53 protein-coding genes and 9 pseudogenes (1 of these 62 running past the window's edge) are annotated in these 55,751 nt (G+C 68.2%); 25 read left to right on the forward strand and 37 right to left on the reverse strand.

Translation table 11 applies throughout. The features are described 5' to 3' along the window. The first annotated feature begins 478 nt into the window (after positions 1-478). Positions 479-958 carry a hypothetical protein gene (locus ACGFNK_RS43900; RefSeq protein ID WP_393426430.1) on the forward strand — a complete coding sequence of 160 codons (480 nt, stop codon included), beginning with the start codon at positions 479-481 and terminating at the stop codon, positions 956-958. Positions 959-1,079: 121 nt separating this feature from the next. Here the strand turns inward: ACGFNK_RS43900 and ACGFNK_RS43905 are convergent. After that, a pseudogene (locus ACGFNK_RS43905) lies at positions 1,080-2,201 on the reverse strand (IS630 family transposase). Between the two features lie 35 nt (positions 2,202-2,236). Here ACGFNK_RS43905 and ACGFNK_RS43910 point away from each other — a divergent pair. Next, positions 2,237-2,769, forward strand: a pseudogene (locus ACGFNK_RS43910) (sugar nucleotide-binding protein); the annotation flags it as partial. A 199-nt stretch (positions 2,770-2,968) separates the two neighbouring features. On the opposite strand, the gene ACGFNK_RS43915 reads toward ACGFNK_RS43910, so the two are convergent. Beyond that, positions 2,969-4,165 carry an ABC-three component system protein gene (locus ACGFNK_RS43915; protein WP_393426433.1) on the reverse strand — a complete coding sequence of 399 codons (1,197 nt, stop codon included), beginning with the start codon at positions 4,163-4,165 and terminating at the stop codon, positions 2,969-2,971. A gap of 722 nt (positions 4,166-4,887) precedes the next feature. Here ACGFNK_RS43915 and ACGFNK_RS43920 point away from each other — a divergent pair. Further along, complete coding sequence (locus ACGFNK_RS43920) at positions 4,888-5,313, forward strand: hypothetical protein (RefSeq protein WP_393426436.1); 426 nt, start codon at positions 4,888-4,890, stop codon at positions 5,311-5,313. Beyond that, on the forward strand, positions 5,306-6,340 hold the full coding sequence (locus tag ACGFNK_RS43925) for a hypothetical protein (protein ID WP_393426439.1): 1,035 nt from the start codon (positions 5,306-5,308) through the stop codon (positions 6,338-6,340). Before ACGFNK_RS43920 ends, ACGFNK_RS43925 begins: the two co-directional genes overlap by 8 nt. A 638-nt stretch (positions 6,341-6,978) precedes the next feature. Here the strand turns inward: ACGFNK_RS43925 and ACGFNK_RS43930 are convergent. Both ACGFNK_RS43930 and ACGFNK_RS43935 read right to left on the reverse strand, forming a co-directional pair. Continuing rightward, positions 6,979-7,431 carry a hypothetical protein gene (locus tag ACGFNK_RS43930; protein ID WP_393426442.1) on the reverse strand — a complete coding sequence of 151 codons (453 nt, stop codon included), beginning with the start codon at positions 7,429-7,431 and terminating at the stop codon, positions 6,979-6,981. A 108-nt stretch (positions 7,432-7,539) separates the two neighbouring features. After that, complete coding sequence (locus tag ACGFNK_RS43935; RefSeq protein ID WP_393426445.1) at positions 7,540-7,989, reverse strand: DUF6336 family protein; 450 nt, start codon at positions 7,987-7,989, stop codon at positions 7,540-7,542. 129 nt (positions 7,990-8,118) lie between these two features. On the opposite strand from ACGFNK_RS43935, the pseudogene ACGFNK_RS43940 reads away from it, so the two are divergent. After that, a pseudogene (locus tag ACGFNK_RS43940) lies at positions 8,119-8,329 on the forward strand (NAD-dependent DNA ligase LigA); the annotation flags it as partial. Positions 8,330-8,565: 236 nt separating this feature from the next. Here ACGFNK_RS43940 and ACGFNK_RS43945 read toward each other — a convergent pair. The 3 genes and pseudogenes from ACGFNK_RS43945 to ACGFNK_RS43955 form a co-directional block, all read right to left on the reverse strand. Continuing rightward, positions 8,566-9,114 (reverse strand): FG-GAP repeat protein, encoded by a 549-nt coding sequence (locus tag ACGFNK_RS43945; protein WP_393426569.1) that lies wholly within the window; start codon positions 9,112-9,114, stop codon positions 8,566-8,568. Beyond that, positions 9,033-10,292 (reverse strand): FG-GAP and VCBS repeat-containing protein, encoded by a 1,260-nt coding sequence (locus ACGFNK_RS43950; protein ID WP_393426448.1) that lies wholly within the window; start codon positions 10,290-10,292, stop codon positions 9,033-9,035. The genes ACGFNK_RS43945 and ACGFNK_RS43950 overlap by 82 nt, the downstream gene beginning before the upstream one ends. A 645-nt stretch (positions 10,293-10,937) precedes the next feature. Beyond that, positions 10,938-11,699: pseudogene (locus ACGFNK_RS43955) on the reverse strand (DUF817 domain-containing protein); the annotation flags it as partial. 432 nt (positions 11,700-12,131) lie between these two features. On the opposite strand from ACGFNK_RS43955, the gene ACGFNK_RS43960 reads away from it, so the two are divergent. Further along, entirely contained in the window at positions 12,132-12,761 is a 630-nt protein-coding gene (locus tag ACGFNK_RS43960; protein WP_393426451.1) for a maleylpyruvate isomerase family mycothiol-dependent enzyme, read from the forward strand. A 15-nt stretch (positions 12,762-12,776) separates the two neighbouring features. Here the strand turns inward: ACGFNK_RS43960 and ACGFNK_RS43965 are convergent, their stop codons facing one another. Both ACGFNK_RS43965 and ACGFNK_RS43970 read right to left on the reverse strand, forming a co-directional pair. Further along, on the reverse strand, positions 12,777-13,109 hold the full coding sequence (locus ACGFNK_RS43965) for a transposase (protein ID WP_393426454.1): 333 nt from the start codon (positions 13,107-13,109) through the stop codon (positions 12,777-12,779). A gap of 277 nt (positions 13,110-13,386) precedes the next feature. Continuing rightward, a complete protein-coding gene (locus tag ACGFNK_RS43970; protein WP_393426457.1) occupies positions 13,387-13,578 on the reverse strand; it encodes a hypothetical protein in 192 nt (63 codons plus the stop codon). An 835-nt stretch (positions 13,579-14,413) separates the two neighbouring features. On the opposite strand from ACGFNK_RS43970, the gene ACGFNK_RS43975 reads away from it, so the two are divergent. After that, the gene (locus ACGFNK_RS43975) at positions 14,414-15,724 is read left to right on the forward strand and encodes a lipase family protein (RefSeq protein ID WP_393426460.1); all 1,311 of its coding nucleotides are present in this window, start codon (positions 14,414-14,416) and stop codon (positions 15,722-15,724) included. A gap of 210 nt (positions 15,725-15,934) precedes the next feature. Here ACGFNK_RS43975 and ACGFNK_RS43980 read toward each other — a convergent pair. The 3 genes from ACGFNK_RS43980 to ACGFNK_RS43990 all read right to left on the reverse strand — a co-directional run bounded on the left by ACGFNK_RS43980 (position 15,935) and on the right by ACGFNK_RS43990 (position 17,433). Further along, a protein-coding gene (locus ACGFNK_RS43980) for an IS5 family transposase (protein ID WP_393426572.1) occupies positions 15,935-16,749 on the reverse strand; the annotation gives its coding sequence in 2 pieces (ribosomal slippage) (positions 15,935-16,407 and positions 16,407-16,749; 816 coding nt in all). Between the two features lie 38 nt (positions 16,750-16,787). Continuing rightward, a complete protein-coding gene (locus ACGFNK_RS43985) occupies positions 16,788-16,943 on the reverse strand; it encodes a hypothetical protein (RefSeq protein WP_393426463.1) in 156 nt (51 codons plus the stop codon). Between the two features lie 79 nt (positions 16,944-17,022). Continuing rightward, positions 17,023-17,433: a winged helix-turn-helix transcriptional regulator gene (locus ACGFNK_RS43990; protein WP_393426466.1), complete on the reverse strand. Its 411-nt coding sequence runs from the start codon at positions 17,431-17,433 to the stop codon at positions 17,023-17,025. Between the two features lie 100 nt (positions 17,434-17,533). Here ACGFNK_RS43990 and ACGFNK_RS43995 point away from each other — a divergent pair, with 100 nt between their 5' ends. After that, positions 17,534-18,391 (forward strand): alpha/beta fold hydrolase, encoded by an 858-nt coding sequence (locus ACGFNK_RS43995; RefSeq protein WP_393426469.1) that lies wholly within the window; start codon positions 17,534-17,536, stop codon positions 18,389-18,391. 12 nt (positions 18,392-18,403) lie between these two features. Here ACGFNK_RS43995 and ACGFNK_RS44000 read toward each other — a convergent pair. The 4 genes and pseudogenes from ACGFNK_RS44000 to ACGFNK_RS44015 form a co-directional block, all read right to left on the reverse strand. Further along, positions 18,404-18,826: pseudogene (locus tag ACGFNK_RS44000) on the reverse strand (transposase); the annotation flags it as partial. A gap of 117 nt (positions 18,827-18,943) precedes the next feature. Continuing rightward, positions 18,944-19,858, reverse strand: coding sequence for a replication-relaxation family protein (locus ACGFNK_RS44005; RefSeq protein ID WP_393426472.1), 915 nt, complete (start codon positions 19,856-19,858; stop codon positions 18,944-18,946). Continuing rightward, positions 19,849-21,630 (reverse strand): ATP/GTP-binding protein, encoded by a 1,782-nt coding sequence (locus tag ACGFNK_RS44010; protein WP_393426475.1) that lies wholly within the window; start codon positions 21,628-21,630, stop codon positions 19,849-19,851. Before ACGFNK_RS44010 ends, ACGFNK_RS44005 begins: the two co-directional genes overlap by 10 nt. 20 nt (positions 21,631-21,650) lie before the next feature. After that, the gene (locus ACGFNK_RS44015; protein ID WP_393426478.1) at positions 21,651-21,968 is read right to left on the reverse strand and encodes a hypothetical protein; all 318 of its coding nucleotides are present in this window, start codon (positions 21,966-21,968) and stop codon (positions 21,651-21,653) included. Positions 21,969-22,121: 153 nt separating this feature from the next. Here ACGFNK_RS44015 and ACGFNK_RS44020 point away from each other — a divergent pair, with 153 nt between their 5' ends. Next, positions 22,122-22,508 (forward strand): hypothetical protein, encoded by a 387-nt coding sequence (locus ACGFNK_RS44020; RefSeq protein ID WP_393426481.1) that lies wholly within the window; start codon positions 22,122-22,124, stop codon positions 22,506-22,508. Continuing rightward, complete coding sequence (locus ACGFNK_RS44025; protein WP_393426484.1) at positions 22,406-22,897, forward strand: AAA family ATPase; 492 nt, start codon at positions 22,406-22,408, stop codon at positions 22,895-22,897. Before ACGFNK_RS44020 ends, ACGFNK_RS44025 begins: the two co-directional genes overlap by 103 nt. A 119-nt stretch (positions 22,898-23,016) precedes the next feature. Here the strand turns inward: ACGFNK_RS44025 and ACGFNK_RS44030 are convergent, their stop codons facing one another. Further along, entirely contained in the window at positions 23,017-23,670 is a 654-nt protein-coding gene (locus ACGFNK_RS44030; RefSeq protein ID WP_393426487.1) for a hypothetical protein, read from the reverse strand. A 215-nt stretch (positions 23,671-23,885) separates the two neighbouring features. After that, on the reverse strand, positions 23,886-24,476 hold the full coding sequence (locus tag ACGFNK_RS44035; protein ID WP_393426490.1) for a hypothetical protein: 591 nt from the start codon (positions 24,474-24,476) through the stop codon (positions 23,886-23,888). Between the two features lie 616 nt (positions 24,477-25,092). On the opposite strand from ACGFNK_RS44035, the gene ACGFNK_RS44040 reads away from it, so the two are divergent. The 3 genes from ACGFNK_RS44040 to ACGFNK_RS44050 all read left to right on the forward strand — a co-directional run bounded on the left by ACGFNK_RS44040 (position 25,093) and on the right by ACGFNK_RS44050 (position 28,353). Continuing rightward, on the forward strand, positions 25,093-25,356 hold the full coding sequence (locus ACGFNK_RS44040; protein WP_393426493.1) for a helix-turn-helix transcriptional regulator: 264 nt from the start codon (positions 25,093-25,095) through the stop codon (positions 25,354-25,356). 169 nt (positions 25,357-25,525) lie between these two features. Then, complete coding sequence (locus tag ACGFNK_RS44045; RefSeq protein ID WP_393426496.1) at positions 25,526-26,305, forward strand: DUF6083 domain-containing protein; 780 nt, start codon at positions 25,526-25,528, stop codon at positions 26,303-26,305. 554 nt (positions 26,306-26,859) lie between these two features. After that, a complete protein-coding gene (locus ACGFNK_RS44050) occupies positions 26,860-28,353 on the forward strand; it encodes a UvrD-helicase domain-containing protein (RefSeq protein WP_393426575.1) in 1,494 nt (497 codons plus the stop codon). A gap of 104 nt (positions 28,354-28,457) precedes the next feature. On the opposite strand, the gene ACGFNK_RS44055 is transcribed toward ACGFNK_RS44050, so the two are convergent. Then, positions 28,458-28,958 (reverse strand): hypothetical protein, encoded by a 501-nt coding sequence (locus tag ACGFNK_RS44055; protein WP_393426499.1) that lies wholly within the window; start codon positions 28,956-28,958, stop codon positions 28,458-28,460. 222 nt (positions 28,959-29,180) lie between these two features. Between ACGFNK_RS44055 and ACGFNK_RS44060 the strand changes: the two genes are divergently transcribed. The 3 genes from ACGFNK_RS44060 to ACGFNK_RS44070 all read left to right on the forward strand — a co-directional run bounded on the left by ACGFNK_RS44060 (position 29,181) and on the right by ACGFNK_RS44070 (position 31,696). Beyond that, positions 29,181-29,489, forward strand: a complete 309-nt coding sequence (locus ACGFNK_RS44060; protein ID WP_393426502.1) for a helix-turn-helix domain-containing protein — start codon at positions 29,181-29,183, stop codon at positions 29,487-29,489. Further along, entirely contained in the window at positions 29,489-31,024 is a 1,536-nt protein-coding gene (locus ACGFNK_RS44065) for a helix-turn-helix domain-containing protein (protein WP_393426505.1), read from the forward strand. Before ACGFNK_RS44060 ends, ACGFNK_RS44065 begins: the two co-directional genes overlap by 1 nt. Positions 31,025-31,123: 99 nt before the next feature. Next, entirely contained in the window at positions 31,124-31,696 is a 573-nt protein-coding gene (locus ACGFNK_RS44070; protein ID WP_393426508.1) for a transcriptional regulator, read from the forward strand. A 198-nt stretch (positions 31,697-31,894) separates the two neighbouring features. Here ACGFNK_RS44070 and ACGFNK_RS44075 read toward each other — a convergent pair. Beyond that, positions 31,895-32,617 (reverse strand): annotated as a pseudogene (locus ACGFNK_RS44075) (transposase); the annotation flags it as partial. Here ACGFNK_RS44075 and ACGFNK_RS44080 point away from each other — a divergent pair. Then, positions 32,559-32,897 carry a hypothetical protein gene (locus ACGFNK_RS44080; protein WP_393426511.1) on the forward strand — a complete coding sequence of 113 codons (339 nt, stop codon included), beginning with the start codon at positions 32,559-32,561 and terminating at the stop codon, positions 32,895-32,897. The pseudogene ACGFNK_RS44075 and the gene ACGFNK_RS44080 sit on opposite strands and share 59 nt — an antisense overlap. A gap of 1,158 nt (positions 32,898-34,055) precedes the next feature. Here the strand turns inward: ACGFNK_RS44080 and ACGFNK_RS44085 are convergent. The 3 genes and pseudogenes from ACGFNK_RS44085 to ACGFNK_RS44095 form a co-directional block, all read right to left on the reverse strand. Continuing rightward, positions 34,056-35,003, reverse strand: a complete 948-nt coding sequence (locus ACGFNK_RS44085; RefSeq protein WP_393426578.1) for an IS481 family transposase — start codon at positions 35,001-35,003, stop codon at positions 34,056-34,058. A 123-nt stretch (positions 35,004-35,126) separates the two neighbouring features. After that, a pseudogene (locus tag ACGFNK_RS44090) lies at positions 35,127-36,133 on the reverse strand (IS5 family transposase). 171 nt (positions 36,134-36,304) lie between these two features. Beyond that, positions 36,305-37,231: pseudogene (locus tag ACGFNK_RS44095) on the reverse strand (ISAzo13 family transposase); the annotation flags it as partial. A gap of 815 nt (positions 37,232-38,046) precedes the next feature. Here ACGFNK_RS44095 and ACGFNK_RS44100 point away from each other — a divergent pair. After that, entirely contained in the window at positions 38,047-38,769 is a 723-nt protein-coding gene (locus tag ACGFNK_RS44100; RefSeq protein ID WP_393426514.1) for a cutinase family protein, read from the forward strand. Positions 38,770-39,257: 488 nt separating this feature from the next. Next, on the forward strand, positions 39,258-40,028 hold the full coding sequence (locus tag ACGFNK_RS44105; protein WP_393426517.1) for a methyltransferase domain-containing protein: 771 nt from the start codon (positions 39,258-39,260) through the stop codon (positions 40,026-40,028). A gap of 43 nt (positions 40,029-40,071) precedes the next feature. Here the strand turns inward: ACGFNK_RS44105 and ACGFNK_RS44110 are convergent, their stop codons facing one another. From ACGFNK_RS44110 to ACGFNK_RS44125, 4 genes are read right to left on the reverse strand one after another with little or no spacing between them, the layout of a single operon-like run. Further along, the gene (locus ACGFNK_RS44110; RefSeq protein WP_393426520.1) at positions 40,072-40,929 is read right to left on the reverse strand and encodes an IS5 family transposase; all 858 of its coding nucleotides are present in this window, start codon (positions 40,927-40,929) and stop codon (positions 40,072-40,074) included. A gap of 38 nt (positions 40,930-40,967) precedes the next feature. Further along, on the reverse strand, positions 40,968-41,378 hold the full coding sequence (locus tag ACGFNK_RS44115; RefSeq protein ID WP_245001448.1) for a hypothetical protein: 411 nt from the start codon (positions 41,376-41,378) through the stop codon (positions 40,968-40,970). Positions 41,379-41,381: 3 nt separating this feature from the next. Next, positions 41,382-42,254, reverse strand: coding sequence for a DUF6192 family protein (locus ACGFNK_RS44120; RefSeq protein WP_393426524.1), 873 nt, complete (start codon positions 42,252-42,254; stop codon positions 41,382-41,384). A gap of 4 nt (positions 42,255-42,258) precedes the next feature. Beyond that, the gene (locus tag ACGFNK_RS44125) at positions 42,259-42,390 is read right to left on the reverse strand and encodes a hypothetical protein (RefSeq protein ID WP_393426527.1); all 132 of its coding nucleotides are present in this window, start codon (positions 42,388-42,390) and stop codon (positions 42,259-42,261) included. Between the two features lie 819 nt (positions 42,391-43,209). Between ACGFNK_RS44125 and ACGFNK_RS44130 the strand changes: the two genes are divergently transcribed. Beyond that, positions 43,210-44,742, forward strand: coding sequence for a sigma-70 family RNA polymerase sigma factor (locus ACGFNK_RS44130; protein ID WP_393426530.1), 1,533 nt, complete (start codon positions 43,210-43,212; stop codon positions 44,740-44,742). A gap of 92 nt (positions 44,743-44,834) precedes the next feature. On the opposite strand, the gene ACGFNK_RS44135 is transcribed toward ACGFNK_RS44130, so the two are convergent. Further along, on the reverse strand, positions 44,835-46,343 hold the full coding sequence (locus tag ACGFNK_RS44135) for an alginate lyase family protein (RefSeq protein WP_393426581.1): 1,509 nt from the start codon (positions 46,341-46,343) through the stop codon (positions 44,835-44,837). A 704-nt stretch (positions 46,344-47,047) separates the two neighbouring features. Continuing rightward, positions 47,048-47,635: a TetR/AcrR family transcriptional regulator gene (locus tag ACGFNK_RS44140; RefSeq protein WP_393426533.1), complete on the reverse strand. Its 588-nt coding sequence runs from the start codon at positions 47,633-47,635 to the stop codon at positions 47,048-47,050. A gap of 95 nt (positions 47,636-47,730) precedes the next feature. Here ACGFNK_RS44140 and ACGFNK_RS44145 point away from each other — a divergent pair, with 95 nt between their 5' ends. Further along, positions 47,731-48,474: an SDR family oxidoreductase gene (locus ACGFNK_RS44145; protein WP_393426536.1), complete on the forward strand. Its 744-nt coding sequence runs from the start codon at positions 47,731-47,733 to the stop codon at positions 48,472-48,474. 152 nt (positions 48,475-48,626) lie between these two features. Here ACGFNK_RS44145 and ACGFNK_RS44150 read toward each other — a convergent pair. Further along, positions 48,627-48,752, reverse strand: a pseudogene (locus ACGFNK_RS44150) (AAA family ATPase); the annotation flags it as partial. Between the two features lie 136 nt (positions 48,753-48,888). Between ACGFNK_RS44150 and ACGFNK_RS44155 the strand changes: the two are divergent. Together ACGFNK_RS44155 and ACGFNK_RS44160 are read left to right on the forward strand one after the other, a co-directional pair. Further along, positions 48,889-49,083 carry a helix-turn-helix domain-containing protein gene (locus ACGFNK_RS44155; RefSeq protein WP_393426584.1) on the forward strand — a complete coding sequence of 65 codons (195 nt, stop codon included), beginning with the start codon at positions 48,889-48,891 and terminating at the stop codon, positions 49,081-49,083. Between the two features lie 286 nt (positions 49,084-49,369). Further along, a complete protein-coding gene (locus ACGFNK_RS44160) occupies positions 49,370-49,759 on the forward strand; it encodes a hypothetical protein (protein WP_393426539.1) in 390 nt (129 codons plus the stop codon). A gap of 171 nt (positions 49,760-49,930) precedes the next feature. Here the strand turns inward: ACGFNK_RS44160 and ACGFNK_RS44165 are convergent, their stop codons facing one another. From ACGFNK_RS44165 to ACGFNK_RS44180, 4 genes are all read right to left on the reverse strand, one after another. Continuing rightward, complete coding sequence (locus ACGFNK_RS44165; protein ID WP_393426542.1) at positions 49,931-50,122, reverse strand: hypothetical protein; 192 nt, start codon at positions 50,120-50,122, stop codon at positions 49,931-49,933. Between the two features lie 372 nt (positions 50,123-50,494). Further along, a complete protein-coding gene (locus ACGFNK_RS44170) occupies positions 50,495-51,040 on the reverse strand; it encodes a tetratricopeptide repeat protein (protein WP_393426545.1) in 546 nt (181 codons plus the stop codon). A 289-nt stretch (positions 51,041-51,329) separates the two neighbouring features. Continuing rightward, positions 51,330-51,665: a hypothetical protein gene (locus ACGFNK_RS44175; RefSeq protein ID WP_393426548.1), complete on the reverse strand. Its 336-nt coding sequence runs from the start codon at positions 51,663-51,665 to the stop codon at positions 51,330-51,332. A gap of 230 nt (positions 51,666-51,895) precedes the next feature. Next, entirely contained in the window at positions 51,896-52,054 is a 159-nt protein-coding gene (locus ACGFNK_RS44180; protein WP_393426551.1) for a hypothetical protein, read from the reverse strand. Between the two features lie 260 nt (positions 52,055-52,314). Here ACGFNK_RS44180 and ACGFNK_RS44185 point away from each other — a divergent pair, with 260 nt between their 5' ends. After that, a complete protein-coding gene (locus tag ACGFNK_RS44185; RefSeq protein ID WP_393426554.1) occupies positions 52,315-53,601 on the forward strand; it encodes a hypothetical protein in 1,287 nt (428 codons plus the stop codon). Between the two features lie 323 nt (positions 53,602-53,924). Here the strand turns inward: ACGFNK_RS44185 and ACGFNK_RS44190 are convergent, their stop codons facing one another. Both ACGFNK_RS44190 and ACGFNK_RS44195 read right to left on the reverse strand, forming a co-directional pair. After that, positions 53,925-54,350, reverse strand: coding sequence for a hypothetical protein (locus ACGFNK_RS44190; RefSeq protein ID WP_393426557.1), 426 nt, complete (start codon positions 54,348-54,350; stop codon positions 53,925-53,927). A gap of 38 nt (positions 54,351-54,388) precedes the next feature. Continuing rightward, positions 54,389-54,697, reverse strand: coding sequence for a hypothetical protein (locus tag ACGFNK_RS44195; protein WP_393426560.1), 309 nt, complete (start codon positions 54,695-54,697; stop codon positions 54,389-54,391). A 446-nt stretch (positions 54,698-55,143) separates the two neighbouring features. Here ACGFNK_RS44195 and ACGFNK_RS44200 point away from each other — a divergent pair, with 446 nt between their 5' ends. After that, positions 55,144-55,506 (forward strand): hypothetical protein, encoded by a 363-nt coding sequence (locus ACGFNK_RS44200; protein WP_393426563.1) that lies wholly within the window; start codon positions 55,144-55,146, stop codon positions 55,504-55,506. Between the two features lie 117 nt (positions 55,507-55,623). Here ACGFNK_RS44200 and ACGFNK_RS44205 read toward each other — a convergent pair whose 3' ends face one another. Then, a protein-coding gene (locus ACGFNK_RS44205; RefSeq protein ID WP_393426566.1) for a Helicase associated domain protein crosses the window boundary here: on the reverse strand, positions 55,624-55,751 show its 3' end. It continues 2,368 nt past the right edge of the window; the window shows 128 of its 2,496 coding nt (coding positions 2,369-2,496); its start codon lies beyond the right edge, outside the window; the stop codon is at positions 55,624-55,626.

The raw sequence follows: 55,751 nt of genomic DNA on the forward strand, positions 1-55,751 counted from the left end.
GCCCGCTCAGCCGTGCGCCGGTCCGGCATCCCCGCCCGGCGCACAAGCTCAACACGCTCGTCCTCGGAAAGAACGATCTCCACAGCAGCAGGGCCTCGATGCGCCATGAAAAGAAGGTACCAAGTAACCCTCAGGATTTCTGGCGCATCACACTAGTGCTGTGACCGCATAGGTTCGCCGGGTTGGTTGGTGCCCGCTTTTCAACTTCAACGCGGCAGGTCAGCCGCGTGGTCCCCTGGCGCAGAAGTCACCGTTTCGCCCGGACGTTTCGGTAAAGGACGTCCCAGACGGCGTTGCGTCCGTAGTGAGCGGCTGTCCACGGACAGGTCGACGATCACGGGCATGCCCGTCGTGGTCCGAGCGCCAGCAGCCACCAGTGCGGCCCGTCGGCCTGGCGCTCGGCAAGAGGCCCGTGATCACCATGCCGGAACGTGAGGGCCGCTGGTGTCGCAGCAGTGGTTGAGACAGCATGCGGCGCATGGACTGGATGCCTCTGCTCTCCACGCTGACAGGTGCCGCTATCGGCATCGCCGCCACCCTGATCGCCGATCGCAACAGGTGGCGGCGCGAGGAAGCACGACACGCTCTGGAAGTGCGGCGCGCCGTGTACACCGAGTACGCCTCCGCCCTCAAAGACGCGGGGGAAGAGATACGGGCTGTCGCCCTGGGCGATCACATGTCCGAGTCAGCGCGTGATACGGCGGTGCGCGAAGCCTTCCGTGGGACCGGCTTGCACACGGCAAGCGAGCAGCTCTGGCTCGTGGGCCCGCCGCTCGTTGTTGCGGCCGGGAACGAGGCGTTTCACAGCCTGCGTCGGATGCGCGACGCCTATGCCCGCGGGGTGGCGGTCGGCTCCGCCGAGGACAGGGCCTTCATCCAACAGCGCCGCACGGCCATGGCTGAGATGCGCCGCCGCATGCGTGAGGATCTGGGCATCGGACCCCTCGGGATCGAATGACCACCGGCCGGAGAAGATGTCAGGAATTGCGCCGACCGCGAGCAGTCACCAGTGCAGGCCGTCGGCCTGGCACTCGTCAAAAGGCCTGTGATCGCCGTGCCGGAGGCTGAGAAGCAGGCTGTCAGGCTGCGGTTTTGAGGAGGCGTCCGCCCCAGCGGATGCCTTTCTCGCTGCGGATGCGGGCGCGTTCCTTGCGTTCGGCGGCCAGGACGTCCCGGTGGCGGGCGTTGGCGTTGCGCCAGCGGAGGTAGGCGTGCAGGGCCCGGGTCTGCACGGTGTGGTTGGGCTAGTTGGAGTTGGCGATGGTGAACTGCCGTAGCGGTCCGAAGTGGGCCTCGATCGGGTTGGCCCAGGAGGCGTAGGTCGGGGTGAAGCACAGCTCGACCTTGTGCTTTTTCGCCCAGCGGCGGATGTAGGTGCCCTTGTGGGCGGACAGGTTGTCCAGGATCACGTAGATCGGGGCGCCGTCGGGCCGTGCGGCGCGGATGGACTTCAGCGCGGCCAGTGTGTTCTCGGTGCCCTTCCTGCGGTGATTGACGCCCCACAGGGTGTCGTCGCCGACCGAGTAGCAGCCGTGGAAGTAGCGCACGCCGTGGGTGCGGTGGTAGGTCGCCGGCACCCGGTCGGGCCGGGTCTGTTCGGCCCAGCAGCGGCCGCCGGTGGGCCGGATTCCCAGCGGTCCGAACTCGTCGAAGGCGAAGACCCGGTCCGCAAAGCGGTCAAGGACGTGCTCGATCCGGTCCAGCTTCGCCTCGCGCTCAGGATCCGGAGACTCCTTCCACGTCTTGGTGCGCTGGAAGGTGATGCCGCGGCGGGCGAGCAGACCGCGTAATGCCTCGCGGCCGATGCGGATCACCCGACCGTGCACTCTGCGCAGGTAGGAGACCAGCTTGCGCAACGACCAGCGGGTGAAGGGCTGGCCGAGCTTGACCGGTCGGGTAGTGGCCGTCGCGACGACGAAGTCCTCGTCGTCATCGCTGAGTTGGCGGGGACGGCCTCCCGCCCATTGAGGGTCCAAGCAGGCCAGGCCGATCTCGTTGAACCGGTGGATCACATCCCGGACGGTGTCCTCATCAGCCTGGACCAGCTGGGCGATCACAGGCACCCGGTTCCCGCCGGCCGAGGCCAGCAGCATCATCGCGCGCCGGTAGCGCACCGAGTTGGTGCTGCCCCGGCGCACGATCTGCTGCAGCTTCTGCCCCTCCTGGTCGGTCAGTCTGCGCACACGAACAGGCTCGGCCACCGCGCCTCCAGCAGTCGGATCGGACGTCACCCCACATCCAACCGCCACGACGACCACCCCGGCGAACCCATGCGGTCACAGCACTAGGGACGGAACTTGTGCGCCAGGCGACGGCTGCGGGCTGGGAGACGGCCGCGACGTACTGTTCCCGCCCCGGCAATCTTCCCGGAGCCTCGTGGTACCAGCCCGACCTTCGCGCCCCCGGACACGTCGACGAGGTGCTGGCCGCGGTTGCCCCCGGTGCCGTCATCAACGCGACGAGCGGACAGAGCGACTGGGCGGTCACTGCCGACGGCTCGATTCGCCTGGCAATGGCCGCGGTGAAACGCGGTTGCCGCCTGGTTCACGTCTCCAGCGATGCTGTGTTCTCCGGTTCCCGGGTTCACTACGACGAGACCTGCCTGCCCGACCCGGTCGCCCCGTACGGCGCGGCAAAGGCCGCCGCCGAGACCGCTGTGCGGCTCCTGGCGCCGGCCGCTGCGATCGCACGCACCTCATTGATCATCGGGAACGGCGGATCCGTTCACGAGCGAATGGGTACGCCCTGGCTGCCGGCACACACGACGGCGTCCCCGATCTGCGCGCTGGCCAGGTTGAGGTGCCCGGGCCCAGCCGAAGGCGATCAGCAGGTAGGCCAGCCACTGGAGGCTGTCGTTCAACCAGTACCAGGCCGTGCGCCCGCCGATGGGGATCAGGAGGTGGCCTGCACCGCACCCACCAGCGCCGGATTCAAGAACGCGGCGAAGGCCTGCGGCTGCTGTGCACTGCTAGGCATGTACGGCGCCGACGGTCAGTGCTTGCACCCGCTGCAGGAACTCGGGATGCCATCCCACGCGGGCTTCATCCGCCAGGCAGTGGTGCTGGCCGCGGTGAAAGAAGACCTGGTCGTACTGATCCCGAATCCTGACCGTGACGCTGTCCAGCACCTGCCACAGCAGTTCTTCTCCAGCGTCCTGCCGGTCCTGCTCGCTCGCATCCGCCGGCAGCCTTCGGACCATGCGGGCAAAGTGCCGCTCCCACTCGTCAACCAAGTCGGCCTGGTAGCGCTCCAGTTCGTCCAAGCCGATCAGGTCGTTGTCGGCCCAGGCCACTGCCTGGTTGTAGGCCCGGTAGTAGTCCATCATCGCCTTTTCCAGCTCGGGCCGGCCGAGGTTGACCCATCGCAGCTGATGGACGAAGTACCGCTCGCTGTAGTCCACACCCTCTCGCTGGGCAGCCTGCCAGTCGCTCCGCTCGACCAGGGTGGGAAGCCGGTCGGCGGCGTAGTCGTCCCGGATCTGCTCCACTCGCCGATGCGCCGTCCCCACCGAGACGCTCGTCCGGCGCTTCTGCAGCATTTCGAGGACCTGGTCGTACCACCACGCCCACAGCTGCTCCATGAACGTGGCCTGAGGGCCGTCGCCGGACGGGAGAGCGAACAGCAGCCACTTGCGCACAGCCTGGTCGAGGTCATCGATGCCGAGCGTGCCGTCGATGACGCGCATGCGCTGCACGAACGTCGCGCGCTCACCTGCCGACAGGGCGAGAAAGCGCGCCCGCGCCTCAGCGGTCTCCTTCGACTTCGACTCCGCCGCCGTCTCAAGCCGTCGCGGAGCCACACCAGGCTCTCGGCTCTCGCTGCGCAGCGCTGCCGAACCGTCGCGCGCGCGTTGGGTGGTGACCAATGTCAGCCACGGCCCCTCTGCATCACCGGGGTCATGGGTGTCCATCCACGACCGGATCGTGCGCCACAGATCGTCATCCCGGTCGCCCAGCGTACGGCTCGATCGTTGGTGGAGCTTGGTCTGCAGCAGGTCAACAGGACGGTCAGCCACCTCCCACGCTACGTCGTCGTGCAACTCGAGGCTGATCGCTCCGTCGGGCCGTTCGGACGACCCACGCAACAACTCCAACAGCGCCCACTTCGCCTGGTACAGATAGCCCAGAGCGGAGGCTGACGCGTCGTGAGATACCTGAGAGGCCATGATCCAGTTTCCTCACGTACCACGCACTGTGTCTAGCCGCTTGCACGCAGTGGACGTCCGAAAGCCTGCGCGGCAGCGGTCCCGGCCTGGGCGGTGGAGGCCCGTTCAGACAGGCCTGCGGAGTGCAGGCCGAGTCTCTGGTGCCGGGACGTCCTCGCCGCCGTCAGGGTCAGGGTCGAAGCGGGTATCGGTGCGTGCGTCCCTGCTGCGCGGCGGCCGGATGTCTCCGGTGGGGAAGTTCAGTGGCCACACAAAGGTGCTCGGGTCGTGCAGGTGGGTAAGCATGTGGGCGAGTGACTCGTAGCCGGCCAGAACCGGGTGGATGAGGACGGTGCCCTGGAGGTGTGATGCCCCTAAATGGACCGCGACGGTCAGTCCTGCGGGGTCTGACGGTCAGTGGATACCTCATCGTGCTCTCTGCACTGACCGGCAGCGCATCGGGGGACTGACGCGCCGTCCGCTGGCGAGTGTCGCGTCCTGTTGCCCGAGTGGCTGCCCGTGCGATTGGATCCAGTTCCACCAGAGCCATGGCGTGGACGGTTGAACAGATTCATTGAGCACGGGGAGCCTTGATGTCATCCGAGGGGGAGCGTCCGGAGGGCGGATCCGGAGAGCGCGACAGCTCTGAGGGGGACGGATCGGAAGAGAACCGGTCCTCAATTCAGATCGGAGACCTATCGGGCGGCAGCATCGCGTTCGGCGGTCATGCGTCTGCGTCTTTCGTGGTCAGCGCGGACCCCCGGAACCCGGCCGCGCTCGAACTCCTCGCTGCGATCCGGGAACTGCGGGCCGATCTCAGCAGGCTCAGGGCGACCGACGGCCTCATGGCGCTCGTCGCGGCGCTGGCCGAAACCGAAGGGGAGGTCTCCCGCACCGGTGCGGCTTCGCTCGACCGCCTCCTCAGGCTGCGCGAGGAGCTCGTGGCAGAGCAAGCGCTCCTCGGCGTTTCGGCCTCGACGAGCGCCTTGGCGCAGGCCCTCGCCACATTGCTCGACTCCTCGCCCTGGACGGACTCCACCCGCCCCAGGCCACCCGCCCCGGGCCCCGGATCACACGACGCCCCCAGGTCGGCTCCCCCCGCCGGCCACACCCCGCCCGGCCCGAGCCCCGGATCGGACGACGACGAGTGGCCCGAAACCGATGGGTGACATCGCCAAAGGGGCGTTGGGCGGAGCCTGGACCCTTCTGGTGGGCTGGATTCTGCCCACCGCCCTCAATCTGGCCGTCTTCCTCCTGGCCGTCGCTCCCAGCCTCCGGGGCCTCGGCCCGTTCGACCGGCTGCGGTCTGCCGGCTCCACCTCCAGCGGCCTGGCCCTGTTGACCGGCGCCCTCCTCCTCGGGCTCGTCGCCAACGCCTGCCAGAACTCGCTCTACCGCCTCCTGGAGGGCTACCTCCTGTGGCCGGCCAGCGCCTACGAGGCGGGCTGTCGCCGCAGTCGCCGGCACAAGGCCAACCTCGCCGACCGGCTGACGGTGCTCCGCCTGGAACGCCGCCAACGCGAAGAGGGCGCCCCTCAACCGGAGGCGAGCGAGCAGCTCGCCCAGCTTCTGGCCCAGCCGCGGATCGCCCGCGTCGCCGCCCGGGACCGCCGCCGTACGGCCGCGCAACGCGCGCTGCTCCAGGAGCGCCTGGCTCGCTTTCCCATCGCCGACGACCAGATCACACCGACGCGGCTCGGCAACGCGATCCGCCGCTTCGAGGAGTACGGCTGGGACCGGTACCGCCTCGACACCCAGCTCCTGTGGAACGAGCTGACCGGCTGTGTGCCCGATCAAGTCCGCCGTCAGGTCGAGATCGCCCGCACTAGTGTCGACTTCTTTGTCGCTCTGCTCTTCGGCCACGTCGTGGTGTGCGCCCTGGCCGCACTCGCTCTGGCCGCCGGCCAGCCGGACACCCCGCTCACCCTGAGCACGGTTGCCGTACTCGCCGCCCTCGTCCCCGTCTGGTACCGCTCGGCAGTCACCGCCACCGACGAATGGGCAGCGGCCGTGCGCGCCCTGGTCAACACCGGCCGCAAACCCCTCGCCGACTCCCTCGGCCTCGCCCTCCCCCGCACCCTCGCCGCGGAGCGTGACATGTGGGCGATGGTCTCGCGCCTGTCCCGCATCCCTTACCACGAACGTGCGGCCGCCCTCGACCCCTACCGGGCGGAGCCCACCTGCGATCCGCAATGACACGACCGTCACGGCGACTCGCCGTCAGCACCGCGTCCCTCGTCTCGCAAACGATCGCCCGGCGGCCTGGGCGGGCAGTGGGGCTGCCAGCTGGATAAGGTGCGGCTCGGCGGCCTAGGCCGAAGTCGAAGAGGACGTCGGTTCGCTCCCCTCAAGGCTTGGCCGAATGTGGCCAGGCCCCCAGGGATCATCCAGCTCGGCGATGAGGTCCGCATCGGGCAGCGGTGGTGCGTATACCGGGCAGGGCATAGCCCTCCCCGTGAACTCGCCGCTCAACCCACCGAGTTCATTGTCAGACCCACTCCCTTGAGGAGCGCTGGCCTCGCGGGGACCCTGCGGGACGTAGGCGCCCGGGCGGGGTGTTTGAGGGGGCTGGCGGGTCTGCCTACCGAAGGCATGCCGACGGCTTCTTGCGGGAAGGTCGGGCGACGCGTGGGTAAGGCGATACTCATGGACCCAGAGGGGCGATCGCGCCGGCCTGGCTCGGAAATTGGCCGTGGCTTCGGCCTCCTCGCGCCCCTGTTTGCCCGAACTGTAGAGGCCGTACACCTTTCCACACGGCGGAACTGGCGCCTTGCGCCCCTTCGTTGCGGGAGACCGGCTACGGCAAGATCAAGGCTGCCCCGTTCGTGCGGCTGCTACGTCGTCTCCAGGACGTTGACCCGCGGCAAGGAACGGTGCCGGTGGTGTGCACCGGCTATCTCCGCCAGTGAGGGGCGGTTCAGCGCGCGGTAGGCCATCACGAGGAGTTCGTTGGCGAGTGTCTCGCGGGCCGGGTCACCGCCCGAGGCCCAGTGCAGGTCGCGGCCCAGGACCAGGGCCTCCGCCGGATCGCCTGCCGAGCAACGGCGGCGGGCCTCCTGCAGGCTGGCCTCCAGGGCTGCGGCGTCCTCGAACAGGTCGTACATGTACGTCGCGAACTTGTACTCGTCGGCCTGGTTGTGGGCGGGGCGGTCCAGCGCGGTTTCGCCCGCCACGAGGGCGCCCGCGCCGTCCAGCGTGGTGATCCGGTCGAGGTCCACGGGTGGGATGATCGCGTCGTAGGCCGTGGAGTAGGCGATGCCCACCTCGGGCCGGTCCCCGGTCTCCACGACAGTCAGTGCATCGCGTAGCAGGCCCAGGCGAAACCGCCGCGCGGACGCCTCCTCGTCCTGCACGTCGTCGTCCAGGTCGCGCCAACAGCGTGGCGACCTGCGTGTTCAACTCCCGTACAGCCAGCTGTCGTACGCGGCGTTGTCGACCAGGTGGTAGAGCCCGAGCGCGCCGGGGAAGAGCACAAGGGCGAGGACTCCCGCCCGTACGAAAACCGGCGCCACGATGGTGGCGCTTTCGGACTGGCTGGTGATGGTGCCCCAGTCCCGCAAGCGTCTGATGTCACCCGAGCACGCCGTCCAGAAGCAGACTCCGACCACGATCCCTATCCCGGCGAGGACCATGGAGAACCCTGCCACCACGGCAAGGAACGTCTCGCGGTCATGATGGTCGGCGACGAAGAGTGTGCCGATAAAGAGCAGGGCGACGGCGGCGATACCCTGCGCTGCTCCTCGCACCACGACGTCCTTGAAGCGCAGCCGTGGCAGGCGTACGCCATCCTCGTCCGTGGCCCGTTGTGGGGTCGGTACTGCTCCGGTGCGCTGTGTACGCGTCATGGGCGGCAGGCTACCTGGGGGTAGAAAGTCAGCAGGACGAATCTTCCGGCCAGCCGCACCAGCGGCAAGCTGAGGGCAAAAGCCCTCGAACAATGACCACGTGGCGCCACACCGTGCCAGGCCGGCCACTCTGCGGAGGAGTTCACGGCGTGGATGGCGTCTTTGGCCCGGCGCGTCGGCCACGAAGGTGGCTCAGTGGAGCGTGGAGCCGAAGCTGGACGGTCTCGCGATCGCCGCCCGCTATACCTGCGGCCGCCTCACGCGGCTGATAGCCCGGAGGGGACGGGACGGCGGGGAGGACGTCTCGCACGCGATAGGCACCATCGAGGGCCTGCCCAAGACACCGGAACCGTCACGGTTACCGTTCGGCGAACGGCTGGGCTCCGCCCACCCTTCGGTGAATGCCCTGAGTCGCCTTCGTTGCCGTTCTTCCTCCGCGATGCGGTCGGCGAGTACGGCGTTGTCGATGTACGGGACGATCGCGGCGAGGACCAGGCGCTGAAGCTTGGTCGGGTCGAGCGCCTCGACCTCCCACTGCACCCGGCGAGCCAGAGGATCATGGGCGGCGGCCGCTGTTCATTGACTGATAGGGGGTTGCGGCTCACGTTCGAAGCGCGCCCACCAGGGCCTTTTCACTGGACCAGAGTGGGGCGCTTTGCTGCGCCGATACCTGACAATGAGCAGCAATGAGCCGACGGCGGCCATGATTCCGGCGGAGACGGCCCAGCGGCTCATGTCTGAGCTTTCGGGCAGGGCGCAGGAGAAGCCGCCGTTCTCCCCTTCCTGGGCGGGGGCCGTGTCGACGGCCACGCAGTCGTCCTCGCTGGCCGTGAAGTTCCCGCCGAAGCCCGTCCCCTTCACCTCGAGGTCGGTCCCGTCGTAGCCCTTTTCGGGCGCACCCAGGGCGGCGGGGCCGAACGAGGTGACGTTCGCGGTCGAGAGGCCCTTCGCCGTGCCGTTCAGAATCCAGACGGCACCCGACTTCTGCACCGTGCCGTTCTCGCCGGGGGCACCCACGGCCAGGTCGGGCTGGCCGTCGTGGTTCAGGTCCCCCGTCCGCAGCGCCGAGCCGAAGCCGTCGCCCTGCTCGCCCCTGCCCGGGACGCCAGGAGTGTCCTGGGTGATGACCGGACGCCGGTGCGGGTGAGGCCCTTCTTGCCGCCCAGGAGCAGGACGACCGCGCCCGTGTCGGAGACCTGGCCGGTGTCCTCGCCGGGGAGGCCGACCGCGAGGTCCGCGTAGCCGTCGCCGTTGACGTCGGCCGCCGCGAGGACATCGCCGAACCCGTCGCCCCCGCTCTGCTCGTCGGTGCCGGTCAGGTCCAGCGTTTTGAGGGTGATCCGTTGTGCGCGGGAGCCGGGGCCGTCATCCGAGCCGCGGAAGACGCGGAGTTCGCCCGGCCGGTCGTGGCTGTCCTCCGAGACCATGCCGACGTCGCGGACGACGAGATCGCTGTACCCGTCCCCGTCGAAGTCGGCGATCACCCCGTTCGAGCTGTACGAGTTGATGTCGTCGCTGGTCTGTTGTTCCAGGCCGTCTTCATCGCCCCTGAAGAAGCGGCCCCGCTCCTGCATCTCCTCGACACCCTGGCTCGTGACGAGGTCGTCCCGGCCGTCGCCGGTCAGGTCCCCCACAAGGATCCCGCGCGGGACGATGTCGTCGCCCCAGTCTGTGCCGAGAGAGTCCTTCCGCCGCGCCTTCCCGTCGCGGGAGAGCGGACCGTACAGGACGGTCGGCCCGTCGCCGTCCAGTCGGCGGCCCCCGTAGTAGCTGTCGAGCAGCAGGTCGGCCCGGCCGTCCCCGTCGAAGTCGCCGCCGTGCAGACCCCAGCCGCCCGGCAGCGTCGTACCGCCGGACAGGCCCGCGGACGACCCCCACAGCACGACCGTCCCGTGATGGTCGTCGGCGTCGGTGCTCACCGTCACCGCCAGGTCGGTGAAGCCGTCGCCGTCGAGGTCGCGCGCGACCGGGCTGTCTCCGAACCCGGTTCCGCGGGCCGCGAGCCGGCCGAGGGCCCCCTTGGTGGCCCGGCTGACCACCTGGGTGTGCTCGGTGTCGAGCCCGGACCGCGAGCCGTACACCACGGAGACGGCGCCCGCCCGTTGGACGCCGTCCACCGTGCTGAGCGTGCCGGGAGCCGCGAGGTCGGCGTAGCCGTCACCGTTGAAGTCGGGGACCTCCTGCTTCGCCTTTCCCGGCTTCGCCGTTCCCGGCGGCGAGTCGCAGGCCAGGGGAACGGCCACGAGCGCGGCCAGCGCGACGACGGCGAGTACTCGGCGTGAATTTCCGGGAAACATGGTCATATCCTCGTTGGTGGCCGCGCCACCGGGACGGCATCCGTAAGGTCTTCATCGGATGAGCAGGTCTCGAAGGGCCTTGGTGACATCGACGGGTGCTTTCTCGGCCGTGAAGTAGCCGCAGTTCGGGTCCATGACCATGCTCCGGGCTTGATGTCCGACGTGGGTCACGGATCACGTTCAAAGCGGGTGAGCCATCAGGCCGTTTTCGCTGGACCGGAAGGGGATTTTCCTGCGCCGGTACCTGACAACGAGTAGCACTGAGCCGACGATGGCCAGGACTCCGCGCCGACGGCCCAGCCGCCAACGCCGCCGCCGTGATCCTTGGGCAGAGCACAGGAGAAGCTGCCGTTCTCCGCTACCTGGACGGGGGCCGTGTTGTTGACCCGCTCGGGGTCCTCGACACGAGTGGCGCCCGGCGCGTATCCGGTGGTCATGGCAGAGGCTGCCTGAGATCCCGCCGAGGACGGCAGGCGTCCCCTTGAAGAGGGTCACCAGGCCATTCGCCCGGCCACCGCCAAAGGACCTCCTTTCAGCCATTGAGTTAGACGAAGCTCCGTTCCGGCGGACCCGCTGGACAACGCTGACGCACGAGGGCCGTCCGCTGGACTGACTCCGTCTGTGCGGGCACTCTTTCGACCTGGGGGCGTCCCGACCGACCTCGCAGATGACGAACGTGACGCTGATCAGCAAGGCCCAGGAAACCCACTTGGACACCGAGACCGGCTCCCAGCCATGAAGCTGGGACGGGTACCTCCAGGCCCCGAGATAGGTGGCGACGTTCTCGGCCAGCCACAGGAAGAAACCGATCAGGGCGAAGGACAGCGCCAGTGGCATCCGGTGCCGCCGTGCACCGATCGTGTAGGACACCCACGTCCCTGTCGTCACGACCAGCAGCAGCCCACCGAGCAGCCAGCGCAGGTCCGGCAGCCAGTGATGACTGAGGAAGTTGACGTACAGACCGACGGCCAGCACGGCGGTACTGCGAGCCCGGTAGCCGCTCAGCGTCAGATCGAGCAGCCGCCAGGACCGGCAGACGTAGCTGCCGACCGCGGCATACAGGAACCCGCCATACAGCGGCACACCGGCGATCTTGGCCAGTCCCGGCTCGGGATAGCTCCACGAGCCCGCGTGCACCTTCACCACTTCGAACGCGAGTCCCAGGATGTGGCAGACGGCCACGACCCCCACCTCCCGCCGGGTCTCCCACCCCAGCAGAAAGCCCACGGCGGTGAGCAGCACCCCGTACGCCACCAGCAGGTCATAGCGCGCCACCGGCAGCGGCGGGAGCAGTTTCGAGGCCGCCATCCCGCCCAACAGCGCAACCGCGAACGCGCAGCAGCGCGCCTGTAACCACGCGAACCGGACCATCTGCCGGCTGATCATTCCGGCGCCGTACATGATCGTGTGCATGTTCAGCTAGAGCGGTCTGGTAGCGAGAAGGGTTGTGACCCTTTACCTTTCCTGCACCTTCTGCCCTCCATATCTCCCCACCAAAGGGCGTGTAGATCATTAGCTCATGGCTTTCCGCTCGGTGGCTCGTTGGCCCGGCATGAGCAGGTTGGAAGGGCAACGGGCCGTGCTGGCAGCCAAGTTCGGGCGACTCTGCCGCACCTCGACGAGCGGCAGCGTCGCCTGTTGACAGGGGCGGAAGCCCAGTCCCTCGGCCACGGCGGGACTGGAAGACCGAAACTCTCCCACTTCGTCGCCGAGGCCCAACTGGCGGTTCAAGCGCGAGAAGCGCGAGGTTCTGGGTGGTCCCGGTCACGCTCACCGAGCGATGAGTTCCCGCGGTGCCGGGAGTCCTACGGGGGCGAACGCTGTGGTTGAGTGAAGGAGAAGCCAATGAACAACGATGTCTGGCCGATGGTGCATGCGGAGCGTGCGGCGCTGATCGATGACCTCGCGCACCTTGATGACGAGCGGTGGGGGCAGCCGTCGCTCTGTGAGGGGTGGACCGTGCATGACGTGGCCGCCCATCTGGTCGACACGGCTCGGACGACACGCCTTGGTTTCGTGGTCGGCCTTGTCCGGGAGCGGTTCGACTTCGACCGTCAGAACGCACGCGGTGTGGAACGCGAGCGTGGTGCCTCACCGCAGGAGACGTTGCAGTGGCTTCGTCAGGTGGCGTCGCGGAGGTCGACCCCTCCGGCGCCCCTGGACAGCCGGCTCGTCGAGGAGGTCGTCCACGGTGAGGACATCCGCAGGCCGTTGGCCCTCACCCGCTCCTACCCGCCGGAGGCTGTCGCCCGATCGCTGCGCCTGCAGGCTCGTACTCCTGCGTCTTTCGGCGGCGCCAAGGAGCTGACAGCCCGTGTCCGGCTCACGGCAGTGGACACCGACCTGTCCATCGGAGACGGTCCGGAAGTCAGGGGACCCGCGCTTTCCTTGCTGCTGGTCGTCTCCGGGCGACGGGTGGCGCTGGAGGATCTTGACGGGCCGGGAATCGCCGCGCTCGTGACACCGTGCCGGTGACGCTGCAGTGCGGGTTCAGCTCGCGGGCTGGGACTTCTTGCCCCAGCTGTCGGTTCGGGTGCCTTTGCGGGTGAGGCGCTTGGTCATCAGCGAGAGTGACCAGTTCAGGTGAGCCTCGGAATGCTGCGGGAGGCGTTCATAATCCCTCGCGTTGCGGCGGGCGTTCATAATCCAGCCCAGCGTGCGTTCGATACGCCAGCGACGCGGGAGGACGACGAACCCTTTGGCGCCCTTGGGGCGGGAGACGGTTTTGAGGGTGATGTGGAGGAAGTCCTCGGCCCGGGTGACGAGTCGGCCGGCGTAGGCGGAGTCAGCCGCGAGCTGCTCTGGCGCCTTCGCCTCACGCACCCTCAGATCACCCAGGTCTGGGCTCGCTGATCCTTGACGCTGACGAGGAGTCGGCCGCCGTAGCCATAGACCTGGGTGAGCGCGCTGTAGCCGTCCCGCTTGATGTCACAGGACTAGACCCGCTCGCTGCCGTAGTAGTACCAGCCCTCAGCGCCGCCACCGCGGGAGAAAACACGGCCAGAGCTATCCGCAGAGGCGGGCGTGGCGGACAGACCGGCGGTGAGAGCGAGACCCAGAGCCCCTACGATGGCGCCGGCGCGGGCATATGGGTTCCTGATCAGCGGTGGCATGACGTGTCCTCCGGGATCCAGGCGTGGATGTCTTCAGCCGAGGTGTGGAGGAGGTCATCCCTGATCCAGCCGACCTTGCCCTTCGCGGCGGCCTGCGCCGTACCGGCGGCAGTGGTCAAGCCAGGGCCCGCGGCGGCGGCGGTCAGCGACAGGGCGGTTACGGCTCTGCGTATATGCATGCCTTACCCCGAAATTTCTCGGCATCCCCTCGTGAATGCCTTTGCGTTAAGAACGAGGCGGAAGTCAATTGGAGCCGCCTGCGCATGTCAACTTTTTACGCATTCCGCAATGGAGGCCACCTCTGCGGAATTCCGCGAGACGCAATTATGCAGTTCACGACCCATGCCTGCGCGCTATTTTGCGCCGAGCGCAACGGGCCTTTTTCGCGCGGCGCAAAAACCATCCACAATAACAGATTTGATGCATTATGAAGCCACTAGCCTTTTCGCGCCGCGCATGTACGATGCGCGTCTCAGGGTCGAGTGGTTATTCAGGAGATCAAGGGCAAGGGGGTGAGTGGCGAACGCGGACCGAGGCCGGAGACTCGACGGCGGAACGCCAGGAGGACGACCTGACGGGGACAGCCGCTCAGTACGGACCTGGAGAAGGCGGCGTGCCTGGGCGAGGGAAGACCACATTGTTCACCGCAGCAAGCAACACGACCGCAGGAGACCAAACCACTACGGATTCACGACCAGCGGGCGGAACCGCTCATGGCCAGCGGGTCAAGATGGTCGCGAGAGCGTTGCTACTCAAACCGGGATCGAAAACAGGCACTCAACTTGCCGTTTAACGCCCGGGCATCGAACGCGCTCGAACTTGTTCGGGGTCTTCCCAGTTCACCAGACGTGCACCGGTCGGCGTACGCAGCCACGAGGGCGGGCGCGTCGTAAGCCCAGGAGCGCAGTCGCATCAGTCCGCTGCACACATAGGGTGAGTGAGATGCCACAGTTAGTGACAATCATTCCCTTTCTTCCTAATGTCTCGTCCGGCACCGAGTGAAGGGACGATGGGATGAGACGACGGCTTTCGGCGATCATCGCGGCCGGTGTGGCCGCGATCCTCGCGCTGGGTTGCGGCACGACCGCTGCCGCGGATACGAACCCGGACGGAGGCAAGGGCGGCAAGGGGCTGTGCGCCCCGGGCGTACCAGTCGGGCCGGAGGGCGAGAAGTTCTACGATCCGCCGTCGCCGCTGCCCGAGGGCGAGCACGGGGACCTGATCTGGGCTCGCCGCGTTGATGCTCCCGACGGTGCGCGGGCCTGCCGGATCCTGTACCTGTCGAAGCTTCAGAACGGTACGCCGGTGGCCGTCTCGGGCATCGTGGCCTGGCCCGACGCCCCCGCGCCCGGCAACGGCCGCAACGTCGTGGCCTGGGCGCACGGCACCGTGGGCGGAGCGCGGATGTGCTCGCCGTCCGCCGTGCCGAACCCGGCGGTCGACCTGCTGAACTACTACAGCTACGAAAGCCCGTTCGGCATCGACGTCGGCGTGCCGGCACTGACTGAGTTCCTCGATTCCGGCAACGTCGTAGTCGCCACCGACTACCAGGGTCTGGGCACCCCGGGCGTGCACCAGTACACGGTCGCCGTCACAGAGACGAACAACACCCTGGACTCGGTGCGGGCGGCCCGTCAGATCACCGACACCCACGCGAACCGCAAGACGGCCGTCCTGGGCTGGTCGCAGGGCGGCGGTGCGGCGCTGTTCATCGGCCAGAACTACCGCTCGTACACGCCGGAGATCGACCTCGTCGGCGTCGCGGCACTGGCGCCCGCCGCCAACCTCGGGCCGGACTTCGAGGGCCTGGTCCTGCCTGGGCCGACCTCCCCCACCTCGCCCTCCCACAATGCGGCGCTGCGGATCAACGTCTACCGCGGCTTCCTCGCGGCCTACCCCGAGCTGAGGGCCGAGGACGTGCTGCAGCCGGCCGGCCTGGACGCGCTCGAGGGCCTCGACGTGCAGTGCATCGAGCACTTCGCCGACGTGATCCAGGAGAACGTGGGGAACGCCGGGCAGCTCGACACGCTGTTCAAGCCGCTGTCGGAGGTGCCGGCCGCATGGCACCAGCGCTTCCGCGAGAACACAGCGGGCCTGGCCCCCTCGCTCGTTCCGATTCTCGTGATGCAGGGGACGGCGGACACCGTCATTAACCCGAACTCGACCACCGAGTACGTCAGGCGGGCCTGCACTTTCGACCAGCCGGTCCAGTACACGAAGTACGAGGGTGCGACGCACCTGACGATCCCCATCGTCGCCCAGCAGCAGTACCTGAGCTGGATCGCGGACCGATTCGCGGGCCGGCCCGCTCCCTCCAACTGCTGAGCAGGAGGTGACGTACAAGGCTCCCGGCGGGTGGAACGTAACCACACCGACCGGGGGCCTTCGTACCTTCAGGGGTCAGCTACCCACGAGGACCGGTGCGGGGTTCGCGGGCCCGGTCGCCGGCGCCGGGGACGCGGGCTCCGTGTCCGCCTCCACGTCCGGGTCCGAGTTGAAGTCGCACATCAGCATCTGGTGTATTAAGACCGTGTCCTACATGGTCAGTTTGAGGAACCGCCTGTAGCAGCAGAGGGCGGATGCCAGCCCGAGAAAGGCCAGGTAGTTGCCTGGTTTCCGCTCGTAACGGTGGTTGAGACGGCGGTAGCCGGTCAGCCAGGACATGGTGCGTTCAATGACCCACCTGCGTCGGCCGAGTCGCTCGCTGGAGTCGATGCCCTTGCGGGCGATGCGGACGCCGATGCGGTTGCCCCATAGCCATCGTCGCAGGTGAGGGATGTCGTAGGCCTTGTCTGCATGAAGGCGCACGGGTTTGGAGTCGGCCGCGTGGGATTCGTGTCCCATGTGGAAATGGGACAGCATCGGCTTCAGGGCGAGGCTGTCGTGGGTGTTGGCCGCGGAGAGCCCGACCCGTAGGGGCAGTCCGTTCGCGTCGGACAGGACATGCATCTTGGAACCGCGCTTACCCCGGTCCACGGGGCTCGGACCTGCAAGTTCGCCCCCTTTTTAGCCCTCACGTGGGCTGAATCGAGGACCGCACGAGACAGGTCGACCAGGTCCTGCTCGTCCAGGAGCTGGAGAACCTTCTGATGCAGCCGCCCCCATACTCCGGCGCGAGACCAGATGGCGAAGCGGCGATGCACGGTCGACTTCGACGCTCCGAAGCACGGTGGCAACGCCCGCCAAGCGCAGCCGCTGACCAGAACGTAGATGATCGCGGCAAACACCGCCTCATCATCGATGTTCGCGACCCCGCCGCCCTGCGGACGCACCCGCGCCGGCGGCAGCAACGGCCTTGCCAACTCCCACAAGCCGTCCGGAACGATCCATCCCCACCGTCCACTCCCCATGCCCAACACAACGCCAACTGACCATGTAGGACACGGTCTTAGAACCACCGCGGATAGGTGCTCTCGACGGCCAGCTTCAGGATCTTGGAGTGCTTCAGGCAGGGCCGGGAGAGGCCGTCCTCGAACACCATCTCCCCGTCGTCCTTCACCAGCTCCTTCGTCGCCAGCCACTGCACCGGCGACATCCCCTCCATCTACTACGTGATACCAGGGCGGCGACGCCGGCTACATCGAGTACCCGAGCCACCAGTGCTCAGCGCGTCACCGGCCTGCCTACCCCTCATCGACCTCCTGGTCGGCGGCTTCGTTGGCGCGGTTGATCTCGGCCATGTGCTCCTCCGCCCACGTCCGCAGCCCCGCAAGCGCGACTTCCAGCGACAGCCCGAGTCCGGTGAGTCGGTAGAAGACCCGCGGCGGCACGGTCGGTTCGACCCGGCGCGACACCAGCCCGTCGCGGGTCAGGCTTCGCAGCGTCACGGACAGCATCTTCTGCGAGACGCCGGGCATCCGGCGTCTCAGCTCCGCGAAGCGCACCTCGTCCGGTGCGGCATTGGCGAGCGCCTTGACGGCCATGGACGTCCACTTCGTACCGATGCGGTCCAGCAACTGCCGCGTCGGGCACCGGGGATCGAACAGATCGCCGCGCACCCCGCGACCGGCGGTCCGGGCTTCTTGGGTGGTCACCTGTGGCTCACCACCTTCCCTGAAAGTGCCGTCTAGGCACCGGTCGGACAGGTACCTATCGTTTTGTGGTCACCAATGGTAACCAGCCGGAGGAGCCATCATGCCCGCCACTGCCACACACCGACTGCGTCGCATCGCGACGAACGGCGTCCAGCTCAACGTCGCAATCGCCGGGGACGGACCTGCGGTTCTCCTGCTGCACGGCTTTCCGCACACCTGGCAACTCTGGAGCGGCATCATGGGCCGACTGGCCGGGCAGTACCGGGTCATCGCCCCGGACCTGCGGGGCTTCGGTGCCAGTGCACGTGCCGTCGAGGGTTACGACGCAGGCACCCTCGCCGCCGACGCCGAAGGGCTGCTCGACGCACTCGGCGAGCCCTCCGCAGCGGTGGTCGGTATCGACGCGGGCACCGCCCCCGCCGTCCTGCTCGCGCTGCGCCGGCCCGGCCTCGTCCGGCGCCTGGTCGTGATGGAGGGACTGCTCGGCCGCCTGCCCGGAGCAGAACACGTCATCGCGGGCGGCGCCCCGTGGTGGTTCGGCTTCCACGCCGTCCCCGGCCTTGCCGAGACCGTCCTGGCCGGCAACGAGGCCCCGTACATCGACTGGTTCCTCGACTCGGGGACGCTCGGGCGAGGAGTACCCGACGACATCCGGGCGGCCTTCGTCCACGCGTTCACCGGGAGCGAGGCCCTGCGTTGCGCGTTCTCCTATTACCGGGCCCTGCCCACCAGCGCGCAGCAGATCCAGGACGCCGTCGCGACGGCTCGGCTGACCATGCCCACCATGGCCGTCGGCTCTCACCCCGTCGGCCCCGGGCTCGAACGCCAACTCCGTCCCATCGCCGATGACCTGGTCGGACACCATCTCCAGGACTGTGGCCACATCATCCCCCTCGACCGCCCCGACGCATTGTTCGCGCTCCTTGCTCCCTTCCTCTCCGCCGATCTGCCGAAGTGAGCCAACGCGGGATCATGGTCGGCGGCTCGGACGTTCGTCCCAGCGGTGAGTTGTCCAGGACCGGCGGATCAGGCTGCGCACGGTGATGATTGTGTCGGCGAGGTCGAAGAAGGCATCAATGACAGTGACGCGACGCTCGTAGCACCGGGCGAGACGGTGAAAGGCGTTCTGCCACGCGTGAGTGCGTTCGACGTGCCAACGCCGACTGGCCTGAATGGGCGCCTTCTCCCCCTTGTGTGCGATGCGTCCGTGCACGCCGCGTTCGCTGAGCAGAGCGCGGGTGGTGTCCGAGTCGTAGCCGGCGTCGAGGTGCACGGTGATGGTGTCGGGCAATGGGCCGAGGCCCTCCAGACGGTCCAGAGTCGGGGCGAGTAGCGGAGAATCGTGGCGGTTGGCACCGGCCAGGACACGGCCCAGCGGAATGCCGTATCCATCGCCTCGGGTGCACGGTGAGCATCACTGTTGTGTCGTTTGGTGTGAAGGGCTGCCGCATCTGTTCGTGTGGTGCGCGTTGATGGGGTAGTTGGGTAGGTAGCTGCATGGATGGGGATGTCACAGTTTGGTCCAGGGGCGGGGTGTGCTGCCGGTCAGTGGTGTCCATACGTCTGTGGTGGGGCTGTGTTCTTCGAGGTCGTTGAGGATGGCTGCTCCCAGTGGCGCTTGGTGGGCCAGGTCGGTTACGAGGGGATGGTGGGCGGCCATGGCTTTGAGGTCGCTGATGCGGTTGTTCATTGCCTGTCGTCCGGCGCCGGTCGGTATGAAAAGGATCCGGGGGAATACGGGGTACCAGCGCAGCCAGCCGGGCCCGGCTGGTGGGCGGCGTCGGCGGGCCGGTTGTGGTTCGTACGACCACAGCCTTGCGTATTCGATCAGCTTGGCTGCCAGGCGCTCGCTGCTCATGGTGGCCCGGTCGATTTCGACGAACGCTCGTAGTTTCCGCCGTTGTTGGCCGTTGATGAGGGTGTAGTGCATGACTGCGTCGGCTATGACCTTCTCGCCGTCGCCGATTGAGTGGCTCACCTCGGGGGTCCGGTCGAGGTGGCCGTGTTCGTCGCCGCGGCGGCGGGCATCGGCGACGAATGCCAGGTGGGTGCGCAGGACGGTGAGGGTGTGGGGGGTTTTCAGTGAGGCGGCCGTGGTGGAGGTGATCGGATAGGGCGGGCGGCCGCGCAGCGCGGGCCAGTTCCTGGTGAGGCGGGCGCCTTTCGGGGTGAGGTACCAGACCCGGGTGCGGTGCGACTGGGGCAGCACGACGAAGTCGACCAGGTGCTCGCCGAGTAGCTGGTTCAGCCGCTGGGAGACCGACTGGCGGGAGCGGTCGGGCCGCAGCAGGACGTGCAGTTGATGGGTGGTGGCCATGCGGTGTTGGGCGAGGGTGGCCAGGAGTTGATGGATGAGGGGTTCCGCGGGGCTGGGTGTGAAGCCCGCCGTCGTATGGTCGTTGGGCTGGGCGGTGGTCAGTTCCATTCGTTTTCCTTCGACAGGGGGACGGCGGTGGCGGCGGCGGGGGAGTGTTCGGTGAGGAAGGCGGCGACGCGGCCGAGTTGCTGGGCGGCGTGGTCGGTGAGCTGGTTCAGCGGGAGCGCCCCGGCGTTTGCGTGGGCGGCCCGCTCCAGCGCGGGGAGGTCCTTCGGGCGGGCCTGGGCGGCGAAGACGTCGTCGAGATGGGGGCCGCGCAGCTGGACGGGCCCGATGCGGCGGCCGTGCACGTTCAGGGAGACGTAGTGCTCGAACCGCTCCATGGTGGCGACCCGGTCGGGGCTGGGGTTATCGCCCCACTCGGCGGTGATGGGCGCGATCGCGGACTTCGATCCGGCGGTGGTGGCCAGCGTCGACGCGTTCTGCACCAGGGACAGCCGCACCGGGGTGGGCAGGCGGGACAGCAGCTGGGTCATGCCGTGGACGTGGCACCGGTACTTGCGGAAGTCCTCGAACATCGCGGCGATGGTCTCCGGGGCCGCGCCGGTCAGGGTGATCAGCTCGTCGAAGTAGGGGCGGAACGGCACCCGCCTGTTCTCGGGCGTGTCGCGGCGGGAGCGTGCGGCCCGCAGCAGATCGCGGGCGAGCAGTGCCATCACGAGGCGGTCGGTGGGTCCGTGGCCGCCCGGGCACACCCACACGATCATCTTGGAGTCCATCGCCGCGCGGATGTTGTAGACGCCGGTCGGCTGGCCGAGGAAGGCGCGGGTGAGGGGGTTGGCGGCCAGGCGGGCGATCGGGTTGAGGACGACGGCGAACGCGTCGGGCGGCAGGGTGGGGAACACTGACTGCCACCACGCGCGGGTCTCCTCATTCAGCCGGTCCGCCACCGCGGCGAGCGCTGCCGTGCGGAACCTGGCGTCGGTGAGCAGGGCCCGTACGTGGAAGATCGTGGCCTGGTCTTCGGGCCGGCCACTCTGGCAGGCCGCCTCGTTGACCGCGACCAGGACCGTGAGTGCGGCGGTGAGGATGGTGAGCGCACGCGGGGCACTCGCGTCGTCCCAGGCCAGTGCGGAGGCGTAGGCGTCGGCGATCGCCTCGACGACCTCGTGCGCCGCCTGCCCGTGGTGCATCCCGAGCGGATTCCACGAACTCACCCGCGGGTTGGGGCCGAGACCGTTGAGGTCGATCAGCGCGATCCGCTCCATCAGGGTCTCGTGCGCCAGGAACGTGGCGGCCCGCGGCCACGAGTCGCGGTGCGGGTCGACGAAGACCAGGCCTCCGCCCGCGTGTGCCCAGCCGATCGCCTGCGCCAGGGCGCGTTCCGTCTTGCCGCCGCCGGCCTTGCCGACCCCGACCTCGAACAGGGTCTCCTCGGCGTAGGTGGCAACCAGACGCTCCCTGCCGTCCGGGCCCCGGTAGATGCCCTGCAGCAGCAACTCCGGCTCACCGAAGGCGAAGGTCGGCAGGTCACCGGCGAGCACCGGCAGACGGCAGTGCACGGTGGGGGGCTTGAGCAGGCCGGTGATCTCTTCCAATCTGACCCAGTTCGCGCGGGGCGGCTGACAGTGCCCCAATTGCCAGCGGCGCTCGAAGCCGCGCCGGGTGGGCCAGTGGTCGGCGCCGATCCGCCACGGTCCCAGCCGCCATCCGCGCATCGCCCACCGGGACCGGCCGCCGAACACATCGAACGCGGCCTGGAGTTGGGCGAGCCGGGCCTGGGCGCGGCCCTCGGTGTTCGAGGCGCACATCACGAGCAGCTGGACCCTGACCAGGTGGTCGTCCTCGGCGAGCTTGCCGAGCGCCTCGGCTGGCTCCACCCGGCGGGGCACCGGCGGCATCACCAGCCGCCGGCCGGATCGTGAGCCGGATGCCGCGCCAGGAACGCACCGTCGAACTCTTCGACGCCAAAGACGGCACCTACCTGGGCCCGGCCGTCCTGCAGAACGAAGCCAGCCCCCAAGAGCGACGTGATGTACGGCGCGCGGCCGACCGCGAAGCCGACCGCCTGCGTACCGCCCTGGACAAGGCGAAGCGCCAGCGCGAGGAACGCTTCGAGGCCGACACCGTCGCCACCACCCCCCGCCCGGCCAGCGACATGACCCAGGAACAGGCAGCCGCATTCCTCGCCGGCCACCGCCAGGACGAACTCGCCCACGACCGCTGCCCGACCCCACCGACACCTGGAACAACACCCAAAGCCCCGCCGAAAGCTGCCCCGGCTCCACTGCCCCTCTGCTCCCGCCACTGCCCGACCCCACCACCTCCTGGAACCCCGCCCCTCTGCCCAGCCCGCCCGAGGAGCCCACCGATGAACCACACGATTGACACCACCGCCCCAGCCAACGACCACTACCTCGGCCTCGCCGGAGCCAGCCACCTGCCCACCACCGCCTCACGTCTGACCCAACGCCACCTGACCACCGTCATCAAGGCCCGCGCCCTCTTCTGCATTCACGGCGAGGTTGGGCTCGGCAAGACCTTCGCGGTCAACACCAGCCTGCGCGACCTCGCCCCCGACAACACCCTCTGGCTCGAATGCCGCAAGGGAGCCCCGCTCGGTACCCTGCGCAATGCCCTCTTCCGCGCACTACGATGCCCGGCGACCCACCCAAAGGCGACGAGCTCGACCAACTCATCCTGCAGGCCTTCGCCGAGCAGCACCGCGTCCTGGTCTGCGACGAAGCCCAGGGCCTGACCAAGAACTCCCTGGAGTACCTGCAGACTCTCTGGGAGAACAAGCGCACCCAGCTGACCGTCATCCTCGCCGGCGGCGACAACTGCCTCCAGCGCATCCGCAGCTGCGCCGGTCTCTTCTCCCGCATCCCGATCTACCAGCAGTACCAGCCGCTCACCCCCGACGAAGTCCTGGCACTGATGCCGACCTATCACGCTCTGTGGCAGAACGTCGCCCCCGACGACCTGATGTGGGTCAACGACGCCGCCTGCCACGGCAACTTCCGCAACTGGGCCAAGGTCACCTTCCACATCCAGGACATCCTCGAACAGCACCCCGAGACCGCCTGGTTCAGCCGCGACACGGTCCGCATGGTCCTCAGCTTCCTCGACAGCAGTATCCGTAGCTGACCCCGGCATTGCTCTTGCCCGGGGACTCTGCCCGAACTTCTGCGCAGCGGAGAAATGCGCTCCGAACCGACCGTGCCACACAACACGTCCTGGTATGCCCAGTAATGGCGCCCCGGTGATCAGTTGGTCTCGGGGTGCTCCTCGGCCGGGGCCGTTGCGGTTGCGGCCGGTTCCGGGGTGTTGGTGGTGTAGTAGACGGAGCTGCCTTGCTTGGTGCGTTGGGCGTGGCTTTTGGCGACGAGTCCTTCGACTGTGGTGCGTACGACGGTGGTCTTGATGGTGCGGTCGGGGTGGGCCTGGCCGAGTGCGGTGGCGATTTCCGCTGCGGAGCGGGGTTCGCTCTGATCGGCGAGGTGGCGGCGGATCAACTCGACGAGGGTGGGCTGGTTCGCCTTCGCGGTCGTCGTCTTGGCTGCGACCTCGGGCTTCTTCGCGGCCGGCTTCTTGACCGCCTCGCCGCCTTGCGCGGCGGCAGTCTTCTTCGCCCCTACCCGCTTGCCCGCACCGGGCTGCGCGGTGGCCTTCTGCCGCGGTACCGAGGGCGTCGCCGCCGCTTCGGGGGCAGGCTGCGCGGCGGTATCTGTGGCGCCAAGTGCCTTTTGCATGCTCGTCAGCACGGTGTGGTCGTGTTGCAGGGCGCGCAGTTGTTCCTGCAGCGCGTCGATTTCCGCGCCGATGCGGTCCTGCTCCTTGGCATTGCGCTCAAGGTCGCTTGCCACCTGGGCCGTGTATTGCGATGTCAGTTCGGTAGTGGCGGTCTGGGCGTCAGGCATGATGCTGGCCTTTCCTCGGGGCGCGGCCGCGGACTGAAGCAACCCCCAGAGCGGGCGCCTGGGCTGGGAGGTGAGTCCGCCGGGCTTGATTGAGTCATGGGTGGCCACACCTGGTGCGGTCTGTCCCCGTGTAGCGATAGTACGGACAGGCGGAGTCGGTTGTTCCGCTCGGGCGATGTCCTGCGCTCAGCCGCCCTGTCATGCATGCACCGCAGTCAGTGCCGCCGAGGCTCGCTGGCCCGTGCTGGGGCGTGCTGTTGAGGCAGGTGCCAGAAGACCTCATCAGTTTCGCGGTTGTGGTGCCAGATGGTCAGTGTGTGTGATGCGGTCAGCCGGTCGAGGAGTTCGGAGGTCTGGTGGGGTGCGTGTCCGCACAGGCGGGCGAGCACCTCCATGTCGGTACTGCCGGCATCGCCCGAGGTGAGGTGCGTGGCCAGGGCAAGTGCGGTCAGTTGCATCGCCGGAGGCGGTCCGGCCGGCAGTGCCAGGGGAGTGGGGCGCAGGGCCCAGTGTGCGGCGCGGGCCCGTGCTCGGCTGCCTGGTTGCTGGGAGAGGACGGCGGCATCCAGCAGCAGCGCCTCCACGTGAGGAGGCCTGCGTCCCGTACGGCGCAGCCAGTTGGCGTGCTCCAGTTCCTCCCACAGCTCCTTGCGGCCGCGCAGCCGCATGCCGCGCAACAGGCCGCCGGGCAGCCGGACATGGCCATAGGTGTCGGCACGCAGGGCGCACTGCAGGGTGAGGAGCCGGGCGGTGGGGGAGGTGAACTGGGGGAGGGCTGCTGCCAGGTAGGTGAGCATCTCCCGCACGCGGGTGCGTTCGGCCGGGCCGCCCAGTGATGCGGGGTGGCGCCCGCTGTATCCCGGCCGGCGCGGAGCGAGCAGGGTGGCGGGGACGACGGCCGTGTGACTGGTGGCGGCCGCGCAGGCCGCGCAGGCGTCGGCGAGACGCCAGGTGCGGCCGCTGCGGTCGCGGGTGAGGGCGAGCAGTACTGGCCCGGCGCAGCCGCGGTGACGCGGATGCCAGGAGCAGCCCCGTGCCCGGCACTGACAGGTGCGCAGATACCCCGGCAGCGCGTCGATGCGCGCATGGCAGGCCAGATGCGCCAGGGCAGCGGACCGCGGAGGCGGCCTCGAGGGGAGTGGCGTGCACAGTGCAGTGGGGGCAGACGAGACTCGGACCGCCCGCCCGTGAACGCAGTTCCACCGTCCAGATGCGCCGCACCGTGGCAGGCGCGCCGGCAAGCCTCATCGGCCTCTTGTCCTCCCGTCTGTCCGCGCCGCTGTGGCGGGTGCTCCCGCCGGAAGCACCCAGGACGCACGCACGGTAGTGCAGATCCCTGCACCGTGAACGTCACTCCCGCCCCGCCAGATAGTGCAGAGATCTGCACTGACAGGGCAGGGTCCTGCACCGTCGGATGGTGGAGTGACGATCTTGCCGCCCGACCCCGACCTCACCGCGCTGCGCGTGACGCTGGCGCGGCTGAGGAACGAGCGCGGCTGGACCTTCGACGAACTCGCCCGCCGCAGCGGCCTGGCCCGGCGCACCCTCATCGATCTCGAACACGGCCGCACCACCGGCAGCGTCACCACCTGGCACGCCCTCGCCCACGCCTTCGACGTGCCGATCGAGCACCTGCTGGGCACCCTCTGCGCCGACCACACCCTGCCGGGTACGCCGAACTCCTGACCACGCAGCACCCGGTCGCGCACCGCTGTGCGAATCACCCGAACCGGCGAGTACACAACGAACGCCTGGGCGCTTGCTGGCGCAGGTGTTCGGGGTTGCTGGGCCGCCCGGGGGACACCGCCCTGTCCCTCCCCGTCATCGCCGGGTGCGGCCTGGCACGGTCCCTGCCATGCACCCCAACCCCCTATCCACCGGCCGCCACTGGGACGGCAGCCCCCGCACCACGCACCCCCGCCGCCCGCTGCGGGTGGCCGCCGCCAGCCCCAGCCGTCTACTGCGCACTGGTCAGAGCGGCCGCTGCCGCCGGTGTGGCAACCGCATCGACTTCTACCAGCGCGCCGACCAGCGGCCCATCGCCATGCACCCGGCGGAACTGGCCACTGCCCACGTGCCCGTCTCCTGCCGCTGGCACCTGAGCAGCGGCATTGCCCTCCCGCACGGCGACGGCAGCGCCTGGTGCCGCATCCCGCACGCCGTACTCTGCCCGGAGCGCACACCCACCGCCCCGGTCGGCCCGCACATCCAGGCGGTACGCCGCCAACTCGCCGTCCGTACCCGCCGCCTGATCGACACCGGCGTCTTCACCCCCGCCCCGGCCGCCGCCTGCGAGCCGCCCGCCGGCCGGGCGGGCCGCCCCACCCGGCCCATCGTGCAACTGCTGCTGGTCCGCTACCTCGCCGAGACCGCCCTCGAGGACATCCGGTGTGTGGCCCAGACCCGTCAGCGCCGCCGCTGCCCGCATCCCGTACTCGCCCCCCACACCACCCAAGGCATGTGGACACTGCTGCCCGCGAGCCCGCAACGCGGCCAACTCACCCTGCCCGCCACACTGATGGCCGTCTACGACCTCAGCCGCCAGCCCTACACCGAGCAGCTGCGCTGGCGCACCCAGCGCTGCCCCGCCCATGCCGCAACCCCGGGCGCCGCCGATCTCGCCCTGGCCGGATGACAGGTCTTCGACCCCCTCCTGCACACGGCGCACATCCACACCCGCCTGCCGCACGCCACACCCGGCCACCGCGGGAAGGCATGACGATGCCGCACCACGCCGACATCACCCTGACCCGGCCCCTCACCCCCGCCGAACTCCACCAGGCCACCCGCACGATGCCGCCCGCGGCCAACCACGACGCCACCCACCTCCTGACCCTGGTGTCCGCCAAGACCCCGGACAAGGCCCTCAACCGGCTGCGCCACCAGATCGACGGACGTCTGCCCATCGACGTGATCACCACGCACTACCCCGACTCAGACGGCCGGACCCTCCTCAACGTCGCCTTCCCGCCCGCCACACACACCGCCTTGAGGTCCGCCGCCGACGAAGCGGGACAACCACTTCCTGTCTTCCAGCAGACCCTCCACCGAGCCCCCGCCCGGCACAGCAGCGAGGAGGCCAACCGCCTCGACCAAGAAGTCCAGCACCTGCTCGCCCACACCCCCGGCCTCCCACCTTCTGGCAGCCGTCGGGCGCGCCCTCACCCACACCCCCGGAGTCGCGCCATGCTGAACCCCACCGACGAACAGCAGGCCGCGGCCGACGCCTTCCACACCGGCCACCACCTGGCCCTCCAAGCCGGAGCAGGCACCGGCAAGACCACCACCCTGGCCCAGCTCGCCCACGCCACCACGCGCCGCGGCCGCTACCTCGCCTACAACCGGGCCATCGCCCAGGACGCGCGCTCCCGCTTCCCCTCCACCATCAGCTGCAAGACCGCCCACGCCCTGGCCTACGCCGCCGTCGGCCACCACTACACCCAACGTCTCAACGCGCCCCGCCGCCCGGCCTGGCAGACCGGACAAGCCCTCGGCATCACCAAAGCCATCCGCATCGGCGAACGCGACCTGTCACAAAAAACCCTCTCCAACGCCACCCTGCGCACCGTCGCCCGCTTCTGCCACACCGCCGACCCCGCCATCACACGCCACCACGTCCCCCACCTGCGCGGCCTCGAAAACCACACCCTGCACGCCCAACTCGCCGCCCACATCGTCCCCTTCGCCCGCAAAGCGTGGGGCGACCTCCAGCACCCGGACGACGGCTGCGTCCGCTTCGACCACGACCACTACCTGAAAATCTGGGCCCTCACCCAGCCGAAGATCGACACCGACTTCCTCCTGCTCGACGAGGCCCAGGACACCAACCCCGTCGTCGAACAGATCTTCCTCGACCAGCGCGACCACGCCCAGCTGGTGATGGTCGGCGACTCAGCCCAGGCCATCTACCACTGGCGCGGCGCCAAAGACGTCATGACCGGCTTCGACGGAACCCAGCTCACCCTGTCCCAGTCCTTCCGCTTCGGCCCCCACCTCGCCGACGAGGCCAACCGGTGGCTGGCCATCGCCGACGCCCCGATCCGCCTCACCGGCACCACCACCGTGCCCACCGAACTCGGCCCCCTCACCCGGCCCGACGCCATACTGTGCCGCACCAACGTCGGCGCCATCGCCCAGGTCATGGACCTGCTGACCGCCGGACACCGCGTCGCCCTGGTCGGAGGAGGAGACAGCCTGCGCGCCCTGGCTCTGGCCGCCCGCGACCTGAAGGAAGGCCGCCGCACCACCCACCCCGAGCTCGTCCTGTTCCCCTCCTGGGGAGACCTGCAGGACTACGCTGCCCACGACCCGGCAGGACGGGATCTGCAGCCACTGGTCGACCTCGTCGACACCCACGGCACCGACGCCATCCTCTCCGCCGTTGCCCAACTCGTCCCCGAAAAACAGGCCGAAGTGACCGTTTCCACCGCCCACAAGGCCAAAGGGCGCGAATGGGCGCGGGTGAAAATCGCCGACGATTTCACCCCGCCCAAGGACAGCGACCAGCTGGACGACACCGGCCGCGCGGTGCCCGGCCCGATCGACGACGGCGAAGCCCGCCTCGCCTACGTCGCCGTCACCCGCACACGCCGCAGGCTCGACATCGGCGGCCTGTCCTGGATTGAGAACCACCCTGCCGTACCCCTGCCACCGACACCGCGGGCCGAGGACGGGCCCACATAGACCCCGGATCACGAGACGGAGGGCGAAGAACTGCTCGGAACCTGGGCGAACAGCTTGCCGATTTTGGCCCAGACCGCCTCAGCTTCGACGGGTGCACAGACGGTCTATGCCTGATCTCGCAGGGCGTCCAGTTCCGCACGCAACGCCTCATTCTCGGCCACCAGTTCGGCCCTGCTACGCCGATCTGCGGGCGGCTTCCGGGTGGAGCGGCTGGGCTTCCGGGAGCGCTTCTCCGGTGAGGGATCAGCGACGGGCCCGAGAGGCTCGAAGGCGACGATCACGGCAGGGTCCAGACCGCACTCCGGGCAGCGCTCCTTGTCGCAGATCCCTCCATCCGGCCGCGGCCTTTCCCGGAGACGGGTCGCCTCGATGACATGCCCGCAGTACAAGCGCAGGCGCCACCGCTGCAGTTCCCACGCAGAAGTCGAAGGCCCGAGGAGTTGGCGCATCTTCTCCCAACGCTCGTCCGACCAGCGAGGGGCCTGGGCAAGCTGGCGTTGAACCCACTCATGGACCTGCACCGCCTCGTGCTGCCGGCGGTGGTCGGCCTGGGACAACTGGTAGCCCGTCAAAGGCACGCCATGGCGTAGGTATTCGGCCTCCATCTCGGTAACGGTAGGCAAGGCAGGCGTCGGTCTGGGGCCAGCCTTCAAGGGCTCACCCGTTCGGATGGCCTGCCGCCTTTCTGTCGTTGGAGGGCACCCACCGGCACGGTGTACCGCAGTGCGCCGGGGTCAGCCCGAGCCAGCCCATGACTGACGTTTCCGCGTGACACCGCGATGCGTAAAACGCATAAATAATGCGTATGGCGTGCTATTATGCGCAGCATGGGTATGAGCCTCGATGAGCGAGTGCGGTCCGCCGTAGCGGCACTCCTTCACGCGACCGGCGAGTCTCAGACCGACCTCGCCGCCGCCGTGGGAGTGAGTCAGGCGCAGGTGAGCCGCCGTCAGTCCGGCACTGCCGCATGGAGTCTGGCCGACTGCGAGGCGCTCGCCGCGCACTACGGCATCGATGTTCTCGAACTCCTTGCGGGACCGACCCGGGCTACGGAGTCGTTGCTCGAAGAACGCCGGCGCGTTCCCAGCCGCCATACCGCTACCGCACGCCCTGCGGCTGTAGACGGGGGAGCCTGATGACGGAATTCGACGCGATCGACGCCCTGCTCGCCGGAGCCAAGCAGGAGATCCCGCTGCCGCCCGCCGAGGAACGGCGCTCCCTGCGCGAGGAGCTGAACCTCTCGCGCGTACAGCTCGCGAAGGCCTTGGGCGTCAGCGCGTCCACGGTCGGAGGTTGGGAGTCCGGCCGGGACCCGAGCGGCGAAGTGCGGGCGAAGTACGCGTACTTCCTCGAGGGAGCCCGCACCAAGCTGGACGCCGCCGCGGCCGCGGAAGCACCCGCCGACGACCCCGGCCCCGGAGACAACGGCCCGGCGGAAGTAGACCAGGCCGTCGGCATGGACGATGTCGATGCCCTGCCCGTGCCCCAGTCGTGCGTGCTGTGCGGGCAGCCCGCCCGCTACCAGGTCGAAGGGTTCCCGCAGCACCTGGACCCTGCCGAGTGCGGCACGGCCGGGCCCACGCAGCCGAAAAAGCCCGCGCCCCCGGCGGCGTCACGGCAGCCGGCGCCCGCCGGACGGCAGAGCCGGGCGGCGTCCGGCGTCAAGGTCGTGCCCGTCGGCCGCCGGGTGCGGGCGGCATCCGAGACCCCGGACCTGATCGGCTCCGCCGTCGCGGCCGTCCTCGCGCAGCACGCCGGTGATGTCGAGACAGCGACCGCGGCGCTGGTGAAGCGGGCGATCCCGGACGCGATGGCGCTGCTGGACCACACCCGCAAGGGCGGCCGGTACGACGTCGTCGCGCACCCGTGGCTGCCCGACATCCTGCGCAAGCAGACCGCGCGCGGCGCCGACCAGATCTGGGAGGCCCGCCCCAAGTGGACCCGCCCCGAACTGCCCGCCGGCCAGCACGAGGTGACCGCGCTCGACATCAACGGCGCCTACCTGTCCGCGCTCAAGACCCACCTGCCGATCGGCCAGTTGGAGCACTCCACCGGCAACGACCACGACCGCCGCCGCGCCGGCGTCCACCTGATCACGCCGCCCGTCTGGGATCACGACGCCTACCTGCCCAACCCGATCGGCAACCGCGACGAACCCGGCCCCCTGTGGGTCACCGAGCCGACCCTGCGCCTGCTGCTGCGCCTCGCAGGCCCGAAGTACGGCCTGTGCGACCCACCGGAGATCCACGAATCCTGGACCTCCGGCGCCACGGAGAGCCTCCTGGAGAAGTTCCGCATCGCCCTCAAGGACGCCCGCGACCGGGCGATCACCGAGGACGACGACGTGACGCTGGAGTACGTCAAGCAGATGTACTCCAAGTTCGTCTCCACCCTGGGGGAGTCGAACTACAACCGGGAGCTCTACCGCACCGACTGGATGCACCTCATCCGCTCCCAGGCCTTCGTGAACCTGTGGTGGAAAGCGCACCGGGCGTACGACGAAGGCCTGATGGTCGTCCGCGCCATGGGCACCGACGAACTGCACGTCACCGGCGACTGGCGCGCGGTGTTCCCCGAAGGCCGCAGCGTCACCGAAGTGAAGGTCAAGGACGTCTACACCGTCGGCACCGAACAGACCCAGCCCCCGCAGCCCCCTGAGACCCCCTCCTGAGGTCGATCACCTGTCCCGGCGTCAATTGCCCCGCGGGGGCGGGTGATCGGCCCGCACGAGCCCGTACAGTGATCCACCGACCGAGGACCGGAAGAGACAATGCCTGAACGGAACATCGAGTTCGGCAAATACGGCGCCCGCGGCATCAAAGGCCACGAAGCCGTCGCGCGGCAGCTGGACGCGCTCGCCGGCTACATCGCCACCCCCGTCACCGCCCGCCGCGGCCTGCTCGCCCGACTGCACTACCTCACCCGCACCGACCACGCCCGCGCCGCCGCCCGCACGGCCGGCCTGACCGTCACCGACCGCACCCTGCGCGCCTGGCTGGCCGGCACCCGAACGCCCTCGCGCAAGAACCTCGAGCGCATCGAGCAGGCCTACCGCACCGTGCGGCGCGAGAACATCGCCCGCTACCTGACCGCCCGCCTCAACCGCGAGGGCCGCGGCACCCGCGTGGAGATCCACCCGATCAACCAGTCCCAGGTCGACCGGCCCCGCCAGCGGGTCGTGGAGTTCCGCACGATGAACGTCCGCCGATGGGATCGCATCGTGCAGGCCTGGGTGGCCGGCGACGACCAGGAGCTGGACGACGCCTGGGGCGACCAGATCGTCGACCTCGGCTCCCAGTGGGGCCAGTACGAGTACGTCACCAACGTGGGCTTCGCGGCCTGAAACCTGTGTGGTGCATTGGCTTTGTCGTTAGCCTCGATCTTGCATGACGGTCCGCCGACGGAGTCGGTGGACCGTTTCGCTTTCGGTGGCTGACGGTGGGCATGGTGGCGGCCCGGGTGTCGCGTCGGGTGGGCGCCGGGTTCCACTGCTCCGGGTGGGGTGGTGCTGGTCGTCGGGACGGGTGGACGGCTGGTCAGTCGGGGCGGGGAGTTGGGCGAGCCGGTCGAGTGCTGCTGTGATCTCGTGGGTCCAGGGCCAGTGAGCCGCGAGGCGGAGGATGCGCCGGCGTCCGGTGTTGACGAGTTGTCCGGCCGTGGTGAACAGGCGGAGTCGCAGTCGGCGGGGTTCCCATAGCCGGGCCTTGCCGGTCAGGGCGAGCATGGGCATCCAGGCCAGCAGGTCCAACGCGATCTGCACGATCTCGAGCCAGATGTGGTTCTGGGCGGTGTCGTGCAGGGGCAGGTTGCGCAGGCCGGTGGCCCGGGCGGCCCGGATGCGGTCCTCGGCCCGGGCACGCAGGCGGTGGCGGAGCTCGAGTGCGGCGATCGGCAGGCCGGTGGTGTTCGTCGCGAAGCACGTGAGACGCATGCCGTCCGCGTCGGTGAGCCTCAACTGGGCCCCGGGGTGTGGTCTTTCCTTGCGGACGATGAGCCGCATACCTGTCGGCCAGCCGGTCAGGACATCGCCGGTGAGTTCGGCGACCCAGGCGCCGTCCCGGATCTCGCCGTCCGCCTCGGTGGCCGATGTCCAGGCGGATGCGGGGACCTTCAGCACGTGTTGGTGGATCGCGTCGGTGATCACCATGCCGACCGAGTAGGACAGCCAGCGTCCTCGCTTCGCGAGCCAGGCGACGAAGTCGTGGGTGCCGCCCGCGGAGTCGGTGCGGATCAGGGTCTGCCGTCCGCGCCGGTGCTCCTTCGGCCTCCTGGTGCACAGGCATCACTTCGCGGACGAGCCGGGTGCTCCCACCACCGTCGACTTCATGGAAGACGGCGAACCGCTCTTCTGGGACGACAGCGAGGACAGCTTCACGTTCCTCGGCCTGTACTCGATCCAGCAACGGGCGGAACAACGCATCGAGCGGGCGCGCACCCTACCCGGATTCAGGGACCATCCCAACGGCTTCCACGTGCACGAGTACACCGTGGGTCAAACCCACTGGGCCGAAGGATTCCTCGTCGGCGAACAAACCGACGGCTGAGCAGGCACCACCGCAGCAGGACCGAACCGGCCTGCGAGGCCATCTGGGGGCCGTCTCCCTGGACACGGACCCGCGGGTGCAATCCGGTGGGGTCTGTCACCTGGAAAGTGCTCTTTTCCTTGCAGTCGAGAGGACCCTCAGCAAGTCCCATCGTTGCAGGTCAAAAGCACTTTCCGTTTTCTGGTCAGCCCTCGGACAGCCTGCTTCGTGAAAGCGCGAGGTTAGGTACACCTCGGAGAGAGCGCCGACCCGTCGGCGCCTAAATCTCCGTCACCTGGTGTAGAAGCAGTCCCAGGCATCCTCGACCTTCGTCCCGTACACGTTGAACACACGGTCGAGAGCGGTTTCATCGAATTGGGTCGCGCATACTTCGTCCATGGGGATTCCTTCGACCCTCGTCCTGGACGAATCTGCGCAGAACCACCGGTATGCCTGGTATGTAATCTCAGGCCTGTTAATGAGCTGCAGCCCTTTGGCCTGACACCAGGCTTTAAGGTCTGGAGCCCCAGCGTACGACCCGTACTCGGCGCATTCCCAAGCGCTATAGGTTCCGTCCATGGTGGCGAGGCGGTCGGTTACTTTCACGTCTGTGTAAGTGTCCTGACATGCCTGCCCGACGAAGGCGTGAATGTCATCGCGCGGCCTGAACGTCTGAAGGCTTCCGTCTTCATTGACGCAACGAATTGAGTATGGGTCAGCCCCTTCCAGAGTAACGCCTTGGGAGTATCCCTGCGTTTTGCATGCTGCATCAAAGGTCTGCTCAGACATTGGATACAGCACGGACGGCTCTGGTACCTTCGCTGCCTCAGCAGAAAACGATGCTGTGGGAGGAGCCGCTCCGGCAGCAATGGGCAGATAGAAGCCGAAAGTGAAAGCCGCCGCAATAACAACAGCGGCAGATGTTAGGCGTCCAGGCATAGTAACTCCTGACGCAGTAACGGAATTACCCTGACGTCCGATTAACCCCTCACTTACCGTAACCCTTCAACGATCTTATAGTGCATCACAGTGGCTCGCATCTGGAGGGTTGGAGGACGGTACCAATTCGCGCTGCATCCAAGCGTGTCTCTACGATGCCATTGCATCGCCGCCGTGGCGGGTGCGTGATCCTGACGTCCTGTCACCCGCGAAGCCGTATCCCTTCGCTGTGCCCAGCGGCTAGGTGTATTGACCCGCAGCGTTGTTGACGCGGCTGATGGGTGGCTGGCCTCCGAGTGCGGTGTGGCAGCGGTGGTGGTTGTAGGTGTGCAGAAAGTCTGGCAGGGCGTCGGTGCGTTCGGTGTTGCTGGTGTAGGGCCGCAGGTAGGCCCACTCGTCGAGCAGGGTGCGGTTGAAGCGTTCGACTTTGCCGTTGGTCTGCGGCCGGTAGGCACGGGTGAGTTTGCCGACCGCACCGAGGTCGGCCAGCGTCTGCTGCCAGGCGAAGCTCTTGCGGTAGGGCCAGGCGTTGTCGGTCAGGACCCGCTCGAAGCGGTCGATGCCCGATGCGGTGAAGAAGGCCGCCGCCCGGCGCAGGAAGGCTGCGCAGGTGGCGGCTTTCTCATCCGGGTGGATCTCGCTGTAGGCGAGGCGGCTGTGGTCGTCGACGGCGAAGTCGAAGCCCATGGCGCTGCGTGTGGCCCGGCCGGCCTGGCGGCCCAGCGCCTTGTGCCCGCCGCCGTCGGGGATCCGGCCGAGCTTTTTGACGTCGACGTGGACCAGTTCGCCGGGCCGGTCGCGTTCGTAGCGGCGGATGACCTGGCCGGTGGGCCGGTCCAGGAAGGACAGGCGGTTCAGGCCGTGCCGGGTGAGGATGCGGTGAACGGTCGAGGCGGGCAGGCCCAGGATCGGGCCGATGCGGGCCGAGCCGAGCTTGCGGTCCTGCCGAAGACGGCACACGCGGGCCTCGATCGCCCCCGCCGTGCGGTGCGGTGTCGTGCGCGGACGGCTGGACCGGTCGTGCAGTCCTTGCTCGCCTTCGGTCCGCCAGCGGCGCATCCACTTGTAAGCGGTGACGCGGGAGATGCCCATCTCGGCGGCGACATGCGCGACGGGGCGTCCGGTGCGGACACGTTCGACCAGCAGCTGCCTGCCGTGAACGGTCAGCCGGGCATTACGGTGGGACACGAAGACCTCCGTGCGGTGAAGACTCGACACCTCCACCACACCGGAGGTCTTCGCCATGATCAAGCACGGCCAGTGTCAACAACGCTCGTGATCAATACAGCTAGGGCCTGTGTGACGTCGTGATCAACTGGTTGCCTTCAGCAGGTCGTTGATCCAGATCATCGAGGCGCGGAGGTGGAGGCCGGCGAGGTAGCTCTCGGGCCTCTTGTCGTATCGAGTCGCGATGCCCCGCCAGGCCTTCAGCTTGTTGATCAGGCGCTCGACGGTGTTCCGTTCCTTGTAGAGATCAGCGTCGTGACCTGTGGGCCGACCGCCCCGGCTGCCTTTCTTCTTCCGGTTGGCAGCCTGGTCCCTCTTCTCCGGAATGACTGCCTTGATGTTGCGTTTCCGCAGGTAAGAGCGGTTGGCGTGGGATGAGTAGGCCTTGTCCGCGGCGACAGCGTCAGGCCGGGTCCGGGGACGGCCAGCAGGCAGACGGACCCGCACCTTCTGCAGCACGGGGACGAACTGCGGGCTGTCAGCAGCCTGTCCTGCGGTCAGGACGAACGACAACGGACGGCACTTGCGGTCCGCGGCGAGATGAATCTTGCTCGTCAGCCCACCGCGGGACCTGCCGAGCAGGGCCTCCGTCAGACGGAGCTTGCGCCGTCGCCTGATGTGCCGCCGTTCTTCCCGGCCGGGGTCGTCGCTTCCGTCTTGTCCGTTCTGTTCCGGCGGGCCGCCCCCTTTTGCCTGGCCCGTTCCTGGTCGGCGGCGGCTTCCTCAAGGGCATCCATGACCTCCTTGCCGATGCACATCCCGGCGGCGTCGTGGTGGGCACGGGCGGTGGTGGAGTCCACGCTGACCAGGGACAAGTCCGTCTGCCCCTGGCGGGCGGCCTCAGCGATCACGCCTTCCAGCAGTGCGGTGAAGACGCCGGCGTCCCTCCAGACCCGGAAGCGACCGTAGACCGTCGGCCACGGGCCGAACTCGCCCGGCATTTCCCGCCACTGACTGCTGGTGCGGAACCGCCAGATCACCCCCTCGAACTGCTCCCGCAGCCGCTCAGGGTACGGGCCGTACTCGCCTATCGGCAGGAACGGCTCGATCAACTTCCACTGCTCGTCGGTGAGCGCGATGAGGAAGGCCATCGCGGCCTTCCAGCGGGCAGCCAAGCGCCGCCCGGGGATGTTCGCACAGTGGAGGTGGACCAGTTCCCCCTCCTTGGCCTGGTGATCAGGACGACAAGAGCCGTATGACGAGAGATCGTCACGTACGGATCTGTGGGAGCCGGAGGGTGCGAATCCCTCCGGCTACCCGACCTTCGATGTGCCTGGCGGAAAGTGACAGACGGTTACCTGGAGGCCCGTCTCGTGGGCGAAATCGGCGAGTTCCTTCTTCCAGGCGCGGACGCGGTAGCCGTTGGATCCCCCGGCATCGGCGGTGACCAGCAGACGGGAGGCCGTGGGGTAGCGGTGCTGTCCCTCGCCGCTCCACCAGCGGCGCAAGGTGGCCACCGCGAAGGCGGATGTGTCCCCGTCGCAGCCAACCGACACCCAGCCGGCGTCCGCGCCGATGTCGTAGATCCCGTACGGCACCGCCTTCTGGGCGCCCTTTTCGGGGAAGTCATGCGCGCGGACCTCCACCGGTTGTCCGGCATGGTGCCACTCGCTTCCGATGACCGCGTAATTGCCCAGGGTTTCCTTCTTCTTGGCATCCACGCTGATGACCGGCTGACCGTCCGCGAGATACGCCATTGCCTGGTCGTTGATGTAGCGGAACTGGGCGTCCCGGTCCGGATGCCGGGCCCCCTCGGTTGTCCGCGAGGTGCCCTGCAGAGAGAAGCCCTCCGCCTTCAACAGCCCGGCCACCGTGTCCGAACCGACCTGGTTCCCCTGGCGCGTCAGCTCAGCCGCCAGTTTCCGGGTGGACTTCACTGTCCACAGCAGCGGAGATTCCGGGTCACCCCGCTGGTCGGGCTCGACCAGAGCCAGCAACGCGGGCAGCAACCCGGGATTAGCCTCCCGCAAAGATTTCCGGCCCGCGCCCGGCGCCCGGACCCGGCCCACAGGCTCTTCCCCACACTCCAGTTCCCGTTTCCCGCGCGACACCGTGGACTCCGCGACCCCGGCCGCACCGGCCACCATACGGATCCCGCCGTAGCCCAGGACACGGGCCGTTGCCCCCAGCGCCAGGCGCTGCTGCCGCTCGTCCAGATGCGGCAGCAGCAGACCGAACACTTCCGCCAACCCCGCTTTGTTCCCCTCGGACACATCCGCATCCTACGGCCCAACGACCCGGAGAAACCGAGGAGTTATTAATCGGCAGCCCCCTGCCGGGGGTGTCGGCATCTGCCCCTGACTCCCGAGGCCAACCGGAGTCGTTGTCGCAGGTCATCGACACAGCGGACTTCTGGATTGCTGACCATGTCCAGCTCTCACAGAGAGACGCACCGAACGCACGATTTGACACGACCATCGCAGTATGGATAGCTGGAAGGCAGTGGAACAAATCACAGACTCGTGGGCTTTCAACGCGACTTCCAGTTCTCACCGAATTATATCGGTGACGTCGGAGCTAATCTTTGAGCACACGTCATTGCTTGCTATTCCCTTGAATCCGGTTTACGGGAAGGCGAACGGCCCGGAACGTGCCGCTTCGTGGAAAAATTGCAAGCGAGGTGAGTTGCACAGTGAAGGCGCGAGTAAAAGCACTAGTCGCAACCCTGGCTACGTTGTGTCTATTCCTGGTGGCGGCCCCGGAGTCGGCCCACGCGCAAGAAAGCATTAGCGTAAACCCTTCGAGTGGACCTCCAGGCACAGTTGTGACCGTAAGCGGCGTCGGCTGGCAGGATTTCGCGTCGCGGGGATGGACGGTTTCAATCCAGATCAACGGTTCAACACTGGCCACAGGGGTGCCGGGACCGGATGGGGAGTTCAGCACTCGTCTCACCATTCCAAGCAATAGCGACAATGGGAAATTGCGAATTTCTGCGATCTTGGGGAATGGGGGAAGCGCCGATGCGTGGTTCAACGTGACGACGACTCGTGCGGAGGAGTGCCCGGTGCACTTCATTGGGGTCCACGGCATGGTGGGTAAGGGTGGCCGTGACGGAAGCGAGTTCATTGATGCAACCTGGAAAGAGTTCCAGCAGAATCGAACCACCAGCATCGAGCCGACCAAATACAACCTGACCTACAACTCTGTACATCTCTCGGACCTCAGCGAGATATTGGGCGAGGTAATCAAGGATCCAAGGACGCTTAAGGGCACCGCAGTTGCGGTGAAGGGCCTGTTCGATAGCTCTAATGGGGCAGGTGTCAGTGAGATCGGGCTTAATATAGCCGAGACCCTCCAGTCGTGCGCCGACACGCAATTTGTGCTGGTGGGATACTCGCAAGGTGCGTGGGTCATCGACAAGTTCCTGCGCTCGACTCGCCCTCAGGTACTGAACCACATTGCCGGTGTCGCGCTCTACGGGGATCCGCAGTGGGATAACGGCAGGAATGGGCGAGGCATAGCGAGGCAACTGTCAAGGTACATCTCTACCTTGAGGCTCGGCGGAGACTATCCGGGATTCGGCGACCGCATTCAGAGCTGGTGCGCTGCCAGGGACCCCGTTTGCGGGGAGGGTTACCGCCCCGGTCTGTTGTCAGCGGGTCAGGAGGTCGGACCCCAACTCCGAGATGCTGTTGGTTGTGACAAGCCAGCATGCCCGCACAACTCTTACTCCGGGGTTACCACGAAGGGTGGGGAGTTCCTAGGGCGCAAGGTCTATCCGAAGTGATCAACCGACTGCCCCGCCCGATGTTGAGTCGGGCGGGCCCCGTATGCAGGGCTTCGGCGTAGTCGCATGAGGTCCGGTTCGTGATCACGCGTGTTCCAGGAGGGCGAGCGGGCGCCGTGCGTCGCGGGCGCTGGGGCGCGGTCCGGCAGTGATGTTCGTACACGGCCTCCACCTTCCAGTGGTAACGCACGAGTAACGCCAGTTGCACGGGGCCGACCTGTTTGCCGTTTGTCCCACTCGCACAACGTGCACCAGTCCCGCGTGCCGGGCTCGTTCCGGAAACGCACCGTCGGCTCGCCACATCGCGGGCAGGGCCCGCCTCGTTCCAGCTCGCCGGCATGCGCGTCGATGCGCCTGGGCCACCTGCTCAGTCAGCGCCGGAAGGGCGGTTTCTCAGTGAGTGTTTTTGAACAGTGAGTGCGTCAACTCGGCTGCCACACACCTCAGTTGAGGAGCCGCTGGCTGATCGGTGTGCTTGACTTGCGGTCATGTCGACAACTCTTGGTGTCTCCCGACCGGACCAGGCCTCTTACATGCTGCGAGCTGCTGACGGCGCTGGGCGGGGGTACAAGCAGCAGTTGATCGATCTGCTGAACATTTCCCCAGGCCAGACTGTGCTTGATGCGGGGTGTGGCCCGGGTGCCGACCTTCCGACACTGGCGGAACGAGTGGGCGAGCTGGGCACAGTGATCGGTGTCGACCGTGACCCTGTCATGCTGGCCCGGGCCCGGGAGCGTACGAGCGAGCTGCCTGGAGTGGAGCTTCGGGAGGGTGACGTACACACCTTGCCTGTTGATCCGGGCTCGGTGGATCGGGCCAAGATTGACCGGGTCCTGATGCACGTCGCTCAGCCTGGGGACGTGCTTGCACAGCTGCATCCCGTCACGCGGCCGGGTGCCGTTGTCGGTCTCGTAGAGCCGGACTGGGACACGCTGGTGGTGGACGCGGAGGATCTTGAGACCAGCCGTGCCTTCACCCGGTACACCACGCACGAGGTGGTCCGGCATGCCACGATCGGACGCAGCCTCGCCCGGCTGGCACACACGGCGGGCTTCCGTGTCGAAACGGTGGTCGCTACGACACCGGTCTTCCGAGATGCCGAAGAGGCGGACCACACGCTGGGGCTCGGCCGCAACATGCAACAGGCCATCGCCGAGGGTCGCATCGATCGCAATCGCGGTCAGCGCTGGTTCGCCAGCCTTTCCGAAGGTCCGTTCTACGCGTCGTTCACCCTCGTCACCGTGGTCTGCTCTCGCTGACTGATCTGCCCGGCATGCTCGGTTCACCAGGACGTACGGAGTGTCAGGACATCGCCTTCGGCTTCTTTGCCCAGCCGGGGGCGGGTTTCTTCCGGGTCAGTCTCCTGGTCATGAGGGTGATGAGTGACCAGTTCAGGTGCGCTTCGCTGTGCTGGGGAAGCCGTTCGTAGTCGCGTGCGTTGCGACGGGCGTTCATGATCCACCCCAGGGTGCGTTCCACTCGCCAGCGGCGCGGGAGGACCACGAACCCCTTGGCTCCCTTGGGGCGGGAGACGGTCTTGAGGGTGATGTGGAGGAAGTCCTCGGCCCAGGTGACGAGTCGGCCGGCGTAGGCGGAGTCGGCCCAGACCTGGGTGATCTGCGGGTGCGTGAGGCGAAGGCGCCAGAGCAGCTCGCGGGCGGCGTCCCGGTCCTGCATGTCGGCGGGCGTCACCATAATCATCACGGGGAAGCCCTTCGTGTCCACCGCGAGGTGTCTCTTCCGCCCATTGATCATTTTCGCGGGATCGAAGCCGCGCGTCGCCCGGCTCACCGTGGTGGCGCCCTTGACCGACTGCGAATCGACGATCAGCGTGACCGGGTAGGGGCATCGTCCCAGGCCAGTGCGCAGACGACGGCGGAGCTGGTCACGGATGAAGGTGACGACGCCCCGGCGGTTCCAGCGGGCGAAAAACCCGTAAACCGTCTCCCACGGAGGGTAGTCGGACGGCAGCGCGCGCCACTTCGCGCCGTTGTCGGTGATATAGCGGATGGCATCGACGATCTGGCGCCGGGGCCACTTCTCGGGGTGCCCGCCGGTCTTGGTCTGGCAGGCCGGGACAGGCAGGAGCGGTTCGAGAAGGGCCCACTCGGCAGTCGTGGTGTCGGACGGGTAGCGGCGACGGCGGTCAGGACTCGGCATGGCGGACTCGTCGATGGCATGGAAGGAGCGGACAGGAGTTACTTCGACAGCTGGGCGAGGGTCGCGGACACCCCGGTGAGCTGGGCGGCCACCAGCTGGGCCCACTCGTCGTCGGGGCAGCGTGCCAGATGCGGGGCGAGCGTGCCCGTAATCATCCGTGTGAGGCGGCCGAGGACCTGGGCGAGTTGCTTCTTCTCGTACTCGATCCAGTCCGCAGGGTCGTCGGAGAACATGTAGCCGTCCTTGCGCCGCCAAATGATAGGAGTGAGGTTCTCCGCGGCGCCGACATCGCGAAGATGCCGGATACCGCGCTGGACCTGGGATTTCTTCAGCCTCGTGGCGGCAACGAGCTGGACGGTGTGCAGGCCGGCTGGCCTGGCTTCCATCAGCGCGACGCGAGCCAGGTCGCCGTAGTGCTCCGACAGCGGCTGGCCGGTGCGACGGGCCATCGCCTACTCGCCCTTGAGGAGCTGGGTCAGCTGCTCGTCCAGCGTGAACTCGCCGTTGTCGAGAGCGCCTTCGAGCCAGTCCGCCGCGGCCCGGACACGGCCGATCTGCCGCCTCACGGTCTCGCGCTCCTCGTCGGTGAACTCCTGCCCCCGCAGCTGCGGGACCAGCCGGCCGAGGGTGGCCACGAAGCTGTGGCAGGAGCCCACCAGGTCGAGGTACTCGATGGTGTGCTCGATCTTGCGGATAGCCGGGGTGGTCTCCCGGATCCGCTCCCTGGTCTCCTCGGAGTTGTCGAACTGCGCCCGGTTGACCAGCATGCGCGCGCTGTCGTCCCGCATCACCGACCGGGCCACCGTCGGCCTGCGCAACAGGTCGGCGGTCACCTGCTGAGCGACGGTGTCGTCCCTCGTCAGCTCCGTCACGACCCGCATCCTCTCCGCCGGCGTGACGTGCTCGGTGACCTCCGGTCGTTTGAACAGGCCGGCGGCCACCTGGGCGGCGACCTCGTCGTCGCGGGTCAGGTCGGTAACGGCCTGGACCTTCTCGTCGACCGTGACGGGATGTTCGACCCGCTGGCCGACGACCCGCTTGGCGCCGTCCGGCGTCCACTGCCGGGCCCCGGTGCGCGGGTTGAACGGGGCGTCCTCGATCGCCGCCCACCGCTCGTCCTCGTCCACGACCGAGGCCAGGATGCGGTGAACGGTGAACGACACGCCTTCCTTGCGCCGCTCCTTCGGCCACCGGTTGGCGGTGTACCGCCAGTCCTCCACCGTCCGGCGCTCGACCCCGATGTCGTCCGCGAACAGCTGCAACGACTCCGTCACGGTGAACAGGTCATCCGTGCCGTTCGGCATCGACCCGCCCACCGCCCTCATGGGTTCAATCTCCAACGCCATGTCGCCCAAGGCGAACTGCGCGGGAAACCTGCGCGATCAGCTCTTTCGCCCGGGTGACGAGCTGTTCGTAACGTTGCCGGGTGACGTTCCCGATCCGGTCGGTCATGATGGTCACCGCCCTTGTCCGGGTCCGGCCCAGTCACCCACGCGTGACCGAGAAGGGCAGCCGACCCCGGCCACCACTCACCGTGGCCCGGGCGCGACACCCGGAGGCAGGGCGTGAACCGGGGGCGCTCGAAGCACCCGTCATCCGCCATCAACTCGCCTGCAATACAAGGGGTGTTGATGGGGGCAGCGAGGCGTTCGCCTACGGCGTTTCCGTAACGCCCTTCCGCGACGCCTGCCGCTGCCGGCGTATGCCCCACAGGCCCAGGGCGAGCGTCAGCGCCATCGGCGGCAGGACTGCCGTCAGCGCCCGGCAGACGGCGGACCAGCGGAGTGCGGACGAAGTACAGGCGTTGGCGTACCTGCGGCTGTGCGGTGGGGATCGCGGCCTCCGGGAAGGGAAAGCCGACACACTGCTGGCCGCCGGGCTGGGGGGACGGCGGCCGGATCTGTGCCGTCCGCCGTTCCCGACCCTCTCGCCCGAGGGGTGAGGACCGCCTCGGACGAATGGCCACTTCTCCCCGGCCCGGGACGCGTCCGCATCGTCCGATCGGCCACTTCTGGAGCCGGAACCGTGGACACCCGGCCGGATGGCCACGGCGACCGCAGCAGTGTGTGCCCGAGCGGGCGGCGCCAGAACAGTGGCCTGTCGGCCGGGGCATGTGCGGCAGCCCGGAGGGCGGAGGAACCGGCGAAGACGTCGGCTCGGTGTGCTTCTTCCTGCGGCCAGGGGGCAACCGCACGTGCGACCCACGGGAGTCCTCAGGCTTCGCTCCTGGCACACTGTCGCCTCTGCACACATCGGCGCGGCGATGAGACAGGGGGACGGGTGCCTTCACAGGACGTGCAGCAGCGGCCGGATGTGGCCGTCGTCGTGGCTGCGCGCGCCAGGGACCGGCAGGCGTCGGAACAGCTGATTCGGGACAGTCTGCCGCTGGTCTACAACATCGTCGGGCGAGCGCTGGACGGACACAGCGACGTCGACGACGTGGTCCAGGAGACGATGCTGCGCGTCCTGGACGGGTTGCCCGGGTTGGAACAACCGGACCGGTTCCGCTCGTGGCTGGTCGCGATCGCCGTACGGCAGGTCCGCGACCGGTGGCGCAGCCGGCAGAGCCGGCCGGTCGCGGCACCACTGGAGGAGACCGTCCATGAGGCGGATCCGCAGGCCGACTTCGCCGATCTGGCGATCCTCCGGCTGACGCTTTCGGGCCAGCGTCGCGAAGTGGTGGAGGCGACCCGCTGGTTGGAGGACGAGGAACGCGAGGTGCTCGCGCTGTGGTGGATGGAGGCCGCCGGTGAACTGACCCGCGGCGAACTGGCGGCGGCCTGCGGCCTCACCCCCCAGCATGCCGCGGTGCGCGTCCAACGGGTCAAGGAACGGCTGGAGACCGCCCGCGCCGTGGTACGGGCCGTGGCCGCCGCGCCACGCTGCCCGGAACTGGCAGCCACGCTCACCTCGTGGGACGGGCGGCCGGTCGCGCTGTGGCGCAAGCGGCTCGCACGCCACGTCCGCGACTGCCCGCAGTGCCTGTCCCGTGGCTCCGACCTGATACCGGCGCAAAGACTGTTGGGCGGCTTCGCACTGGTGCCCGTGCCGATCGGCCTGACCGGGCTGGTGCTGACAAAGGCCCTGACGGCAGGTTCGAGCGGGGCGACGGCGGGCGCGGGCGCGCCTGCGGCGGGCGGTGCCGGGCGGGTGGCGCGCCACCTCGGCAGGCTGGCCTCGAAGCCGGTGGCTGCGGCGACCGCGGGTGCGGTGGTGGTCACGGCCGCCGCAGTGGCCTGGTACGCCGGCACGGGATCGGACGAGCCGGCCCCGCGCCCCGCCGCAGCGGCCCCGCAGTCCCCTCCTGCCCCGAGCGTGTCCGCCTCACCTACGGCGTCGGCCTCGCCCACCCCGACCCCATCGGCCGCTGCGCGGTTGTCGGGGCGCCATGCCCTGCGGTCGGTCGACGTCCCCGGCCACTACGTCAGCCAGGCCGCCGCCCGCTTCGGTGTCCTGACTCCGGTCGACTCCACCAGCTCCACAGTCACCCGACAGAACGCCACTTTCAGGTTCGTCCCCGGTCTCGCCGACCCGGACTGCTACTCACTCAGGGACGCCAAGGGCCGATACCTGCGGCACTACGCCTTCCGCATCAAGGTGGACACCAACGACGGATCCGCCCTCTTCCAGAAGGACGCCACCTTCTGCCCCCGCTCCGGTACCGCCACCGGGTCACTCTCCCTGGAGTCGTACAACTACCCGGGCCGCTACCTTCGCCACCGGGACAACCTCCAACTCTGGCTCGACCCCTCCGAGAACACCGCCGCATACCGAGCCAGCCGCTCGTTCCTCGTGGTCGGTCCCCGGGGCTGACACCCACAGCGACCGGTTACTGCGTACGGCTGAGCAGCCGGTGCCGCCTGCCCAGCCGCGGGCAGTGGTGCCGCCGGGGCCCGGTCGGCCGACTACTGCGTGCCGTCGCGCCGTATCCGGTCGCGGCGGCGCAGGAACAGCAGTCCGCCGGCGATCGCCGTGACACCCGCCGCAGCGGTCCAGCCGACTATGTCGTCGGACCCGGTCACGGCGAGATCACCGTCCGTCGGCGGGGAGGCGGACGTGGACGGCGTCCCCGTAGCACCCTGCGGCCGCGCACCGGAGCCCGAGCCGGAACCGGAGCCCGACCCCTCACCCGCCCCGCCGGAGGCAGCCGCAGCCGACCCGGGCGAAGCCGCCGTATCCGCCGCCCTGTCCCGCGTGAACGCCAGTGTGCCGAACCCCAGTTGGTCGAATCCTCCGCTGTTTCCCCCGTAGTCCCCGCCCCCGCCCTCGGGTGCGACCTTGGCGGCGGCCTGGGTGACGTACGTGGCGGACAGTCCCCGCCGCTTGGTGTAGTGGTTGGCGATCATGGCCCAGACCGGCCGCGTCATGGCCGGGTCGGCGGGGGCGACCTCTGAGGTGGTCTCGGGCACCGACCGGCGGATCATCGGGCCCCTCTCGCGGGTGCTGGGCGTGTACGGCACATCACTCCCCAGGCTCCACTTGGCCACGTACTGAGCGCCCTTGAGGAAGCGGTTGTCGTCGTAGCCGTACAGGTCGATGCCCTGGTTCCAGGCCATCTCGCAGACGGTGGCCATCAGCCCGACGCCCATCAGCGAGTGCCCCTGGTCGCGCCCGGCCTCATGCCACTCGGCGAGCCCGTCGTCGTGCACGACCGGGATGGCGTTCTTGACCGCGGCCAGGCCATCGCCGTTCTTGAAGTACTCGACGGCCTGCTCGAACCTGGCCCGGTCGTCGCAGAAGATGCCGGTGGCCATCACGCAGGCGAGGTTGCAGAGGTCCCAGTTGGCCCAGTAGTGCTTGGGGTAGGTGCCGTTGTGGTCGACGATGAATGCCTGACTCACCTCGCAGAAGACGTCGAGCATCGTCTTCTGGAATCTTTCGAGTTCGAAGTCGTCGTGGTCGCGGACGAGTTCAGCGGCGTTGGCGGCCTGATAGCCGTATATTCCGGCGGCCAGGAACCGGTCGGCGTCGCCGTCGATTTTCGTCAGCTTCGCCGACCAGGCGTTGAGGATCGCCACGGCGGTGTCGGCGTGCGCGGTGTCGCCGCTGACGTGGTAGCGCAAGGCGTTCTGGTAGGCGGCGTGGATGTCGTTGTAGAGGATCGTGTAGTTCTGGGGGCTGGGGCTGTTCAGCCCCCGGTACACGATGGTCTGGGGGTTGGCCCCCCAGCTGCTCTGCGCATGCCGGTTGGCGGTCAGCTTGGCGAAACCGGCCGTGTACGGTTCGGCGCCCGCCTTCACCTTGGCGGCCATACGGTCCAGGTCGGCGCGGGCGTGCAGCAGGCCCGGGTGGGCGAAGGCGGCGGCGCCCGCCGCGCCGGCGGGAGTCGGGGCGAGGGTCGCACCGATGGCGACGGCCCCGACTGCCGTGCCCGTGGCTTTCAGCACGCTCCGGCGGCTGATGGGAGGTGTCACGTTCACGTGCCCATTCCTTGTCGTCGCGGTGGGGGGACGCACAGGAGACGTGAGAGAGCGACCGCCGATAACAGAAACTCGACGCCCGTTACGAGCTGTTCGTAACGTTGCCGGGTGACGTTCCCGATCCGGTCGGTCATGATGGTCACCGCCCTTGTCCGGGTCCGGCCCAGTCACCCACGCGTGACCGAGAAGGGCAGCCGACCCCGGCCACCACTCACCGTGGCCCGGGCGCGACACCCGGAGGCAGGGCGTGAACCGGGGGCGCTCGAAGCACCCGTCATCCGCCATCAACTCGCCTGCAATACAAGGGGTGTTGATGGGGGCAGCGAGGCGTTCGCCTACGGCGTTTCCGTAACGCCCTTCCGCGACGCCTGCCGCTGCCGGCAGGCCCGCACCCGACAGCGGTCCGAGCAGTACACCGCCGCCTTCGAGCGCTCCACCCCTACCGTCCACGACCGCTCGCACACAGGGCACTCGGCATGCTCTCCCCGCTGCATCGCGATCACCCTTTGCCGGGTCCGCAGCAGCCTCCGCCACCGCCGTGACCTGCACCGACCCGAGCAGAACACCGCCGCTGCCGCCATCGATACCGGCAGCGGATCACCACACTCCCGGCAGTACCGCCGAGCCGTCCCGCCAGCCGCCACAAGCCAGATCATCCAGCCGTACCCACCTCACGGCCAGAGTTCAAAAACACTCACTCAGGATGTCTTCGGGGTTTGCCGCCCTCGCCGGTCCGCGTCCTGTCGGCGAAGGCCCTCGAGGATGACGTTCATCAGAGGCCGTGCTGTTGGTTCCCATTCACCTCGGTCCAGTCGGCCGAGGTAGGCGATGAGCAGGAGGACCCCGCGGGCATCCACGTCCGTGCGGATGGAACCAGCTGCTTTCCCGGCGTCCAGCAGGTGGCTGAGAGCGCCTTCGATGGGGTTCTGGCTGTGGGCGACAAGGTCTTGCCACGCTGCCGGCTCGAGCACCGCCAGGACGCCGTACTTGATCTCGGCGTAGTCGATCACTCGGTCGAGCCAGTGGCGCAGGGCTTCCATGGGTTCGTGTTCCGCCAGTAGCGCGGAGGCGGCGGTCACGAGTTCTTCGACGTCGCGCCGGTAGACCTCGGCGAGGAGCGCTTCGCGGTTGGGAAAGTTCCGATAGAGCGTTCCCTGTCCCACACCGGCGCGCTTGGCGATCTCCTTGAGGTGGACGTGGTCGGACTCGGCGAGGGCTGCGCGGGCGGCCTCCACGATGCGGGTCCGGTTCTGCGCTGCGTCCGGACGGCGTGCCGGTGTGTTCATAGGCGTCTCCTGACGTTCCGTCCATCACAAGTGGACATGAGTCCGGTAGGGTGGGTCACGCACCGGACACGTGTCCAATTTATCTGGAGGCAGTAGTGCCCTCTCTTCATGACAAGATCGTCGCGGTCACCGGAGCAAGCGGCGGCATCGGTGAAGCCACAGCCCGTCTCCTCGCCCAGCGCGGTGCCGCAGTCGTCCTCGCGGCGCGCCGCAGTGAGCGCATCGAGGCCATAGCGCAGGACATCCGGGAGGAGGGGGGCCGTGCTGCCACGTGCGTCGTCGATGTCACCAAGGCCGAGGACTTGCGGCGCCTGGTCGCCACCACCGTCGATCGGTACGGCCGTATCGACGTACTGGTGAACAACGCCGGTATCGCCCCGATCAGCCCGATGGCCGACCTCGACACCGAGGGTTGGTCGGCAATGATCGACGTCAACCTTCGCGGCACGCTCAACGGCATCGCCGCCGCGCTGCCCGCCTTCCGCGAGCAGGGGTCGGGCCACCTGGTGAGCATCGTCTCCGTGGCCGGCCTGTCCGGCGTGTCCCCCTCGATGGCTGTCTACGCCGCGACCAAGAACGCGGTGCGCACCGTTCACGAGGGGCTGCGCAGGGAGTCCACCGACGGGGTGGTGCGCACGACAGCCATCTCGCCGGGATACATCCGCACCGATCTTGCTGACTCCATGGCAGATCCGAACATCCGCGAGCAGACGCGCAAGAACATGGACGCGGTGGGCATCCCTGCGGCGGCGGTCGCCCGCGCGGTGGCCTTCGCCATCGAGCAGCCCAGCGACGTCGAGATCGGCGAGATCAACGTTCGCCCCACCGTCCAGGCGTGACACTTGCCGTCACCGGTCAAGTGAGACGGCCGCCAGCCGCTTGCACAACGCCACTGTCTGGCCGGGCGTCCCGACGAGCAGAACACAACTCCGGACCTGGCTCCCGGCCTCAACGGGAGCGACGCCTCCCGGTGAAGTGAGTCCCAGAGCGGTCAGCCTGCCTTGCCGTCCTGGGCAGCTGCCCAGGCTTGGGTTATGGCGAGGCGGTAGGAGTCGGTGCCTGTCTGGATCAGGTTGCCGCCGAAGGTGAGCCGGTCGACGATAGCCGCGCAGAGCCTGGCCCGGAGCAAGAACCAGCTGCTCGAAGGGATGGCAGAGTCAACGCCTCCGGTCCCGCGGCCCGATGAGAACCGCGAGAGCCAGGAGCAGAAGAGGGCAGCCCGGCGGACCCTAAGCGAAGATGCCCGGGAGCGACTGCTCAACGAGGTGGCCTTCCTGACCGTCGCGGAAGCGGCCTCCGTCATGCGGGTCCACAAGATGACGGTCTACCGCCTGGTCCACTCCGGTCACCTCCCCGCGATCCGCGTCGGACGGTCGTTCAGGGTGCCTCAGCAAGCCGTCCGCGAGTACCTGGGAGAGACCTACATCGAGTCCACCGATCAGCAGTGAGGTGCGCTTCCCGGGCGAACCCTCGTCCGGGAAGGCGGGGAACCGACGAAATGCGGAGGGTGGGGTGACGAAATGAGCGACGGGCTCAACACCGAGAGCTCGGCGGTGCTTCTCGGCCGACGCGAAAGCATCGGTCGGCGATTCGGGTGGGAACCTGCGGCCTCCGGGCCCCGTCCTTCTGGGCGTGACTGAATCGCCCGGCCTCCCCAGCCCTGACAACTGCGCGAGCTCTGATGGCGACGAAGCGTCCCTGCGGCCTGGTCCGCTATGGCGCCATGCCTTGTGGGTGGCGGGCGTCACCATTCTCGGAGTCGGCCTGGCCTGGGCCAGCGCGTCGTTCCGTGCCGGCCCCGATGAGTTCGGGATGCCGCTCGCCGCTCCGGGGCAGGTGCGGCCGTATCTGCTGGCCTGGACCGCGACCGGTCTGACGGCGGCAGCCGCGCTGCGGGCTGTCGCCGCCAGGGTTCCGCTCCACGGCCCGGATGCGCTCGTAGTCATACTCACCTTCATGGGCACCCGGCTCTCCCTGGGCTTTCGGCCGGAGCCACCGGTGCTGGCTGCCTCCGCCGCAGCCGCACTGACGGCAGCGTTCATATGGTGCGCCCTTGCGCTGCGCCGCGGCTTTCGTGGCTACCGCGGACGGCGAGCTACTTCTGGCGGGCGAGAGGCCGGGTAAGCATGGGCTCCGCACACCCGACCGTCGGCGGAGCTCCAGGTCAGCTCATTTCGTCAGTTGGCCAACCGGGAGGTCCCGTGAGCGGAGCGAAGAGCGACGTGCTCGGCAGCCGTCAGGGGCAGCGTGAGGGCTTGGGCGTGCAAAGGTCCATGCGGGGACGGTAGCAGTGCCCTACGGGCCGTCAGGGGCCGTCTGATCGTCCGCCGTCAAGGCAGTCGGCTCCTCTGCCTGTTCCCGGGCTTCGAGGATCTTGACGATGTCATCGGCCGACATATCGCCCTTGATCTCGGCGAGCTTCTTGCCGTGCCGCCACAGGGTTACGGCGTTGCCCTGTCGGCGATTGATACAGGTCCGGACGGTCATCGCTATGGCAGTGACGGCTGCGCCAGCTCCGCCAGCATGGACCCACAACCAGAAGGCCCGCCTGCGGCCCGGCCGTCCTCGATCGCCTTCAACTGTCCGGCGTCGGCCTGCTCGCGAAGCTATTGCCACAGCGTTGCGCGCAGCACCGCGACACCTCGCCGACCACGTTGACCGGGCTGTCCTGCGGCTGCTTCAACTTGCCAGCCCACGTCTGTACGTGGTTCAGCACGAGCTGCGGCTCCCGCCCCGAAGCGGGCCAAGATCCTCGGCGACCTGGTACGCGTGGAACGCATCGTCTTCATCCGGCCTGTACCGAAAATCGCGCCAGCCCACTACATCATCCGTACGGGTAGCACTGCTTGTTGCCCGGTGTCACGGCAGAGTCGGCGCTTCCCGGCCGACGGTGGGGTCCGGTCGTGCGTCCGGCGGAAGTTTCTCCAGGCGGCGGAGTCTGCCCCGTATCTCCTCGGCGTCCGGGTGGTCGACCTTCTCGAGGATCGCCAGTGCTTGTTGCCAGTTTGTGCGAGCCGCTTCCGGGTCGTCGGCGGCCAGGTGGACGTCACCGAGGTTGCCGAGCGTGTGGGCCTCTCCCGACCGGTTGCCGATGTCCGCATGGGTGTCGAGGGCCTGGTGGAAGTACGCAACCGCGTCGTCGTGGCGCTGGAGGCGGTGGTGTGCGGTGCCGAGGATGTCGAGCGCAATGCCTTCGGCCCAGCGGTCACCGATGCTGCGCAGGACGGTCAGCGCCTGCTCCAGAACGGCGATGGCCTCGTCGAACCGCCCGAGCTGCTCGCGAGGCGGCCGGCGAGCGCGGCCGCGTCGAAGCCAGGCCGACCGCACCTGGATACCGATGCGGTCGGCCGCCGTGCGGATGTTCTTCTCGATGGTGTCCTCAACGGTCGCCGGGGCGAGCGTCACGCCCTGGTGGGCGAGTTCAGCCAGGGTCTAGGCAACGGCTTCCTTGAACGCCTTCGTGTTCCGCACGACCAAGCGTCGGGGAGCTCCGCCGGTCCTCCCTGCCGGAACTGAACTGTGCACGCAGGGGTGTTGTCAGTGGCTGCTGTCACTATCCGGTTTATGCCGATCAGCCGACCGAAGCGCGGTGACCGGCAGGCCGTGACGTCGTTGCACACGGCGTCGCCTGAATGAACCTCCGATCCCCGCGGATACGCGAGCGAGTCCCGGACCGGCGGTCCGGGGGTCTGCGCTAAGCCCGGACCGCCGCCGCAGGCCGCCAGTCCGTCCGATGGTCGGCGAAGTACTGCTGTACTTCGTCGTACGAGGCGGTGCCGCCCAGCTCGGTGATCCGACGCAACACCGCCCGGGCCCCGGGCATCAGCGACGCGATCACGCGGAACAACGCCTGATCGCTCCAGCCGTCCCCGATATCGTCGCTGCTCAGGTCCTGCGGGCCAGGGCGGGGTTCCACGTCTGGGGCTTCGGGCCAGCTGGCGGGAGTGACGGGGCGCAACCCGTAGGCGGCCTGGACAGCGGCAATCGCCTGCTCGTAGGAGTCCGTCTCGGTGTCGATCGTCAGCCGCATGCCTGTCCTCCCAGTGATCGACGCCATCATCGCGCGCCAACAGGCGTTCCCTGTCCCCGCGTTCGCCGACGACAGGACGTGCGCGAGGCGTCGCGGCTGCGGGCCGCCGGACGGCGGGGCCGAACCTCGCAGAGGACTCGATGACGACTGCGGTACTGATCTCGTGGGTGGGGGCTGGCGCTCTGCCAGGACCAGCCCTCACCCACGTTGCGGTAAGGCCCGCGTGCGGCCTACAGATGATCGCGGAGCCAGGCGGCCAGCGCTCCGACAGCGAGCGCCCCGAGGGTGCCGGCAGCGCCGCGGACGAATCCGGCGAGAGCGGTGCGGGACAGCTGTCGGCGGGCTCGGTTCTTACGCGGTTGTGCTCGCCTGTCGCGGCACGCGGTCATGCGCATGTCCTTCCGGTGGTGGTGCTCGCCCGCGGCGCTGTTTCCGGCCTCGTCGCACGTCAGTGGTGAAGAGTTGACGGATCGACACCGCAGGGCGGCCTGTCTCTGGGAGCATGCGCTCACGGCGGGTTTTTGCACAAACATCAAAAAGCCCTGTGACCTGGGACTTTGTCACGGAGGAGCTAGCGGTGGACATGCCAGTCGGTACGCCGGGTGGCGCCGGTGGGGGTGCGGAGCAGGGTCGGCCGGGCCGTCCGGCGATGAAGCCGGACCCCTTACTGGGAAGCGAGATGACGGCCTGGGTCAGCTGGCTGAGTGAGCTGGTGGACCGGACATGGCCGACCCGGCGAAAGGCCGCACGGGCGCTGAGGACGCGGGAGGATGAGCTGTCCCGGATACTGTCCGGCAGGCGCATGCCACGGCGTGAATGGCTGGACGCCCTGTTCCAAGCCCTGCACGCACATACGGGACACACGGCGACCGCACACGATCGCAGACAGGCCCGCGCCCGGTACATGGACGCCCTCAGGCGTTTCGAGGAACTGGAGCATAAGCAGCCCGGCAAGCGCCAGGACAGGCGGCCGAGCTGGCGGGAGTACGCCCTGCGCGACAGCGTGGAGGAGGCCTCGCGCACCGAGCAGCTCATCCGCGAGGAGCTCAGCGAGGCGCGCGGACAGCGGCAAGCTCTCAACGAAGAGCTGGAAGAGCTGCGCGCACGCTGGAAGCTCGCCCGTGCCGAGCTGGAGCGGGCCGAACAACACAGCCGTGCCCTGCAGATGCGGCGTGAACAGGACGAACGCCAGCTCAAAGCGGCTGCCCGGCTCGTGCGGGAGTTGGAGGAGCAGATCGATGCCCGGGAGCTACAGCGCACCACGATGTTGGAACGCATCCGTAGCCAGCAGGACAGCCTGCTGGAAATGCACGCGGAGCGGGAAGAGGTGGAAAACGAGCTTGCCGAGCTCAAAGGGCGCTACGCCTGGCGCCGCGAGGTCGAGCAGCGGCTGAAGGAACAGCTTGACCCCGGAAGACGGGTGCAAGTCCTGGTCGGGGTGAGCGCGGGCATCTGGACGGCCGTCTGGCTCTTGGACGGCTTCACCATCCAGGGCGGCTTCCGGCAGCAGGCGGTCACTCTGCTCACGTGCGGGATCGCCCTCAGCCTCTCGGCGGCGGCGCTGAAACTGCTGGTCGTGCCGTTCTTCATGGCCGTCGCGGTTCCGGCGAGTGCGGCGGCTCGCCGAAGTGATGAGCGCCGCGCGCAGATGATCGTGTCCGCCGCGCTCTTCTCTGCGAGCACCGCCGTGCGGCTCGCCCTCAGCCCGTACGTGCTGTATCTGTCCATAAATGTGCTGTGCCACGAGTGGCTCGGCTTGCCGATCACGCTACAAGGCGGGGTAACGGCAGTCGTCGCCGTGCCCCTCATGCTCATTGGTGGGCTGCTGGCGCAGTTGCCTCTCATTGTCCTGTCGGCTCTCACCGTGTTCGCCTGGATGAGCACCACCGGGCGTCGGAAGGAGGGCGTCGTCCGCAAAATCGGCTCGCTGTACTGAGGTTTCCATGGACGACTGATCGACAGCGACGACACGCCGCGGCCGGATCCCGCAGCAAGGTCCTTGACGGCGTGGTGCGCGCGGAGCGCACCGTGTTCACTCGCCCGCGCCGAAATCCGCAGGCGCACAGATGAAATTCCTCCTCACGCACGCGGCTCCACGCTGGCGCCGTGGCCGAGAGCCTGGGCGTCTCCCGCAGGACTGGTGGAGCACTACCGCTCCGGCGCCTCAAGAAGCCACAGAAGTGTCTCTAGACGGCCCTGTAAGGGTGCCAGCACCTCAACCACTCACACCCCCAGATCCACTGACCGCCGCCCGTGATCTCACCGCCGGCGCTCCCGGTACGCCTTCTGACGGCAGGCATTCGAGCAGTATTGGCGGGGGCGGCCGCCCTCGTTCATCCGTGGGCCTCTAGCGCGTTCGAGGGTGTAGTGGCGGCCGCACTGGCGACACTTGGGGGCGAACATTTCCTCCAGCCGCCATTCCCGGATCAGGGCACGCAGCCCCTTATCGATCAGCAGAGTCTGCCCGTCGGTGTCGAAGTAGTCCCGCAAGAGCCCGACGTATGCCGGATGACGTAGCGATGATGCCCCCAGGCTGACCAGCCGGCGCGCTCGCTCCGGCGTCACGTCGAGCCTCTCGCCTATCACCTCATCGGACGCACCGTAGAGCACCCAGGCAAGGAAGGCTTTGGCTCGCTGTGGGGAGATAGAGCGCAGCGCCTCCTCCGGCCCGGAGACGCGCTCCACCCAGGGACGATGCTCGCTACGGTCCCGCCAGAGCCCGCTCACGCCTTCTCCCGTTCGACCAGAGGGCCGCCACCGACCGTTTCACCCCGGACCACGAGCACAGTCGGCACAACTGGCGGTTCCATGTCCGGTTCTCCGCCGCGCGGCTGCGGCAGCGCGGGCGGCGGCATCGGCTTGCCCCATGGCAGGAGCCCGCACAGGGCAGATATCACGTGGGCCAGTCCCAGCAGGGCGACCGGGAGATCGGCACGGTCGACTCGGCGCAGCACGACCCAGGCCACGACTGCGACGAGCAGCACGATGACCACCAGTACGACAACGACGCAGAGCGCCAGCGAGACCGGCACGCCAGACACGGTGCCGGGAACGAGAGCGGACAACAAGGTGGAGGCCTCCGGGAACGAGAGAGGCCCCCGGGGCATGGCTCCGGGGGCCTGGTCGGCAACGCAAAAAGGCCCCGCTTCTCAACCGAGAAGGAGAGCCCCAAACAGGAATGGGACACACGAGTGGCGTCCCGAAGGAGAGGATCCCACACTCTTGATTACCCGTCAATCCCCCTATTGCCGCTGGTCATTGGCCTTGGGCGAATGCTGCATAGGGTTTCGTAACGCAGTCCCTCCCGGTCCCGCCTGGCCTTCCAAGTTGAACGCCCTTGTCGTACGAGGGAAGGCAACTCTGGCTCGAGGTGGCGCCGTCCCGGCGTATCTGTCCATGAACCGATCGGTTAATGGACGCCCTCTCCCGACGGGCAGTCAGCTGCCATGCTAAGCAGCTGAACTCCCACCCAGCCCCCTTGGAGAGCAGCGTGGACGCCACCGGCGAACCCGTCATCGTGCAGGAGGACACCCAGGTCCACGTCGGCGTCGACCTTCGGCCGGGCACTCTCACCCTCACCCGGAACGGCAAGGATTTCGCGGCGTACCACGCCTTGGTGCAGTTCGCCTCTGTCCGCGCGAAACCGTGGGCAGCGCAGGAGGTCAAGTTCTCGGCCAAGGGGCCGGACGGCAAGTCCGTCGAATTGACCGTGGATCTCCTCAACGACGCCGGCGACGGCCCCCGGGCTGGCGTTCCCGCCGCGATCTGGAAGGTCGTGGCCCTCGCCGCGACCTCCGCCGGAGACGTCGGCATCACCTACGCGCCTCCTGGCGGCGCCTGATGTAGGGATGTCGTGAACGGCGTGTCGGCGAGAACCGACTCCGCTGGCCCCCCGACTGTCGTCTCCTGGCGTCCGTGCGGTCCGGCCATAGGACGACAGCGGATCGGTCAGCAGTGCTTACCAGCGCATGCCGAGGGCGTCGAGTTCGGCCCATCGTTCGGGGGTGAGCTTGGCGGCCCTGCGGCGAGTGTTGTCCAGGAACGAGCCCAGCCGGATCTGCTCGCCGTCGACGGTTTCCACGTGCT

The sequence above is a fragment of the Streptomyces sp. NPDC048825 genome, from assembly GCF_043198355.1.
Classification (GTDB): domain Bacteria; phylum Actinomycetota; class Actinomycetes; order Streptomycetales; family Streptomycetaceae; genus Streptomyces; species Streptomyces xiangluensis.

Bases quoted from the DNA above. Each gene is read 5' to 3' on its own strand.
- ACGFNK_RS43900 (WP_393426430.1), top strand. From the start codon at position 479: ATGGACTGGATGCCTCTGCTCTCCACGCTGACAGGTGCCGCTATCGGC.
- ACGFNK_RS43915 (WP_393426433.1), bottom strand. From the start codon at position 4,165: ATGGCCTCTCAGGTATCTCACGACGCGTCAGCCTCCGCTCTGGGCTAT.
- ACGFNK_RS43925 (WP_393426439.1), top strand. From the start codon at position 5,306: ATGGGTGACATCGCCAAAGGGGCGTTGGGCGGAGCCTGGACCCTTCTG.
- ACGFNK_RS43935 (WP_393426445.1), bottom strand. From the start codon at position 7,989: ATGACGCGTACACAGCGCACCGGAGCAGTACCGACCCCACAACGGGCC.
- ACGFNK_RS43950 (WP_393426448.1), bottom strand. From the start codon at position 10,292: ATGACCATGTTTCCCGGAAATTCACGCCGAGTACTCGCCGTCGTCGCG.
- ACGFNK_RS43960 (WP_393426451.1), top strand. From the start codon at position 12,132: ATGAACAACGATGTCTGGCCGATGGTGCATGCGGAGCGTGCGGCGCTG.
- ACGFNK_RS43970 (WP_393426457.1), bottom strand. From the start codon at position 13,578: ATGCATATACGCAGAGCCGTAACCGCCCTGTCGCTGACCGCCGCCGCC.
- ACGFNK_RS43975 (WP_393426460.1), top strand. From the start codon at position 14,414: ATGAGACGACGGCTTTCGGCGATCATCGCGGCCGGTGTGGCCGCGATC.
- ACGFNK_RS43985 (WP_393426463.1), bottom strand. From the start codon at position 16,943: ATGGAGGGGATGTCGCCGGTGCAGTGGCTGGCGACGAAGGAGCTGGTG.
- ACGFNK_RS43995 (WP_393426469.1), top strand. From the start codon at position 17,534: ATGCCCGCCACTGCCACACACCGACTGCGTCGCATCGCGACGAACGGC.
- ACGFNK_RS44005 (WP_393426472.1), bottom strand. From the start codon at position 19,858: ATGGAACTGACCACCGCCCAGCCCAACGACCATACGACGGCGGGCTTC.
- ACGFNK_RS44020 (WP_393426481.1), top strand. From the start codon at position 22,122: ATGAACCACACGATTGACACCACCGCCCCAGCCAACGACCACTACCTC.
- ACGFNK_RS44025 (WP_393426484.1), top strand. From the start codon at position 22,406: ATGCCCGGCGACCCACCCAAAGGCGACGAGCTCGACCAACTCATCCTG.
- ACGFNK_RS44030 (WP_393426487.1), bottom strand. From the start codon at position 23,670: ATGCCTGACGCCCAGACCGCCACTACCGAACTGACATCGCAATACACG.
- ACGFNK_RS44045 (WP_393426496.1), top strand. From the start codon at position 25,526: ATGCACCCCAACCCCCTATCCACCGGCCGCCACTGGGACGGCAGCCCC.
- ACGFNK_RS44055 (WP_393426499.1), bottom strand. From the start codon at position 28,958: ATGGAGGCCGAATACCTACGCCATGGCGTGCCTTTGACGGGCTACCAG.
- ACGFNK_RS44060 (WP_393426502.1), top strand. From the start codon at position 29,181: ATGGGTATGAGCCTCGATGAGCGAGTGCGGTCCGCCGTAGCGGCACTC.
- ACGFNK_RS44065 (WP_393426505.1), top strand. From the start codon at position 29,489: ATGACGGAATTCGACGCGATCGACGCCCTGCTCGCCGGAGCCAAGCAG.
- ACGFNK_RS44070 (WP_393426508.1), top strand. From the start codon at position 31,124: ATGCCTGAACGGAACATCGAGTTCGGCAAATACGGCGCCCGCGGCATC.
- ACGFNK_RS44105 (WP_393426517.1), top strand. From the start codon at position 39,258: ATGTCGACAACTCTTGGTGTCTCCCGACCGGACCAGGCCTCTTACATG.
- ACGFNK_RS44110 (WP_393426520.1), bottom strand. From the start codon at position 40,929: ATGCCGAGTCCTGACCGCCGTCGCCGCTACCCGTCCGACACCACGACT.
- ACGFNK_RS44115 (WP_245001448.1), bottom strand. From the start codon at position 41,378: ATGGCCCGTCGCACCGGCCAGCCGCTGTCGGAGCACTACGGCGACCTG.
- ACGFNK_RS44120 (WP_393426524.1), bottom strand. From the start codon at position 42,254: ATGAGGGCGGTGGGCGGGTCGATGCCGAACGGCACGGATGACCTGTTC.
- ACGFNK_RS44140 (WP_393426533.1), bottom strand. From the start codon at position 47,635: ATGAACACACCGGCACGCCGTCCGGACGCAGCGCAGAACCGGACCCGC.
- ACGFNK_RS44165 (WP_393426542.1), bottom strand. From the start codon at position 50,122: ATGACCGTCCGGACCTGTATCAATCGCCGACAGGGCAACGCCGTAACC.
- ACGFNK_RS44175 (WP_393426548.1), bottom strand. From the start codon at position 51,665: ATGCGGCTGACGATCGACACCGAGACGGACTCCTACGAGCAGGCGATT.
- ACGFNK_RS44180 (WP_393426551.1), bottom strand. From the start codon at position 52,054: ATGACCGCGTGCCGCGACAGGCGAGCACAACCGCGTAAGAACCGAGCC.
- ACGFNK_RS44185 (WP_393426554.1), top strand. From the start codon at position 52,315: ATGAAGCCGGACCCCTTACTGGGAAGCGAGATGACGGCCTGGGTCAGC.